Source organism: Nitrosomonas oligotropha (assembly GCF_009833085.1).
In the GTDB taxonomy this organism is placed as follows: Bacteria; Pseudomonadota; Gammaproteobacteria; order Burkholderiales; family Nitrosomonadaceae; genus Nitrosomonas; species Nitrosomonas oligotropha.
In genome coordinates, this window is sequence record NZ_QRBZ01000028.1 from 1 (window position 1) to 42,371 (window position 42,371).

Annotated in this window: 45 protein-coding genes and 1 tRNA gene; 30 read left to right on the forward strand and 16 right to left on the reverse strand. The window is 46.7% G+C overall.

Translation table 11 applies throughout. The features are described from left to right. Positions 1 to 247: 247 nt before the first annotated feature. From ABD07_RS09330 to ABD07_RS09390, 13 genes are all read left to right on the forward strand, one after another. Entirely contained in the window at positions 248 to 1,003 is a 756-nt protein-coding gene (locus ABD07_RS09330) for a hypothetical protein (RefSeq protein WP_160818063.1), read from the forward strand. Positions 1,004 to 1,095: 92 nt separating this feature from the next. Beyond that, a complete protein-coding gene (gene thrS, locus ABD07_RS09335; RefSeq protein WP_160818064.1) occupies positions 1,096 to 3,003 on the forward strand; it encodes a threonine--tRNA ligase in 1,908 nt (635 codons plus the stop codon). A gap of 51 nt (positions 3,004 to 3,054) precedes the next feature. Beyond that, positions 3,055 to 3,609: a translation initiation factor IF-3 gene (gene infC / locus ABD07_RS09340; RefSeq protein ID WP_181258008.1), complete on the forward strand. Its 555-nt coding sequence runs from the start codon at positions 3,055 to 3,057 to the stop codon at positions 3,607 to 3,609. 84 nt (positions 3,610 to 3,693) lie between these two features. Then, on the forward strand, positions 3,694 to 3,891 hold the full coding sequence (gene rpmI, locus ABD07_RS09345) for a 50S ribosomal protein L35 (RefSeq protein WP_090321993.1): 198 nt from the start codon (positions 3,694 to 3,696) through the stop codon (positions 3,889 to 3,891). Positions 3,892 to 3,903: 12 nt separating this feature from the next. Then, a complete protein-coding gene (gene rplT, locus ABD07_RS09350; RefSeq protein WP_108698729.1) occupies positions 3,904 to 4,263 on the forward strand; it encodes a 50S ribosomal protein L20 in 360 nt (119 codons plus the stop codon). A gap of 111 nt (positions 4,264 to 4,374) precedes the next feature. Continuing rightward, complete coding sequence (gene pheS / locus ABD07_RS09355; protein WP_160818065.1) at positions 4,375 to 5,394, forward strand: phenylalanine--tRNA ligase subunit alpha; 1,020 nt, start codon at positions 4,375 to 4,377, stop codon at positions 5,392 to 5,394. Between the two features lie 42 nt (positions 5,395 to 5,436). Next, complete coding sequence (gene pheT / locus ABD07_RS09360) at positions 5,437 to 7,803, forward strand: phenylalanine--tRNA ligase subunit beta (protein ID WP_160818066.1); 2,367 nt, start codon at positions 5,437 to 5,439, stop codon at positions 7,801 to 7,803. 186 nt (positions 7,804 to 7,989) lie between these two features. After that, positions 7,990 to 8,298 carry an integration host factor subunit alpha gene (locus ABD07_RS09365; protein WP_090321981.1) on the forward strand — a complete coding sequence of 103 codons (309 nt, stop codon included), beginning with the start codon at positions 7,990 to 7,992 and terminating at the stop codon, positions 8,296 to 8,298. Next, on the forward strand, positions 8,276 to 8,656 hold the full coding sequence (locus ABD07_RS09370; RefSeq protein ID WP_108698726.1) for a MerR family transcriptional regulator: 381 nt from the start codon (positions 8,276 to 8,278) through the stop codon (positions 8,654 to 8,656). The genes ABD07_RS09365 and ABD07_RS09370 overlap by 23 nt, the downstream gene beginning before the upstream one ends. A 71-nt stretch (positions 8,657 to 8,727) precedes the next feature. Further along, a tRNA-Pro gene (locus ABD07_RS09375) sits at positions 8,728 to 8,804 on the forward strand. 94 nt (positions 8,805 to 8,898) lie between these two features. Continuing rightward, entirely contained in the window at positions 8,899 to 9,642 is a 744-nt protein-coding gene (gene surE, locus ABD07_RS09380; protein WP_108698725.1) for a 5'/3'-nucleotidase SurE, read from the forward strand. Positions 9,643 to 9,687: 45 nt separating this feature from the next. Beyond that, positions 9,688 to 10,350 (forward strand): protein-L-isoaspartate(D-aspartate) O-methyltransferase, encoded by a 663-nt coding sequence (locus ABD07_RS09385; RefSeq protein WP_160818067.1) that lies wholly within the window; start codon positions 9,688 to 9,690, stop codon positions 10,348 to 10,350. Between the two features lie 16 nt (positions 10,351 to 10,366). Beyond that, positions 10,367 to 11,434, forward strand: coding sequence for a peptidoglycan DD-metalloendopeptidase family protein (locus tag ABD07_RS09390; protein ID WP_160818068.1), 1,068 nt, complete (start codon positions 10,367 to 10,369; stop codon positions 11,432 to 11,434). 84 nt (positions 11,435 to 11,518) lie between these two features. On the opposite strand, the gene smbP is transcribed toward ABD07_RS09390, so the two are convergent. From smbP to nadA, 5 genes are all read right to left on the reverse strand, one after another. Then, positions 11,519 to 11,872 carry a small metal-binding protein SmbP gene (gene smbP / locus ABD07_RS09395; protein WP_160818069.1) on the reverse strand — a complete coding sequence of 118 codons (354 nt, stop codon included), beginning with the start codon at positions 11,870 to 11,872 and terminating at the stop codon, positions 11,519 to 11,521. A 72-nt stretch (positions 11,873 to 11,944) separates the two neighbouring features. Further along, the gene (locus ABD07_RS09400) at positions 11,945 to 12,715 is read right to left on the reverse strand and encodes an HAD family hydrolase (protein ID WP_160818070.1); all 771 of its coding nucleotides are present in this window, start codon (positions 12,713 to 12,715) and stop codon (positions 11,945 to 11,947) included. Positions 12,716 to 12,739: 24 nt separating this feature from the next. Beyond that, on the reverse strand, positions 12,740 to 13,762 hold the full coding sequence (locus ABD07_RS09405; protein WP_160818071.1) for an L-threonylcarbamoyladenylate synthase: 1,023 nt from the start codon (positions 13,760 to 13,762) through the stop codon (positions 12,740 to 12,742). 69 nt (positions 13,763 to 13,831) lie between these two features. Beyond that, on the reverse strand, positions 13,832 to 15,004 hold the full coding sequence (clsB, locus tag ABD07_RS09410) for a cardiolipin synthase ClsB (protein WP_160818072.1): 1,173 nt from the start codon (positions 15,002 to 15,004) through the stop codon (positions 13,832 to 13,834). Positions 15,005 to 15,128: 124 nt separating this feature from the next. Then, positions 15,129 to 16,226: a quinolinate synthase NadA gene (gene nadA, locus ABD07_RS09415; protein WP_160818073.1), complete on the reverse strand. Its 1,098-nt coding sequence runs from the start codon at positions 16,224 to 16,226 to the stop codon at positions 15,129 to 15,131. A gap of 242 nt (positions 16,227 to 16,468) precedes the next feature. Between nadA and lptC the strand changes: the two genes are divergently transcribed. The 8 genes from lptC to ABD07_RS09455 all read left to right on the forward strand — a co-directional run bounded on the left by lptC (position 16,469) and on the right by ABD07_RS09455 (position 22,330). Beyond that, the gene (gene lptC, locus ABD07_RS09420) at positions 16,469 to 17,005 is read left to right on the forward strand and encodes an LPS export ABC transporter periplasmic protein LptC (protein ID WP_240142501.1); all 537 of its coding nucleotides are present in this window, start codon (positions 16,469 to 16,471) and stop codon (positions 17,003 to 17,005) included. 11 nt (positions 17,006 to 17,016) lie between these two features. Next, positions 17,017 to 17,550 (forward strand): lipopolysaccharide transport periplasmic protein LptA, encoded by a 534-nt coding sequence (lptA, locus tag ABD07_RS09425; protein WP_108698716.1) that lies wholly within the window; start codon positions 17,017 to 17,019, stop codon positions 17,548 to 17,550. Positions 17,551 to 17,584: 34 nt separating this feature from the next. Continuing rightward, positions 17,585 to 18,307 carry an LPS export ABC transporter ATP-binding protein gene (gene lptB, locus ABD07_RS09430; RefSeq protein ID WP_108698715.1) on the forward strand — a complete coding sequence of 241 codons (723 nt, stop codon included), beginning with the start codon at positions 17,585 to 17,587 and terminating at the stop codon, positions 18,305 to 18,307. A 54-nt stretch (positions 18,308 to 18,361) separates the two neighbouring features. Continuing rightward, on the forward strand, positions 18,362 to 19,813 hold the full coding sequence (locus tag ABD07_RS09435) for an RNA polymerase factor sigma-54 (RefSeq protein ID WP_160818075.1): 1,452 nt from the start codon (positions 18,362 to 18,364) through the stop codon (positions 19,811 to 19,813). A 19-nt stretch (positions 19,814 to 19,832) separates the two neighbouring features. Continuing rightward, the gene (gene hpf, locus ABD07_RS09440) at positions 19,833 to 20,159 is read left to right on the forward strand and encodes a ribosome hibernation-promoting factor, HPF/YfiA family (RefSeq protein WP_108698713.1); all 327 of its coding nucleotides are present in this window, start codon (positions 19,833 to 19,835) and stop codon (positions 20,157 to 20,159) included. A gap of 71 nt (positions 20,160 to 20,230) precedes the next feature. After that, entirely contained in the window at positions 20,231 to 20,698 is a 468-nt protein-coding gene (locus ABD07_RS09445) for a PTS sugar transporter subunit IIA (protein WP_160818076.1), read from the forward strand. Further along, complete coding sequence (gene hprK, locus ABD07_RS09450; protein ID WP_160818077.1) at positions 20,685 to 21,638, forward strand: HPr(Ser) kinase/phosphatase; 954 nt, start codon at positions 20,685 to 20,687, stop codon at positions 21,636 to 21,638. The genes ABD07_RS09445 and hprK overlap by 14 nt, the downstream gene beginning before the upstream one ends. A gap of 77 nt (positions 21,639 to 21,715) precedes the next feature. Continuing rightward, positions 21,716 to 22,330, forward strand: a complete 615-nt coding sequence (locus tag ABD07_RS09455) for a flavin prenyltransferase UbiX (RefSeq protein WP_160818078.1) — start codon at positions 21,716 to 21,718, stop codon at positions 22,328 to 22,330. A 22-nt stretch (positions 22,331 to 22,352) separates the two neighbouring features. On the opposite strand, the gene ABD07_RS09460 is transcribed toward ABD07_RS09455, so the two are convergent. The 3 genes from ABD07_RS09460 to ABD07_RS09470 form a co-directional block, all read right to left on the reverse strand. Further along, entirely contained in the window at positions 22,353 to 22,967 is a 615-nt protein-coding gene (locus ABD07_RS09460) for a 5-formyltetrahydrofolate cyclo-ligase (protein ID WP_160818079.1), read from the reverse strand. Positions 22,968 to 22,977: 10 nt separating this feature from the next. Then, positions 22,978 to 24,048 carry an A/G-specific adenine glycosylase gene (gene mutY / locus ABD07_RS09465; protein ID WP_160818080.1) on the reverse strand — a complete coding sequence of 357 codons (1,071 nt, stop codon included), beginning with the start codon at positions 24,046 to 24,048 and terminating at the stop codon, positions 22,978 to 22,980. Between the two features lie 78 nt (positions 24,049 to 24,126). Beyond that, the gene (locus ABD07_RS09470) at positions 24,127 to 24,381 is read right to left on the reverse strand and encodes a Rho-binding antiterminator (protein WP_160818081.1); all 255 of its coding nucleotides are present in this window, start codon (positions 24,379 to 24,381) and stop codon (positions 24,127 to 24,129) included. A 68-nt stretch (positions 24,382 to 24,449) separates the two neighbouring features. Here ABD07_RS09470 and ABD07_RS09475 point away from each other — a divergent pair, with 68 nt between their 5' ends. After that, complete coding sequence (locus ABD07_RS09475) at positions 24,450 to 24,791, forward strand: YnfA family protein (protein ID WP_160818091.1); 342 nt, start codon at positions 24,450 to 24,452, stop codon at positions 24,789 to 24,791. 47 nt (positions 24,792 to 24,838) lie between these two features. On the opposite strand, the gene ABD07_RS09480 is transcribed toward ABD07_RS09475, so the two are convergent. The 8 genes from ABD07_RS09480 to ABD07_RS09515 all read right to left on the reverse strand — a co-directional run bounded on the left by ABD07_RS09480 (position 24,839) and on the right by ABD07_RS09515 (position 31,825). Then, on the reverse strand, positions 24,839 to 25,624 hold the full coding sequence (locus ABD07_RS09480; RefSeq protein ID WP_160818082.1) for a flagellar brake protein: 786 nt from the start codon (positions 25,622 to 25,624) through the stop codon (positions 24,839 to 24,841). Positions 25,625 to 25,626: 2 nt separating this feature from the next. Beyond that, a complete protein-coding gene (locus tag ABD07_RS09485) occupies positions 25,627 to 25,950 on the reverse strand; it encodes an EscU/YscU/HrcU family type III secretion system export apparatus switch protein (RefSeq protein WP_160818083.1) in 324 nt (107 codons plus the stop codon). Continuing rightward, positions 25,937 to 26,980 (reverse strand): flagellar hook-length control protein FliK, encoded by a 1,044-nt coding sequence (gene fliK / locus ABD07_RS15285; RefSeq protein ID WP_160818084.1) that lies wholly within the window; start codon positions 26,978 to 26,980, stop codon positions 25,937 to 25,939. Before fliK ends, ABD07_RS09485 begins: the two co-directional genes overlap by 14 nt. A 71-nt stretch (positions 26,981 to 27,051) precedes the next feature. After that, on the reverse strand, positions 27,052 to 27,387 hold the full coding sequence (locus ABD07_RS09495) for a flagellar protein FliT (RefSeq protein WP_108698703.1): 336 nt from the start codon (positions 27,385 to 27,387) through the stop codon (positions 27,052 to 27,054). A 38-nt stretch (positions 27,388 to 27,425) separates the two neighbouring features. After that, on the reverse strand, positions 27,426 to 27,854 hold the full coding sequence (gene fliS, locus ABD07_RS09500) for a flagellar export chaperone FliS (RefSeq protein ID WP_107803948.1): 429 nt from the start codon (positions 27,852 to 27,854) through the stop codon (positions 27,426 to 27,428). Between the two features lie 38 nt (positions 27,855 to 27,892). Further along, positions 27,893 to 29,863, reverse strand: a complete 1,971-nt coding sequence (gene fliD, locus ABD07_RS09505; RefSeq protein ID WP_160818085.1) for a flagellar filament capping protein FliD — start codon at positions 29,861 to 29,863, stop codon at positions 27,893 to 27,895. Positions 29,864 to 29,891: 28 nt separating this feature from the next. Then, positions 29,892 to 30,263, reverse strand: coding sequence for a flagellar protein FlaG (locus ABD07_RS09510; protein WP_160818086.1), 372 nt, complete (start codon positions 30,261 to 30,263; stop codon positions 29,892 to 29,894). A gap of 98 nt (positions 30,264 to 30,361) precedes the next feature. Next, the gene (locus tag ABD07_RS09515) at positions 30,362 to 31,825 is read right to left on the reverse strand and encodes a flagellin N-terminal helical domain-containing protein (protein WP_108698699.1); all 1,464 of its coding nucleotides are present in this window, start codon (positions 31,823 to 31,825) and stop codon (positions 30,362 to 30,364) included. A gap of 303 nt (positions 31,826 to 32,128) precedes the next feature. Between ABD07_RS09515 and ABD07_RS09520 the strand changes: the two genes are divergently transcribed. From ABD07_RS09520 to cheA, 8 genes are all read left to right on the forward strand, one after another. Continuing rightward, the gene (locus ABD07_RS09520) at positions 32,129 to 33,700 is read left to right on the forward strand and encodes a hybrid sensor histidine kinase/response regulator (RefSeq protein ID WP_160818087.1); all 1,572 of its coding nucleotides are present in this window, start codon (positions 32,129 to 32,131) and stop codon (positions 33,698 to 33,700) included. A 15-nt stretch (positions 33,701 to 33,715) separates the two neighbouring features. Continuing rightward, complete coding sequence (locus tag ABD07_RS09525; RefSeq protein WP_107803953.1) at positions 33,716 to 34,348, forward strand: response regulator; 633 nt, start codon at positions 33,716 to 33,718, stop codon at positions 34,346 to 34,348. Between the two features lie 145 nt (positions 34,349 to 34,493). Further along, positions 34,494 to 36,197 (forward strand): GGDEF domain-containing protein, encoded by a 1,704-nt coding sequence (locus ABD07_RS09530; protein WP_160818088.1) that lies wholly within the window; start codon positions 34,494 to 34,496, stop codon positions 36,195 to 36,197. Between the two features lie 214 nt (positions 36,198 to 36,411). Next, positions 36,412 to 37,206 carry a GGDEF domain-containing protein gene (locus ABD07_RS09535; RefSeq protein ID WP_108698695.1) on the forward strand — a complete coding sequence of 265 codons (795 nt, stop codon included), beginning with the start codon at positions 36,412 to 36,414 and terminating at the stop codon, positions 37,204 to 37,206. A 161-nt stretch (positions 37,207 to 37,367) separates the two neighbouring features. Further along, positions 37,368 to 38,606, forward strand: coding sequence for an EAL and HDOD domain-containing protein (locus ABD07_RS09540; protein WP_160818089.1), 1,239 nt, complete (start codon positions 37,368 to 37,370; stop codon positions 38,604 to 38,606). A 290-nt stretch (positions 38,607 to 38,896) separates the two neighbouring features. After that, complete coding sequence (locus tag ABD07_RS09545) at positions 38,897 to 39,481, forward strand: hypothetical protein (RefSeq protein WP_160818090.1); 585 nt, start codon at positions 38,897 to 38,899, stop codon at positions 39,479 to 39,481. 53 nt (positions 39,482 to 39,534) lie between these two features. Then, positions 39,535 to 39,900, forward strand: a complete 366-nt coding sequence (locus ABD07_RS09550) for a response regulator (protein ID WP_090318542.1) — start codon at positions 39,535 to 39,537, stop codon at positions 39,898 to 39,900. A 131-nt stretch (positions 39,901 to 40,031) separates the two neighbouring features. Further along, the gene (cheA, locus tag ABD07_RS09555; protein ID WP_108698692.1) at positions 40,032 to 42,233 is read left to right on the forward strand and encodes a chemotaxis protein CheA; all 2,202 of its coding nucleotides are present in this window, start codon (positions 40,032 to 40,034) and stop codon (positions 42,231 to 42,233) included. The last annotated feature ends 138 nt before the right edge of the window (positions 42,234 to 42,371 follow it).

Consider the following 42,371-nt stretch of genomic DNA (forward strand, 5'->3'; position numbering starts at 1 on the left):
GAAGAAGACGAGGGTGAAGGATCTGCTGGCGGTTCAGCTGGCAGCACGGAAGCCCAGACTGATGATGAAGATGAGGATGAAGAGTAATTATCTTCACGCTTCGTTGAAGTAAATATAAAATATGCAGGACATATCAGAGCGTTTGCAGATAATATATTGGTAAGTATAAGCAAATGCTGTAATATTTATAGAAATTCAGTAGCCCGCCTATGGCGGGCTTTTTATTACAGTAAGGTTTTTTAAAAAGATGTTGAATCATTTTCCAAAACCAAATATTGATTATCCGCATCGGAATAGGGATTATTTTATTGCGGGTTTTACTTTCTTCTGTGTTGGAGTCAGTCTGGTGATTGACGGTGGCGCAAGTAAGGAAATGCAGAGTTTGCTGGGTGTGATCGCCTGGATTTTTCTGTTTGGACTGCTGATCGGCGAGAACAAAGAAGTAAGAATGCAGGTTGTCGTTGCTGTGGCGTTTGCAACGGCCGGAGAACACTTTGCATCGATTTATATGGAAGGCTACACCTATCGGTTTGGAAATGTGCCGCTTTACGTGCCGCCCGGACATGGCATGGTTTATTTGACAGCGGTTGCCCTTTCACGCTCGAGATTTTTCCTGATTAATGCCAAGAAGTTGGCGGTTTTTGTAATCGTAGCTGGTGGTCTATGGTCGTTGTGGGGAATCAGCGGTATTCCTGAGCAAGGTGATCAGGTTGGTGCGTTTTTGTTTTGTATTTTTGTTATCTGTCTTTTCAAAGGACGATCGCCGATGGTATATCTGGGTGCTTTTTTCATTTGCACCTGGCTCGAAATTGTGGGAACAGCAGCCGGTACATGGAAGTGGGCATCCATAGAGCCGGTTTTTAATTGGACACAAGGAAATCCACCTAGCGGTGTCGCTGCCTGGTATTGTTTAGTGGATGCGGTAGCAATCGGTTTTTCACCAAAAATTCTAAACGGATTGCAAAAAATGAATAGCTGGTATAAAACATCAGTTATTAAATAGCTTGCTACTCCAAAAAAACTTTGAGTGATTTGAATGGCAGCAATTAAGACCCGATACTTAATAAATTATCTGATTACTTGGAAGGAATTTCTGTGACTGTTGTGCGTTTACCTGATGGATCTGAGCGTATTTTTGATCAGCCAGTAACGATATTAGACGTGGCTTCATCCATTGGGCCGGGGCTTGCGCGAGCGGCTATTGCTGGAAAAGTTAATGGAAAGCTGGTCGATGTTTATAGTCAGATTAAAGATGATAGTGAGCTAGCAATTATCACGGAGAAAGATGCTGAGGGACTGGAGATTATCCGGCACTCATGCGCGCATTTACTCGCGCACGCGGTAAAAGAACTATTTCCTGACGCACAAGTTACTATTGGTCCCGTGATTGCGGATGGATTTTATTATGATTTTTCCTATAAACGGCCATTTACACCGGAAGATCTGCTGGCCATCGAGAAACGCATGCTGGAAATCAGCAAGCGCGATTTAAAGATAGAACGGAAGGTGCTGGAACGCACGGATGCGGTCAATTTTTTCAAGGATCAGGGCGAGCACTACAAAGCGCAAATCATTGAATCGATACCGGGCAATGAAGATCTGTCACTCTATTCCCAAGGTAATTTTACCGATTTGTGCCGAGGACCGCATGTTCCGGCCACATCAAAAATAAAAGTATTTAAGCTGATGAAAGTCGCCGGTGCGTACTGGCGTGGCGATTCCAATAATGAAATGCTGCAACGCATTTATGGAACCGCGTGGACCAATAAGGATGATCAGAAAGATTACTTGCATCGCTTGGAAGAGGCGGAAAAGAGGGATCATCGCAAAATCGGTAAACAGCTTGATTTGTTTCATACGCAAGATGAAGCGCCTGGTATGGTGTTCTGGCACCCCAAAGGTTGGCTGTTGTGGCAGCAGATTGAACAATATATGCGAAATATACTGAAGCAAAATGGCTATCAGGAAATTCGCACGCCGCAAATTTTGGATAAGGATTTGTGGGTGCGATCAGGTCATTGGGAAAACTTTCGCGAGAATATGTTTACTACTCATGCGGACGAGCGCGATTTTGCTATCAAGCCGATGAATTGCCCCGGTCATGTGCAAATATTCAATCAAGGCTTGCGGAGCTATCGAGAACTTCCGGTGCGACTGGCGGAATTTGGTTCCTGTCATCGCAATGAGGCATCAGGAGCGCTGCACGGGATTATGCGAGTGCGTTCGTTTACTCAAGACGACGCGCATATTTTTTGCACGGAAGATCAGATACAAGATGAAGTGGTAAGGTTTATCGATCTGCTGAAGGGTGTTTATGCCGATTTTGGCTTTAAGGGGTTGATGGTTAAACTTTCAACCCGGCCGCAGAAACGTGTCGGATCGGAAGCGCAGTGGGATAAATCGGAAGCAGCGCTGGAAGCGGCATTAACTGAAGCGAAGCTCGAATGGGAGCTACAGCCTGGCGAAGGTGCTTTTTACGGTCCGAAAATTGAGTTTTCGTTAAAAGATTGTATAGGACGCATTTGGCAATGCGGTACACTGCAACTGGATTTTTCCATGCCGGATCGCTTGGGTGCAGAATATGTCGCGGAAGATAATTCCCGGCAGATACCTGTAATGCTGCACAGGGCCATTCTGGGGTCTATGGAAAGATTTATCGGCATCTTATTGGAAAATTACGCGGGTGCATTACCTCTGTGGCTTTCACCCGAACAGGTTGTCGTGCTTAATATCTCCCGTGCGCAAACCGATTATGCTCAGGAAGTAGCTGCACAATTGGAGCGGCATGGCGTTAGAGTCACCTTGGACTTGAGAAATGAGAAGATAACCTATAAAATCCGCGAGCATAGCTTGCAGAAGCTTCCCTATCAAATTATAGTCGGGGATGAAGAGGTGCGCACGAATACAGTAGCAGTGCGCAACCGCGCAGGTGATAATTTGGGTCAGATGACGCTAGAAACACTGGTTGCGCGTCTTAATGAAGAACTATCTGCAAAAGTATAAATTTCTTTATAAATTACTCTTGGAGAATTTACCATAGCTCAGGAAAAATCAGTGCGCATCAATCAAGAAATCGATGTGCAAGAAGTTCGTTTGATTGGTGTGAATGCGGAGCAGATCGGTATTGTGACACTTGCTGAAGCAAATGCCTTGGCGGAAGAAGCGGGGGTCGATCTGGTTGAAATAGCGCCCACTGCGCAGCCGCCGGTGTGCCGCTTAATGGATTATGGTAAGTTTCGTTATCAAGAAAGTAAAAAGAAGCACGATGCGAAAATCAAGCAAAAGCAAGTTCAGATTAAAGAAATTAAATTCAGACCGAATACGGATGAAGGGGATTACAATATAAAACTTAGAAACTTAATCAACTTCTTGAACGAAGGAGATAAAGTTAAAGTGACATTGCGGTTCCGCGGACGTGAAATGGCGCATCAGGAATTCGGTATGCGTCTGCTGGAACGTGTCAAAGGTGATCTGGAAGCGTCTGCAATAGTGGAGCAATTTCCTAAGATGGAAGGACGGCAAATGGTAATGGTGTTGTCTCCCAAAAAGAAAGATACCAAAGCCGATAAAGCAAAAGTATCAGCGGAAGATTCATCCGCAGTAGAGTAGTTAAGTGTCATCATAAGTGATCTCCAGGTTGGTAAAGTTTCTCAAGCATGAGAGCACCTGGTTTCATATCAAAGAGGAGTATTTATGCCTAAAATGAAAACTAAAAGTGGAGCGGCAAAACGCTTCAAGTTTAGGGCGAGCGGGAGTGTCAAACGCTCACAAGCTTTTAAACGCCACATCCTGACTAAGAAAACAACCAAAAATAAGCGTCAACTGCGAGGTACTGCTGCTGTGCATGCCACGAATGAAGCATCGGTTCGCGCTATGATGCCGTACGCATAAAGGGAGAGGATAATGCCAAGAGTTAAACGTGGTGTAACCGCTCATGCGCGGCATAAGAAAATCTTAGACTTAGCCAAAGGTTATCGCGGACGTCGTAAGAATGTTTATCGTATAGCCAAACAAGCGGTCATGAAGGCAGGCCAGTATGCTTACCGGGACCGCCGTCAACGTAAAAGACAGTTCCGTGCATTATGGATTGCGCGTATCAATGCGGCTGCCCGTGAATGCGGTTTGTCATACAGCGTATTTATGAATGGTCTTAAGAAAGCAAGTATTGCAGTCGACCGGAAAGTCCTGGCTGACCTGGCTGTATTCGATAAAAGCGCTTTTGAGAAAATTGCAGCACAAGCAAAAGCGAGCCTTACTCCATAATTGGATGTAAACCGATAGATATTGGGAGGTCGGGTAAAGCCTGAACCTCCCTTTTTCTTGTGAAGTGGAACGATAGGGTGGTTGTTATTTAATCTTAATGCGCTTGTTGACATGAAAAACCTGGAAGAAATTATCACTGAAGCAATAAGTCAGATGGATAACATCGAAGACCCTGCCGAGCTGGAAAATGTTAAAGCGCGTTATCTCGGTAAAAGCGGTGTGCTGACTGAGTTACTCAAAGGGCTGGGTAAACTGCCTGCTGAAGAACGTCCCGCAATGGGAAGCCAGATCAATGAAGCAAAGAACCGGCTGGAAGCGACACTTAAATCCCGCCGTCATGCAATTCAGGAAAAAGAACTGGAAGCTAAATTAACCGAAGAGGCTCTGGATATTACCTTGCCGGGAAGAGGGTGCGGAGTCAGTGGTTTGCATCCGGTGACAAAAACGTTGCAGAGGATTGAAACATTATTCCATTCGATCGGATTTGATGTGGTTTCGGGGCCGGAAATAGAAACCGATTTCTATAATTTCACCGCACTGAATATCCCTGAAAATCATCCTGCAAGGGCAATGCACGACACGTTCTATATTGATAATGGCAATTTGCTGCGCACGCATACGTCGCCAGTACAGATCCATTACATGCAGAATAACAAACCGCCGATTAAAGTGATCGCGCCCGGACGTGTTTACCGGTGCGATTCTGATGTGACGCATACCCCCATGTTTCACCAGGTGGAAGGTTTATGGATTGATGAGAATGCCAATTTTTCCGCCTTGAAAGGTATTCTGGCAAATTTCATGGCGCAATTTTTTGAGCGAGATGATTTGCCCGTGCGCTTCCGTCCGTCTTTTTTTCCATTTACCGAGCCTTCGGCGGAGATGGACATAGGTTGCGTTATGTGCAATGGAAAAGGATGCCGTGTTTGCAGTCATACCGGCTGGCTGGAAGTGCTGGGATGCGGAATGGTTCACCCCAATGTACTAAAACATGTAGCCATTGATAGCGAGCAATATACTGGGTTCGCCTTTGGCATGGGAGTCGAGCGATTGACAATGCTCAGATACGGTGTAAATGATTTGCGGCTGTTTTTTGAAAATGATTTGCGCTTTCTCAAACAATTCAATTGAATCTGATTGATTTCTCATCATCGTTAATAACAACTGAATTTTATGAAATTTTCCGAGAATTGGCTACGCAGTTTTGTTAATCCACCGCTTTCCAGTGACGAGCTTGCGCATGCACTGACGATGGCCGGCATCGAGGTGGAGAGCATTGAACCGGTAGCGGCCACCTTTGATAAGGTTATTGTGGCCGAAGTGCTGGCCGTCGAAAAGCACCCGGAAGCCGACCGGCTCAAAGTGTGTAAAGTCAAAACTGGAAAAGCCGAGGAAGATGTATTGCAAATTGTGTGCGGCGCACCCAATGTCAGCACGGGTGTAAAAGTCCCGTGCGCACTGATTGGTGCAACTTTGCCGGGTTTTACCATCAAAAAATCAAAGCTGCGCGGTATCGAATCGGCCGGTATGTTATGTTCGGCCAGGGAATTGGGCATCAGCGATGCTGCGGATGGACTGTTATTGCTTCCCGGTGATGCGCCGGTGGGCATGGATTTCCGCCGTTATTATGAACTTGATGACCATGTCTTTACCTTGAAGTTGACACCAAACAGGGCGGATTGTCTCGGTGTATTGGGCGTGGCGCGCGAGGTTGCGGCAATAACATCCGCTGGACTCTCGTTGCAGGAGAAAAAACCTGTTTCGGGAGAAATAAGCGATACCCTGGCTGTGCAGGTCACAGCCTCCAGCGCGTGCCCGTTATACTGCGGCCGGATTATGCGGGATATCGATCTCAATGCGCCGACGCCATTATGGCTGACTCAGCGTCTGGAACGCAGCGGATTGCGGTCGATCAATCCCATCGTCGATATTACCAACTATGTATTGCTGGAAACCGGACAGCCTATGCATGCCTTTGATCTCGCGAAAATTAAGGGAAACATCCAAGTCCGGTATGCAGGCCGGGATGAGAAAATGCAATTACTGAATGGTAATCAAATTGACCTTGATGCCAGAATGTTGTTAATTGCCGACGAACAAAAGCCGCTGGCACTGGCTGGTATCATGGGCGGGCTGGACAGCGGAGTAACCCAGGGCACGACGGATATTTTTCTGGAAAGCGCGTTTTTTAGCCCGGACACGATCAGCGGTAAATCTTTTCAATTGGGATTCAGTTCGGATTCGGCTTATCGGTTTGAGCGTGGCGTGGATTTTGCAGCCACGAAAGATGTGCTGGAATATGCAACTCATCTGATACAAGCGATTTGTGGCGGTAAGGCGGGGCCGGTGACTGAGATCAGGCATGAACTGCCGCAACGGCCGCCTGTCTATGTCCGTGTAGAGCGAATCAAACGGGTATTGGGTATCGATATCGGCAAGCAGCAAGTCATTGATTATTTTAACCGCTTACGGTTTGAATTCTTGACCAACGAAGATGTCTTTAATGTGACACCGCCAAGTTATCGTTTCGATCTGGCAATTGAAGAGGATTTTATAGAGGAGCTGGCGCGGATTTATGGTTATGACCGGATTCCGGTGTATTTTCCGCATGGTGGAATGGCGATGCTTCCGGCATCCGAAACAAAATATGCCACGATAGATATAAAACGGTCGTTAACAGCACGCGATTATCAGGAGGTGATTAATTATGCTTTCGTCGATGCCGATTGGGAACGTGACTTGGTCAATAACAGCAGGCCGATCGCGTTACAGAATCCGATTGCAAGTCAAATGAGCGTCATGCGGAGTAGCTTGATAGGCGGTTTGATTTCCAATTTGCAGTTTAATTTGAACCGGAAGCAAGCCAGAGTGCGTTTGTTCGAGATCGGTTGTTGTTTTATCAGGGATGATCAAAGCGACTGTAAACAAGTGGAAAAGCTTGCCGGATTGAGCTATGGCGATATAGCGCCGGAGCAGTGGGGAATACCGGCAAGAGGTGTCGATTTTTATGATGTTAAAGCAGATATAGAAGCTTTGTGCCAAGGTAAGGCACTCTATTTTAGAAAATTTTCTCATCCGGCATTGCATCCAGGGAAATCCGCGCAAATCTTGGTGGACGATCAGCCGATTGGATGGCTGGGTGAATTGCATCCGCGCTGGCAGAAGCAATATGGATTACAAAGAAACACCGTGCTATTTGAGATGGAGTCAGGCCGTTTGATGCCTAAGGCGCTACCAGCGGTTAAAGAAATTTCTAAATTTCCGCCCGTACGGCGCGATATTGCAATTATCGTCGATAATGATGTGAGTGTGCATTCCCTGCTCGATGCCATAAATACCGGAAAACCGGCGATAGTATCGGACATTTCGTTATTCGATATTTATCGCGGGAAGGGGATGGAAGACAGCAAAAAAAGTCTTGCATTCCGAGTGTTGTTACAAGATACTGAGAAAACATTGACCGATGAAGAGGCTGACTCTGCGGTGGCAAGCATAGTGGAAATATTGAAGAATAAATTTTCCGCTACATTGCGCAATTGATGCATTTCTATCGCCTGCGCGGCGATATTTTATTCGGTATTGATTGTTTAGGATTGATTCCGCAAGAACTGATTGTATGAGATAAGTTATTAATCTCTTTTTATTTAAAGTAAAAGTGTTACTGCTTAATAATTCTAATATAGATGAATTAATAGCTATAAAATTAATAACTAACTGGAGTGAAGTATGGCATTAACAAAAGCTGAATTAGCAGATTTATTGTTTGAAAATGTAGGGCTTAATAAACGTGAGGCCAAGGATATGGTCGAGTCTTTTTATGAAGAAGTACGTACGGCTTTACAAAATGGTGAGGGAGTAAAACTTTCCGGATTCGGTAATTTTCAATTACGTGCAAAACCTCAGCGTCCGGGAAGGAATCCAAAAACAGGGGAAGAAATTCCGATTACTGCCCGTCGTGTCGTCACATTTCATGCAAGCCAGAAGTTAAAAGCTTTGGTTGAGAAAAATTATCATGGAAAACAAAAAAGTAAGTAGTACACCACTGCCGATCCCTGCCAAACGATATTTTACTATCGGGGAAGTGGGCGTTCTTTGCGGTGTCAAACCGCATGTGTTGCGCTATTGGGAACAGGAATTTGCGCAGTTAAAGCCCGTAAAGCGCCGTGGCAATCGCCGCTATTATCAGCATCAAGAAGTATTGCTCATACGGCGCATTAAAGAGTTGCTGTACGACCAAGGATTTACAATCAGCGGCGCGCGTAACCGTTTGGAACACACTGAAAGCGAATTGATTCCACTGGAAGACATTACTGCCAGTCCGCAGCCTTCAATGGGTGATTTAAGTTATATCCGGCGTGAAATTCAAAGTATTGTGTCGCAATTGCGTTCGTGAGTGATACTAAGTGTATTTTCTCAGTAAGAGTTTCTAAAGTTCACGTGTATTGTTTGCTATAATTGCCCGCTCGGGGCGTAGCGCAGCCTGGTAGCGTACTTGCATGGGGTGCAAGTGGTCGGAGGTTCAAATCCTCTCGCCCCGACCACTTGATTGGACTTCGACTTAAATATGATAGATGCTGAGTTTACTGTGCACGAATGTTCGTTTGATTATCCAGTGATTTTCATAACCACATAAAAATGCGCATATTGCTCAGTAACGATGATGGATATTTTGCGCCCGGTCTAGCCTGCCTTGCTGAATCACTCTCACAAATTGCAGAAATCATAGTCGTTGCACCCGAAAGAGATCGAAGCGGTTCCAGTAATTCTCTGACACTGGATCGTCCATTAAGTCTGCGTAAATCCCATAGCGGTTTTTATTATGTCAATGGCACACCGACAGACTGTGTTCATTTGGCAGTCACTGGCATGCTCGACATTATGCCGGACATGATTGTTTCCGGGATCAATAAAGGCGCTAACATGGGTGACGATACGATTTATTCGGGCACTGTTGCTGCGGCCACGGAAGGTTTTTTACTGGGGATTCCTTCATTGGCTGTATCGCTGGTCGATGCGTCCAGGGGAAACTATGCCGCCGCCGCACGTGTTGCGGTTGATATGGTGGAGCGTTTCAAAAAAAATGAAATTCAGAGTCCCGTTTTGTTGAATATTAATGTGCCGGATATCGAATATCAGCAATTGCAAGGAATCGAAGTGACCCGCTTGGGGCGGCGGCACAAAGCGGAACCCGTCATTAAATCGCAAAATCCCCGTGGTGAAACCGTATATTGGGTGGGCGCGGCAGGTCCGGCGCAGGACGCTGGGAAAGGTACGGATTTTTATGCTGTTCAGCATCATCGGGTTTCGGTAACGCCGTTACAGATAGATCTCACCCGTTATGATCAGCTGGATCTGATAACAAGCTGGCTGAATAATTAGGGGCTTGTTATGTCGAGAGAGTTGAAATTTTATAGGTACTGATTGGTGAATGTTCGTCATTCTGGAATAGGTATGACCTCGCAGCGTACGCGCATGCGCATGATTGAACGTTTGCGCGCACAGGGAATCGCGGATGAGGTGGTTTTATCCGCGATGAGTACCATTCCGCGTCATATTTTCGTTGAAGAAGCCTTGGCAAGCCGGGCGTATGAAGATGTTGCCTTACCCATAAATTACGGACAGACGATATCCAGTCCTTGGATCGTAGCGCGCATGAGCGAACTTTTACGCGCCAATTCAAATTTAGGCAAAGTATTGGAAATTGGCACCGGCTGTGGTTATCAGACTGCCGTGCTGGCGCAGATTGCACAAAAAGTTTTTTCGATAGAACGGGTCGGGCCGTTGCTGACACGCACGCGTATCCGGTTGCAAGAATTGCAGATCCGGAATATCTATTTAAAACATGCGGATGGTTTGCTTGGGCTTGCGGAAGCGGGGCCTTTTGATGGTATTATCATGACGGCAGTGACGACGCATGTGCCGCTTTCGTTACTGGAACAACTGGAAATCGGCGGCAGGATGGTTTTCCCGAAGGGAACCCAAAAGCAGCATTTATGTATTGTTGAACGGAATTCGCAAGGTTTTGCCGAAACGGTATTGGAAGAAGTGAATTTTGTACCTTTACTGGCAGGAGTCATAAAAAAATAGCGGCGCGAGGTATAAAATGGCAAATCATGCAACGATCAAATTGATCAACACTATTGATATCTGCAAGTATATGGTTACGATATTTTCTTTACCGAAGCGGTCAAAGTTACCCATTAGCGATTTTTATTTGTTGTGCGGCGCCAGTCTTCTGTTGATTGGGTGTAGTACGACACAGCCTCCCGTCCAGGTAGTCGATCGCGCAAAAAGCGATGCGGTGCAACCTGTAAAGCCGGTCGAATCGAACAATACCGATAATCAAGTCTATACGGTGCAGAAAGGCGATACGCTATACGGAATCGCGCTTAATCATGGTGTGGATTTCAAGAAATTAACGGAATTGAATAATATTACCGATCCGAAGTCGATCAAACCAGGGCAGAAAATTTATTTGTCGATACCGGCAAAAAGCTCGCAACCGGCATTATTCGCCTTACCACAGCAACCGGAAACAGTAACGCTCGAACCGGCGCAAAACCCAGTTGACCGGGCTGTTCCGGTTCCGCCCGAAAGCAGTCCCGCAGTCAGTAGCGGCAAGGTAAAAACCAGTCCTAAAGCGCTTAAACTGCCTTTTTCAGAGCAGAATGTAGCGCGATTACAATATCCGGCCAATAACCCTTCGCCCGCAATACCGCCTGCACTCGCAGTAGCGGAAAAAAATACCAAAATTGAAGCCGCTCCTCAACCTGAATCATCCCTGTCCGATAAAGCGGGCAGTTCGGTTGCCGATTGGATCTGGCCGACGACAGGAAAATTATTATCTTCGTTTTCCAAGAATTCCAAAGGAGTGAAAATATCCGGTCAAGCCGGGCAACCGGTGCTTGCTTCCGCGGCGGGCGAAGTGGTTTATAGCGGTCATGGCCTGCGCGGCTATGGAAATCTGATCATTATCAAGCATGACAATACATTCCTCAGTGCTTATGCGCACAACAGTAAGTTGCTGGTCAAAGAAGGTGAAGCCGTGGTGAAAGGACAGAAAATCGCGGAAATGGGGAATACCGATACGGATACGATTCAGCTCCATTTTGAAATCCGTAAACATGGCAAACCGGTTGATCCGTTACAATATTTACCTAACCAATCGTAATAGCCGGTAGTAAACCGGCTCGACAGAATAACAAAAAAGCGCATAACCCTTTAGAGTTATGCGCTTTTTTATCTCAGCTGTTTTTTATTCAGCAACAGAATGCCGCAGGTGTTTCAACGCTTCGGCAGTATGTTTGGTCGCTTCCTCCGCATGATCTTGTTTCGCATGCGCGATCGCTTCTTCTAAATGTTTGATCGATTCGGTTATGTGTTGATGTGCCCCAGCAGACTCTTTTTCCGCGGCTTTGGCATGGGTGAGGCTTTCTTGCGCGTGATCCAGCAATGCTTTGCTATGTCCCGCTTTGCCGTGAATCTGCGCATCCTCCGCGTGTTTTATCGCTTCCGTTGCATGCTGGTGCGCGTCCGCTGCAATGGCTGGTGAACCGAAGTAAAACAAAGCGCCGGTTACAGTAATCGCTATGGTTTTCCTGAGTTTCATACTAATACCCTCCGTGCTGGTTAAGAAAAGGTTGCCAATGCTCAACAGTGATCAATTTGTGCAGCCGGGATACTAAAGGCTGATCAGGCTATTGAGTGTTTTATAATCGACCCATCCCCGTTCAAGCGTGATACCGCCCATGTGCGTGAATGGCTGGGATGGTTCGCCCAGATCGGACAGAACAGTCGCCGCGCCGCTAAAATCTTGTGAACGGGTATAACCGCTGACCGTAATGAGGGTGGAAAGATTTGCCGCCCGCGCTGATTTCAAACCGTTTTCCGAGTCTTCTATAGCGATGCATTGCGGCGCGGTTAGTTTGAGTTGATCGAGCACCCAGTGGTAAATATCCGGCGCCGGTTTTTTAAACGGCACGATATCGCCGGCGCCGATCACATCAAACCAGCCGATCGATTCTTCACCCAGCGTCGATTTAAGCAGCGCGGTGACATTTTCCATTGTCGTCGTGGTTGCGATCGCAAGCTTTACTTTTTCCCGCCGCAGCTCGTGAATCAGCCGGGCGACACCGGGGCGTAACGGGATATTGCCGGTTTCCATCAACGACTCGAAGTGCTTGGTTTTGGTCTTGTGCAAACTGGCTATCCATTCGGTCAGATTACTTTTGTCGAGCCCGGCGGGTGCGTATCTCTCCATGAAATAGCGGATCCGCTCCTTGCCACCGGTAATTTGCAGTAACTCACCATAAAGATCGATATCCCAATTCCAGTCGAGGTGGAATTGTTTGAAGGCGGCATTGAAAGCCAGACGATGACCATCCTGCTCCGTGTCGGCAAGCGTGCCGTCAACATCGAATAGTACAGCTTGTAATTTATTATTTGTATTCATTTTTTAATCATGGTAAGAGTTGAATCAGTGATAGCTGGCGCGTTGTAGGCGATCCGTGACGGCTAACCATCCCGGATGATCCGGCGGCGCCTCAACGAGCAGATAATCAAATGCTGCCCGGTCAAACTGCCTTAATCTGGCATACAGTTGCTGACCATACGCCACAGGATCGGACGGCATGGCGAATTGTTCGATGGATTGACTCAAGGCGGGCCGTGACTGAGCGCTGTGCGACCAAGTTATGACCAGTATGCGCAAATCTTGTTCCGCCAGCGCCAGCGCACGTTGCCATAGTTGCTCCGCGGGGTAAATTCTCAAGGGCGTTGCCGGGGCATAGTGCGCGGGTAAGGATCCGGAAGTGCGGATGGTTTGCTGGCCATTGTGCGCCAGCAGAACCGGACCTGCCAGCACAGTTTCAAGCGCGGATAGCGCAATTCCTCCCGGCCTGAGTATTTGCGGTAAGTCATCGTGAAAACTGATGATGGTGCTTTCCAGACCGACTGCGCACGCACCGCCGTCCAGGATCATATCGACTTCCGAACCTAATTCTTGCTGCACGTGCGCGGCTGTGGTCGGACTGATGCGCCCGAACCGGTTGGCCGAAGGCGCGGCCAATGCTTTCTCAGGACCTAATGCTTGCAGTAGAGCCAACGCGATGGGATGCGCCGGTATGCGCAGTCCGACAGTATCTTGTCCCCCCGTAACGCAATCGGGTATGCGCCGGTTGCGCTGCAGGATGAGTGTCAAAGGCCCGGGCCAGAAGCGCTGCGCCAGCTTCCAGGCGGATTCGGGTATTGCTTGCGCCCAATAATGCAAATGGGCAATAGCGCCGATGTGGACAATCAGCGGATGATCGGCGGGGCGTTGTTTTATCCGGTATATCCTGTGGATAGCGGAAGGATTGGTGGCATCGGCACCCAGACCGTAGACGGTTTCAGTAGGAAACGCAACCGTTCCGCCCGCGCATAATATCCCCGCTGCGGCAGTAATTTGCTGTTGTTGCTCCGCGGTCAACCCGGACTGCGGTGTGGATAGCGTTGGTTCCATTGTCGTAACTTTCGATTCTCGGTTAAGGCAAAGCGATCATGCCAAGGTGCCATCGTACGGCGAAATGAATCACGGTGTATTGTCATGCCAGTCATATCCCAATATGCCTTGCATCATTCGCACGATATGAAAGCTCAGCCAATTCACGATGTAGTTGCGCCATGAAAAAATACTTTCGCTGGCCGCAGTTACAGGGATCGATTGTTGCGCAATGGCCGTCTTTAAACTGGTTCTTAAGGTAGCGGCAAATTCGTGATCTTCAATGACGACATTGGCCTCGCGCGCAAGCAGCAAACTAAATGGATCGATATTGGAAGAGCCGACTGTGGCCCAATGCTGATCAATGACCGCTACTTTTGCGTGCAAATAACTGCGATTATATTCATAAATTTTAATTCCCGCTCCCAAGAGATTTTCGTACAGGGCCTGGGTGGCATGATGCTGCAAGCGGTATTCGATTTTACCTTGCAGTAAAAGTTCGACGTGCACACCGCGCCGTGCGGCATTTTTCAGCGCGTTGCTGAACTTTCTTCCCGGCAGAAAATAGGCATTGGCGATAATAATCTCGCTTTGTGCCTGATTAATGGCATCCAAATAAGCATGCTCGATATCGTGACGATGCCGCCAATTATCGCGTATCAGCAATGCGGCTTTTTGATTTCCGCATGGTTCACCGGATGGTTTAATCGCGGCAGGGTGCACCCAGCGCTTTTTAAAATGCGCCCAGGCGACGATCAGCCATAAATGCCGCGCAGCTTTATGAATTTGCACCAGTAACGGGCCGCGGATAATGACGGCATAATCGAAACGCGGAGTCAGATTTTCCGGGTTATGTTCGTCGTCGATGATATTGATTCCGCCGATGAAAGCGATTTGCGCATCAATGATGGCTAATTTGCGGTGCATGCGGCGCAACCGGTAGCGGCGCGGCTTTGAGAAAATGAATTCCGGCCGGAATATGAGCACTTTGATGCCCGCTTGCAGCATCCGCTGTATTTCTTCCCGGGGGAAATCCTGCGAGCCGAAGCCATCGAGCAGCAAAAACACCGCTACACCACGCTGAGCCGCACGTTTTAAAGCATCGGCGATTTTTCTGCCAATTGCGTCGTATTCAAAAATATACGTTTCCAGGTGGATTTCAGTGTGCGCTTTGTCGATTGCGGCTTCTAATTCCGGGAAATACTCCGCGCCATTGTGCAGTAAAGTGATGTGATTGTTCTCAACAAAGTGAAAATTTCTCATGGAGAAAACAAGCGCTGTACCGGTGCGATAGGCGTGAGTGCGAGATCAATCAGCCGGTGGAAATGTTCCGGCATGTTGCGGCAAATGGTTGGCGGATTTCCAGACACGGATTGATGCTGTGCGATTACGAGATGCTCAGCATTCTATCCAATGCCACTTTTGCCAGTTTGGCCTCATGTTCAGGCACTTTGATCTGATTGACCGCATTGCCGTTAACCAGATTTTCCAGTGCCCAGGCCAAATGCTGAGGATCGATCCGAGCCATGGTCGAGCACATACACACCATCGGCGACATGAATTGGACGATTTTATCCTGTGCTTTGAATTCCTCGGCGATCCGGCTGACCAGATTCAATTCCGTACCAACCAGCCAGCGTGTGCCGCTTTTCGCGGCTGCGATGGTTTTGATGATGTATTCCGTCGAACCGACATAGTCCGATGCCTTGCACACTTCAAAGCTGCATTCCGGGTGCGAGATCACAATACCGTCGGGGTGCTGATTGCGGAAACGGATAATATGCTGCGGCTGGAACATTTGATGCACCGAGCAATGGCCTTTCCACAACAGGATTTTGGCTTTCTTGATTTGTTCGGGCGTCAATCCGCCCATCGGTTCGTCAAAATTCCATACCACCATTTCATCTAACGGAATGCCTAATTGATGCCCGCTCCAGCGGCCCAGATGCTGGTCAGGGAAAAACAGCACTTTTTCGCGTTGTTTGAACGACCATTGTAGAACTTTACCGGCATTGCTGGAAGTGCAGACGATGCCTTCATGTTCTCCGCAGAACGCTTTCAGGTCGGCGGCGGAATTGATGTAGGTCACGGGGGTGATCGCTTCATCGGGATTCAGTATTTCCGCAAGCTCGCGCCAGGCGCGCTCGACATTGGCGAGATTGGCCATGTCGGCCATGGAACAGCCGGCCGCCATATCGGGCAGAATTGCGATTTGCGCCGGACTGGAAAGCATATCCGCAACTTCCGCCATAAAATGCACGCCGCAGAACACCAAATAATCCGCGTCCGTTTGCGCGGCAAGATGGGAAAGCTTTAAGGAATCACCGGTCAAGTCCGCGTGCCGGTATACATCGGCGCGTTGATAATGATGAGCCAGAATGACGGCGCGCTTTCCCAGCGCTTTTTTGGCGCTGACGATGCGTTGTGCGCATATTTCATCCTGCAGTTGATCATACTGTTCAAATTCAAAGGCTTCTTGATGCATTGCGATCCTGTTCTTCCCAATTTGTTGATTGAATGATGCACATTACTCTACTTTAAGATATAGATTCAAGCTGAAATTTAAAGGACCACAGCCGGGATCGATTCATAAAATGAGAATTAGTGTTCTGTTATAATTCATAAAAGTGAAAATTTTAAGCGGCAGTATCCGGCCAGTTCTACATTACCGCGATTAAAAAACGAATAAATTTCCAGATGAGCGCTCGCCTACATATCAGATCTCCTTTGATCCTCGTGGTCTTGTTGATCTTTTTGACCTTTTGGCTGGATCGTCTGACCCGGCCGCCGGAACAAATGAAGGATGATGATTTATATCGCAATCCGGATTATATTGCGGAGAATTTATCCGGCATCCGGATGGAATACGAGCATGCGATTCAGCGTAAATTCACCGCGCAAAAATTATTTCATTATCTCGATGATAAGGTTACGGAACTGGAGCAAATCAATTTTATCAACACCGAGCCGGAAAAGCCGCTGATGCGTTTGTTTGCGGATCGGGCGGTCATAATCAGTAAAGGTAAGGATATTTATTTAACCGGAGATGTGATGGCCATCAGAGGAGCGGATGATGATAAAAGCAAGATTACTTTAGCGACTAATTTCTTGCATCTTATTCCGGACGAAAGCTTGATTAAGTCGGATCAGGCCGTAACCATTTCAAGATTTAAAACCACGGTCAATGCGAATGGACTGGAGTTCAATAACCGCACCGGGATGATGCAGCTCCTCTCCAATGTGAAGGCTGTCAATAAAAAGTAATTGAATAAAATATGAAGATACTGTCCGTTATTGGTTTTGCTAGTTTATTTTTTATCCAACCGGCCGCGGCTGAGCGGGCCGATCGTGAGAAACCGATCCATCTGGAAGCGGATCATGCCACGGTGGAGGATGTGAATCGTAAGGAGGGCAGCCGGATCAGCACATTCACCGGAAATGTCGTGCTGACGCAAGGAACGATGCGCATATTGGCCAATAAAGTGGTGATGAAGGAGGATCCGCAAGGATTCCGGCATGCCACCGCAACGGGAGACTTGGTGAGTTTCCGGCAAAAGCGCGATCGTATGAATGAGTACGTCGAGGGATGGAGCGAACGGGCGGAATACGATAGTAAAGCGGACAAAATCGAATTGTTCCGGCAAGCGCGGCTGAAGCGTGGCTCCGATGAAGTGCAGGGCGACTATATTTCCTATGACATGACCACTGAGTTTTTCAAGGTTGTCGGCAGCAAAGAGCGCGGTGTTGAAAGCGGCCCCGATAAGCGAGTGCGTATCACCATCCAGCCTAAAAATAAACCCGAAGAATAAATCTCCGATTAAAGAGTGGAATGAATCTCATAAAATGAGTGAGTTAAGAGCGAGTAATTTAAAGAAACGCTATAAATCACGCACGGTTGTGCAGGATGTGTCTTTTTCACTGGGCAGCGGTGAGGTGATCGGCTTACTGGGTCCCAATGGCGCCGGTAAAACGACCTGCTTTTATATGATTGTCGGCTTGGTGCCGCTGGATGGCGGCGGAATTTATCTGAACGATCAGGATTTAGGTCAGATGGCGATTCACCAGCGCGCAAAACTTGGATTAAGTTACCTGCCGCAAGAAGCCTCCATTTTCCGGCGTTTGACCGTTGAAGAAAATATTCTGGCGATCCTGGAATTGCAGCCTTTCGATGAAGACACGAAACAGCGGTATTTAGATGACTTATTACACGATTTGCACATCAGTCATTTGCGCGATAATGCCGCAATCAGTCTGTCCGGAGGTGAACGCCGCCGTGTTGAAATAGCGCGTGCATTGGCGTCTCAGCCGCGGTTTATTCTGTTGGATGAACCGTTTGCCGGCGTTGATCCGATAGCTGTCATCGATATTCAGAAAGTGATCTCCTTTCTAAAGGAAAGGGGGATCGGTGTTCTCATTACCGATCATAATGTGCGCGAGACTTTAGGAATCTGTGACAGGGCTTATATCATCAGCGAAGGCCACGTGCTGGCCCAAGGTAAACCTGAAGAGATCATCAATAATGAAAAAGTTAGAGAAGTCTATTTGGGGGAACACTTCCGGCTATAGCATTCCGGGTGGACTGCAACTGAATCGATTGGCGATTATTGTTTTCTCAGGATTATGAAGCCGACACTCCAATTAAAGGTATCGCAGCAACTCAGACTGACTCCCCAATTGCAGCAATCTATCCGGCTGTTGCAGTTATCCACCGTTGAATTGAATCAAGAAATTGAGCGAATGGTGCAAGAGAACCCATTGCTGGAACTGGGGGAAGAGTGGAACGCCCCGCCAGCGGTCGTCTCATCCGATCACCCGGAAACCGCTTCCGGATCAGCAGATTCCGATGATGTCTCAGCAGAAGCCGAATCGGCCGAAGTCAAAGCGGAGCAGGAAGAGGATTTTGAGCACGATCCGGAGTGGCAGCAGGAAAGTGCGGTCTCTTATGCTGCTCCTGAAGATGATGATCTGGATGGACCGCAGATACCTGACAAGCCGTTAAGTTTGCGGGAACACTTGAATTTTCAAACCTGCCTGAGTCAGATTTCCGAGCGGGAAAAAATAATCATCGGTCTGCTGATCGACAGTCTGGACGATGATGGTTATCTGTTACAGGACTTAAACGAGTTGATGACTCTGCTGCCCGTGGAATTGAACATCGGCTCCGATGATTTACAGTGTGCGCTGCAACGTTTGCAGCATTTCGATCCCGTGGGCGTGGGCGCGCGCAATTTGCAGGAATGCCTGTTATTGCAGCTACAAGCGATGCCCGATAGCACCGATCATCGTGACCAAGCGATCAAGGTGGTGCGGGATTATCTGGACATTCTGGCTTCTCATGATTTCGGTCAAATAAAAAAACTGCTGGCTTGTAACGATGAAAGCCTGCGTGCTGTCAACAAACTGATTACCAGTTTGAACCCTAAGCCGGGCGCGCAATTTTGTTCTCACAACGAACGCTACATTGTGCCCGATATTACGGTGACGAAAAGAGGCGGGGTATGGGTGGCGCATCTTAATGCGAATGCGATTCCGCGCCTGAATATAAACCATCTCTATGCTAACATACTCAAACAGGAGCATCATTCCGCGCGTCAATTAGTCGGTCAGTTGAATGAGGCCAAATGGTTAATAAAAAATATACAACAACGCTTCAGTACCATTCTGAAAGTAGCCAATGCCATCGTGGAGCGGCAGCAGCAATTTTTTGAACACGGTGCAATTGCGATGCGCCCGCTGGTGCTGCGCGAGATTGCGGAAACTTTGGGCCTGCATGAGTCCACAGTATCACGGGTAACGACGCAAAAATTTATGTATACTCCGCGGGGTATTTTTGAGCTCAAATATTTTTTTGGCAGCCATGTTGCCACGGATTCGGGCGGCGCTTGTTCAGCCACGGCGATTCGTGCGTTGATCAAACAATTGGTGCAGGAAGAAAATCCAAGGAAGCCGCTGAGCGATAATAAAATTTCAAGTATTCTTGAGCAACAGGGTATTGTTGTTGCGCGTCGAACCATTGCGAAGTATCGCGAATCGTTACAGATTCCGGCAGCTAATCTTCGCAAATCATTTTAATCAGATTAGAGGAAGGATAATGAACCTTAAACTTACCGGTAACCATGTCGAAATTACGGACGCTATGCGTGACTATGTCACTTCAAAGATCAGTAAAATTACCCGTCATTTTGATCATGTCATTGACGTCAGCGTCATTCTCTCGGTTGAAAAGCTGAAACAGAAGGCCGAGGCTAACGTTCATATACGCGGTAAAGATATTTTTGTCGAAACCGACAGCGAAGATATGTACGCATCGATCGACAGCCTGGTCGACAAACTGGACCGGCAAATCCTCAAGCACAAGGAAAAAAATCTTGAGCGGCGCAATCATGGCGCATTGAAAGATCAAGATCTTGAACAATAAGATGCTGCGGCATCATGCGGTTTCAGCATGATCTGCGGCATTATCATTTAGAAGAAAGTATTCCATTTTCCATGAATCAAATTTCGCAATTGCTGCCATTGACGAATGTCATTGTCGATCTGGATGTCAGCAGCAAAAAACGTGTCTTTGAACAAGCCGGATTGTTGTTTGAAAATACGAATCAAATTGCGCGCAGCCAGGTTTTCGATAGCCTGTTTGCGCGTGAAAAACTCGGTTCAACCGGATTAGGGCAAGGTGTTGCCATCCCGCATGGCCGGATCAAGGGATTGCGCGAAGCGATCGCTGCGCTGGTGACTATGAAGGAAGCGATACCATTTGACGCGCCGGATGGCCAGCCCGTCAATATTGCCTGTATTTTGCTGGTTCCGGAAAAAGCCACTGACAAGCATTTGCAGATTCTAAGCGAGCTGGCGCAAATGTTCAGTGATAAGCAGTTTCGTGAGAGCATCCTGAATTGCAAGGATGCCGCCGGAATCCACAAGCTCATTACCGACTGGGAACCCAATGTCGCGAATTAGTATTGCACAGCTTTTCGAGGATAAAAAAGACAAACTCAAACTGACCTGGATCACCGGTCAGGCCGGCGCCGCGATTGAGCTCAGCGATGAGGAAATCGCGCAATCGGGTCAGGGTATGATCGGTCATTTGAATTTCATCCATCCCGACTGGATTCAAGTCATCAGCAGCGATGAGATTCATTATCTGAACAAGCTGGAAGCCGCTTCGCTGGAGAAAAAAATCAATCAGCTCACGCAGATTAATCTGGCCTGCATCATTGTCGCGGACAATGCCGAAGTACCATTGCCGATCTTTAATATGGCGAGTGCAAACAATATTCCCTTGCTGCATTCGCCTTTTCCCGGTCTGGAAGTGATCTGGCTGATCCGCACCTATCTGAGTACCGCCCTGGCGCCGTCGTGCAGCTTGCATGGCGTGCTTCTGGATGTGCTCGGCATGGGCGTGATGATCACCGGCGAAAGCGGGGTCGGTAAAAGCGAATTGGCGCTGGAATTGATCAGCCGCGGCCATGGTCTGGTCGCGGATGATGTGGTGGAATTACGGCGTATCGCACCGGAAACATTGGAAGGCCGCTGTCCGCCGATGCTGCGGGATTATCTGGAAGTGCGCGGTCTGGGTATGCTGAACATCCGCACTATTTTCGGTGAAACGGCGGTGCGGCGCCGCAAAAACATGAAATTGATCGTGCATTTGCAAAATAGCGGCGGATCCAGCTCAGGCCAGCTGGAGCGCCTGCCGATCAGCGATCTGACCGAGAATATTATGAGTGTCGATATCCGCAAGGTCGTTATTCCCGTCGCGGCTGGCCGTAATCTGGCCGTTCTGGTGGAAGCGGCGGTACGGAACTATGTGTTGCAATTGCGCGGCATCGATGGCACGAAGGAATTCATTGAGCGCCATGAACGTGAGATGAATAACGAATTAACCGATAAGAATTAATCCCGGCGCGGATTGATTCTGGCGCATTTATTTTTCTCAGCCTTTCCGGGAGTGACCTCCAAGTCAACACGGATGTGATGAACAATCCTCAAACAATTACCTTGGCGTTGACGGGTGCATCGGGCATGCCGTACGGTATTCGCTTGCTGGAAATGCTGTTGCGGGAAGGTAAACAAGTCTACCTGCTGTATTCCAAAGTGGCGCAGATCGTTGCGCAACAGGAAATGAATCTGGCGCTGCCCTCCAGCGCCAAGGAAACGGAAGCTTTCTTTAACCACCGGTATCAGGTGCCGGATGGGCAGTTGCGGGTGTTCGGACGCGAGGAATGGTTTGCGCCGGTTGCTTCCGGTTCTAACCCGGCCGATGCGATGGTGATCTGTCCTTGCACCATGGGTACCATGGCTGCGGTCGCCGCCGGTTTGAGTCAGAATTTGATCGAACGCGCAGCCGATGTCATGTTAAAGGAACACCGGCCGCTCATCATCGTTCCAAGAGAAACGCCATTTTCCGTCATTCATCTGGAAAATATGCTCAAACTGGCGCGAAGCGGTGCGGTTATTTTGCCAGCCAATCCCGGTTTTTATCATCATCCGCAAACGGTGCAGGATTTGGTGGATTTCGTCGTGGCCCGCATTCTGGATCACCTGGGCGTCAAGCATGATCTGATCGCGCGCTGGGGAATGGATAACTGAAGCTCGATTTATTTGCCGGTTGTTACTCAGAAGTATCTTGCAGTATCGAAGCGGGCATTAACTGATGATCCTTAGTGCGAAAGATTCCTGCTTCGGTTACCACATAATGCATCGAAATGTCGTGTGCCTGCGGATAAATGCTGTCGAGCCGTTGCAGCTCAAAAGCCACACCGATGGTCAGCGGCTGGCGTTCGTAAGTAGCCAAGGTGCGGTCAAAATAACCGCTGCCGTAACCTAAGCGGTAGCCGTGTTGATCAAACCCGACCATCGGTATAATCAACGCATCCAACCGGACAATCGGAGTTTCCAGTGGAACCGGGATACCGTAAGCGCCGTTTTTCATCGGTGTGTTGGGCGACCATTCGCGGAAACAAAGCGGCTCGTTTTTACCGGTTATTTCTGGCAAAGCCAGGATGGCACCCTGTTGCAAACAATACTGAGTGATCGGGCGCGGATCGTATTCGCCGCGAAATGGCCAATAAATCCCGATGATCATTTTTTGCGGCTGCGGTAAGCCTTGCTTGAGAAAGCCGGTAATGGCCTGGCTCCATTGCTGGTGGATTTCTGCCGGTATGGCTTCACGGGCCGCGATCAATTGCTTGCGCTGCTGTTTTTTCCATTCCGGTAAATTGTCCATAATCCTTGACCTAAATATCCGCAGTTGGGTGATCAGACACAAAGTTTTGTTGTAACAGCTTTCTGACCGGCGCAGGAATACCTTGCTCAAGCGCATCAGCCGGGTTGATCCAGATCGATTCCGGTTTTGTAATCGCGGCGTCCGACACAACGTGCAGCAAGCGCGGATGAATGCGCAGCTTGAAGTGCGTAAATTGATGATCCAGAACAGGTAGCTCAAGCGGCGAGTGAACCTTGATGCCGAGCTGATGCTGGCAATAATGAACCGCATCGGTACCGGTTTCGATTTCCGGCGGACACCATAATGCGCCCCAGATACCGGAAGAAGCTCTTTTTTGCAAAAGCAATTTCTTCTGCCGCATCAGCAATAAAAATACGGTTTCTTTTTGTGGTAACGCCTTACGGGGTTTGGCGGACGGCAATTGATCCACACGTTGTTCCTGGAATGCAACGCATTGCGATTGCAGAGGACAGACTTCACAGCGCGGAGTTTTGCGTATGCAGACTGTAGCGCCCAAGTCCATGAGCGCCTGAGTATAGATTTCAATCGCGCCGTCGCTGTGGTCAACGGGCAGTGATGCTTCCGCTTTTTCCCACAGCAGGCTCTGAACCTTGGTTTCTCCCGGATAACCGCTGATGCCGAAATAACGCGTCAAGATTCGCTTAACATTGCCATCCAGGATCGCTTCGCGCTGGCCGAAAGCAAAAACGGCGATAGCGGCGGCGGTGGACCGCCCGATTCCCGGCAGTTGCTGAATGGCTAACCGGCTGGCTGGGAATCGTCCTTGATGATCTTGCATGATCCTCTGAGCCGTCCGGTGCAGGTTGCGTGCACGGGAATAGTAACCAAGCCCGCTCCACAAAGCCAATACCGCATCGAGCGGTGCTTGCGCCAGACTGGCAACGGTTGGGAATGTCTGCATAAACCGGGCGTAATAAGGAATGACCGTGTTGACTTGCGTTTGCTGCAACATGATTTCAGATAGCCAAATCGCATAAGGATCGCGATTCCGTTGCCAAGGCAAGTGGTGACGGCCGTGATCGTTATGCCAATGGATGAGCCGGGATGCTATAAACGACATGAGAACTCAAATGCGCCGGAGCGGATGGCCGGAAGAAACTATCATGAATGCTATGTTGCGATTACGCTTTGGCAAGATTTACGGGAAAATAACTTCGCTGAATTTGGCATTGGGTGTTAGCACTTCCATTTTGGCGAGACGGATTAATTCGATTTGCTGCCGCGTATCGCTATCGATCACCAAGCATTCATTTTTCTCGGGTGAATTGACAATATCGATGGCTTTTCCTTCGATGATTTGATCGTTTTTTAAGATGAGTCTCAGCCGGTAGCCGTACATGCAAGCAACCTCCACAAAATCATGAAGATCGCATGAGATTGCGTTTTGAGTCATGGCGATGAATCCTTAAGTGATAGTATGAGGGCATAATATACACGATACTAAAGCCGCAAAATCAAATGATGGAAATTCTGAAAACACTGGGCTTATTCGCCGTTACCGCACTCGCTGAGATAATCGGCTGTTATCTGCCGTACCTCTATTTAAAAGGGGGTAAGTCGTTCTGGTTGCTTTTTCCCGCAGCGGTCAGTTTGGTGATATTTGTTTGGTTGTTGACACTGCATCCGCAAGCGGCTGGCCGTGTTTATGCCGCCTATGGCGGTGTTTATATCTGTGTGGCGCTGATGTGGTTGTGGGCAGTCGATGCGATCCGCCCGGCAATAACGGATTGGGTTGGAGTAGGTATCTGCTTGATAGGGGTAATCGTTATCATGTATGGAAGACAGCTGGACCGGTATTTATAGCAAAACTGACTGACGTATTCCGGCGTTACAAGTTGTTTCCCGAGCGATTATTTGATTTTTCTGATCTGCTCCTGTTTGATGATATAGCGTTGGATCATCGCTTCCATGCTGGCTGCCAGCTCAATGAACTGACATCCTGCGCGCATACAGTTCTGTCCGTTACGCAACGTGATTTCATAGGTATTTTTTACCTGAATGGTGACCGTGATGGTCCCGATTTCAGGAAGCGCGATTACGCAATCGCTATAGATCATGCCGGGATCAAAATTAATGATTGGATGATGGTCAATCACGGCGATTCCGCCACAGCTGATATCGAGTAATGCCACTTCAGCTTTTGCGGATGCGTCATTTCCTGGAATTGGGATGACGCATTTAAGCGGTTTGGCGATGGGAGTGGTGATACGGAAATGATTTCTTCTTTGTATGCGTAACAGTGACTTAGGAATATTGATCGCAAAAGCATCTTTACCGTCATACTGAATTTTTCTGATTTGATCGCAAATAAATTCTATTTTTACTCTATTTTGCGTGGTTACAAAGACCAATGCTTTGGAATGCAGTGCTTTTTGGCAATGTTTGTCATCAATGCCGTAATCAATCACCATTTCTTTTTTATTCGCATCGATTGCGAGGATTGAAGTCAAAATAAAATCACTGGCGTAATCGGGATAGAGCGTGATTAATGAATTTGTTTGCATAATCCCGCGAAGAATGAAAAGAATATCGATTTCCGAATGGATGCGGAAATTCTCACTCGTTTCTTCTCGAGAAAATTGAGTGGGCGCAAAGACGGTTGGTTCTTCGGTGATTTGATCGGATGTATGCAACATTATTAGTTCTCCAGAATTTTCTGTGTAATCTTTTTATTCAGGCTATTTGCGGTTGAGGTCGCTTTGCCTTGCTCCAATTTGTAAAGCCATGCTAATAATTCAGCGACAGCGAGGTAGAGTTGGGGCGGAATTCGATCGTCAAGGTTGACTTGCATGAGCAGCGCAACCAATTCACTCGATTCGTGCACATAGATTCCGCTTTCTTTGGCGCGTTTAATAATCTCTTGGGCAATGAGACCGCGGCCTTTGGCAACTACTTTAGGGGCAACTTGCCCTTCGCGATAAGCGAGTGCAACCGCAGTAAGATAAGACTCATTTTCCATCATACTCGACCTCTACCGAGCGAATATTTAACCCTGCGGATTGCATGCCGGTGGCGAGCGGTAATTGATTGCCCTTCAATAAACCGGCAGTTTCTTGTTGCGAAGCGTTCAGCTTGATGCTGATGCCATTTGCATTCAGCGCAATGCTGGCGGTAATATCACCCAGCTGCGGCATCGATAAGCGAAGCTGTGTACGCCATTGCGCGGCTTGATCGAGCTCATTTTCTTGTGCCTTTTCGTCCGCGGGTTGTTCATAAATATCCCATTCCATCGACTGCCCTTGCCAGACTTCTCCGCGCCAAAGCAGATGACCGGTTTCCAGAGTGGTCAGCTGTTGTTGCACCAGTGGGATTGCTTGGGCGTGCACCGGCATCTCAGGACTTACCGAAGCTTGTACAGCCGCTTTGGCAGTAGACAAATCAGCCGCTACCAGCATTAATTTTCCTTGAGGTTCTTGCTGCAAGTTTTCAAGTGTATTTTTTCCATTAACCCATTGTGCTTGGTGTGATTCATAGAATAAACCACTTTGAACAATTGCTTTTTGTAATAAGCTGGGTAAATCAGTGCTATTTATTGGCGTACTGGTCAGGATAGGGACGGAGCTGCTGAGTGATTGCGTGGTTGGGGTATTCGGTGCGTTTGCAGATGTTTGACTTAGGATGCTTTGCATCAGCGCTCCCAAGAAACGTCCGGTGGTACTTATGGATGTATTATTTGCTTCACTATCTGACGGTGTATCGTTCAGAGCTAGAAACTCAAGCTTCGGTTCATTTGAAATGAAAACGAGCTGCAGTTTGTTACCCGGTTGAAAATTCTCAGGCAGGCGCATTTGTAATGACCTGCCTGCAACCAATACCCGTGAATCACCATTCAATAAGCGGGATTCAACGAGCGCTTGATACTTTTGACCTTGTATGAACTCTGCGGGAGAGGTTTGTGAATCGAGTATCCCCGTTACAGGCGTAACAGGAGCGGTTGGCTTGATTTGATTTGAAATTGCCGCTACATCTGTTTTAATTATGGTCGGAATCACGACAACTCATCTTCAATCTAAATAATGAATTGGAAGAGTTCTGAGTGTGACATATTGTTTCTAATGTGTATTTATAGATTGCTGACGGGTTGATAAGCGAGTTGAAGATCGCGTGTACGGCTATTCGTGTAGAGCATATCTTGCAGCTTCATCATCCATGGTTCTGTGATCGCTCTGATTTGCGCGTCATCAGCCAATATTTGATGGATAATTTTTACTTTCTTTTGAAGTAGTTCTTCATCTAATATGGGTTCCTGATCGTTTTTAATAAGTACTTCGGTTAACTGCCTGCATTCCTGTTCCAATTGTATTAATTGATCCCACTCGCTATTTTGAGCTGCTGCCAGCATTTTTCCAGTTGTTGCTAAAATAGCATCATATGTTTTCAATGTTTGTACACTATCCATTTATCTTTGTACCCTTATTTTTATTACAGAATTGTGAGCTAGACTGCGACTGCTTTGATTGCAGTTTGTGTTTCACCGGTTTGTCCAATTTCTTTCCAAGCGCCATGCAATTCGGATAGCAACTTACTAACTTCGTTGACAATCTCAAGATTGTTCTGGATATTGGCAACCAAAAGTCGATATGCCATGTAGTCATAAAGCGCTTGGAGCTTAACCGCCAGATCACCACCGGCATTCATATCCAAGCTTGCTTTCAGACCGTGATCAATGATCATGATAGCTTTTGAGATCATTTGCCCTTTCTCGGCAATTTCATTGTGGTGCATGTGCATTTTGGCTTTTGCCAAAGCTTCTTGCGCACCTTCGAATAACATCAAAATGAGTTTGTGCGGATCGGCCGATTCAATTCCTGTTTCAACACCGACGCGTTGGTAAGCGGATATCGCACTATTCATGGCTGTATACATTTTGTACCCCTTTATTTATTGACGAGACTGGTTGTTGGTTATTCTGATTTTGGCAATCTGGATAGTTGCTGTTGTAAAAAATTGCTGGTTTGAGTCATGCTGGCAATGGTTGTATCCAATGCGGTAAATTGAGCGCGTATTCGTTTTTCTGTGTCAGCAAGGCGCTGAGTTAAAGTTTCTCGTTGTGTGCCTATATCTTTGATAGACGAATTTATGCCATCAATGCGGCTGTCAATGAGTTGGCCGTTCAGCATTCCTCCCACCAATTTATTCAATTTCGCTGCAAAACCATGCGCGAAATCTATATCTCCCCTCGCGCCTGTGCTGCCTCCAGTTATTTTGAGCACGAGCCCGCTGCTATCAGCGGCACCGGTTAGAGTTTGACCAGAACCTGTTGCAGTGATGCCATTTATCGTGCCGGCTACGTTTACTCCCGCAGTTTCAACGGGTGCGCCGAATAAATCCGATTTGCCATTTCCACCCGTAATCGATACGGTTGAAGCAGAGCCATAACGATCTGAGGTAATAGCTAGATTTCCAGCAGACTGACTCACTGTTACTTTGATTCCTGCAGAGGAAATTGCAGATGTGCCATTAATTCTTGATTGAATCTCAGCTGCCAGAGAGGTTGCTGTATAAGTACCGGCTGCGAGTGTTATATTGGCATTAACGCCATCGATAGTGAGATTCAGCGAATCATTAATCCCCGTATTGATGGTTAATGCTGCTGCAGTGCTGCCTATTGCGGTACCTTGTGTTGCAATTTGGCTGATATTCAGTGCGTATTTGCCATTGATCGTTTCGGGCTTAGCGCTGGTAAATGAGACGAGGCTGTCGTTGGTTTTTCCAACAGAGGCAAATAGCGTTGAGATATCTTTGGTTGGATCATTTAGAGCCTTTGATAGCTTGGCTGAATCTAATTTAAGTGTTCCATCTGACTGAAAGGAAATGCCGGTTTCTGATAGTAAGCTTAAACCACCACCCGCAGTAGTCAATGGATCGGAAATTGCACTACGTATTCGTGATTGAATTGATCTAACTGTTGAATCCCCAGTTAAAATTGATGCTTGCTTTGTTGCTGCATCATATTTCGATAGATCAACAATCGTCTTATTTAAATCATTAAAGGATTTTACAAATGATGACACAACATTCTGGATACCCGCTGTATCTCGCGATAAATTTAAGGTCGATGTGGTACCAGGATTTGCCTTTAATAAATTTAATGTGACGCCCTCAATAGCATCCGTGATATTGTTTGACGCTTTGCTGATTGAGATACCATCGATAACCAATGTGGCATTGCTAGCAGCCATCGTTTGAGTCAGGTTAGTCGTGCCACCGGTCGATGCATCATAAACAAGCTGGGAGAGTCCGGCATTATCAGTGTTGTTCCCATCGGTATCAGTCGCAGTTATTTTCAGAGCATTACTTAAACCAGTATCTTGAGATGCAACAACTAAGCGATTGCCTGTTCCATCATTGACTATACTGGCGGTTACTCCAGCATTGGCTTGATTAATTGCATCACGAATGCCAGATAGCGATGAATTGCTTGGGGAAATGACAATAGACTGTGCGGCTTTATCCGGATTGAGCGTAAATGCACCGCTATTGTATGTGCCAAATTGTATCGTTAAAGTGCCGCTGCCGACCGTAGTACTGGTGTTTGTAAAGTTAGCCGATTTTAATTTTTGAGCTTGAGCGAGTGTTTGGATTTCTACAGAATGACTTCCTGTGACTGCTGATGATGATGCGCTTGCACTGGCCAATGTTGTATCGGAAAAATTAGCCGTTACGGCGGTAAATCTTGCCGGATCGGACAGTGCCACAAGGTTGCTTTGAAATGACGATAATGCTCCCTTCAGGGTACCAAAAGCGGTTAACCGGGTTTGCTGTTTAGCTTCTTTGGCATCGAGAGCGGCAAGTGGCTGGCTTTCCGCCTTCATTAACTGACTGACTATGCCATTGACATCTAAGCCTGATCCGATTCCTGGAGATGAAAGCATTTCTGAACTCTATTCAATATGATTGTAATTATGCTTTTCCGTTGAATAGCAATCCTTGGACTTTGTCTAAGGTGCGGGCTATTTCAACAGCTTCTTCTGATGGAATCTGGCGGATGACTTCTTCGGTATGCACATCCATTACTTTAATAATTGTTTTCCCAGTATCCTCATCAATTGAGAATCGCAAGTTGTGTGCCAGATTATCCACGGTGCCTTGAATTTTTTGAACAGCTTGTTTAACTTGATCTTCGGATTTCAGGCTATTATCAACTTTGAGACCTGCGGTTGAAACTGGCGATGCAACTACATCCGCATTAGATACGGATAATTTTCGAGATGTCGCTAATGGTGGCGAAGTCGGTGGAAGTGCGCCGATAGTATTTATTTGATTGATAGTCATGTTGTAACTCCTTAAAGTTGAGAGAAACGCGGAATATTTCTTGAATTCCGCGTTCTGTCAGCTTTATTTAATACGAAATATCATCTGTTACGATCTGTTTAACGTAATAGTGATAAAACGTTATTGGGTAGTGAATTTGCTTGCGCCAGAATCGCTACACCAGCTTGTTGCAGAATTTGTCCGCGCGTTAGGTTGGCAGATTCTGCGGCAAAGTCAGCATCTTGAATCCGGCTGCGAGAAGCAGACAAATTTTCTGACGCAGTTTGCAGGTTTGCGATGGTCGAACTGAAACGATTCTGAATTGCACCCAAATCACCGCGTGAGCTATTGATGGCTTTTAAAGCCTCATCCAATGTTTTAATTGCTGTCTGTGCGTTGGTTCCGGTAGAGATATCCAACGTGGCAACAGAGTTAAAAGAACTGGAAGTAGCACCAAATACATCAGCATTTCCACCACTGACAGATATTTGACCACCAGCACTAGCAAGTTCAACAGTACCCGTAGCAATCGTAGAATCGGTTGCTGCACCGCCTGTTAATGTGGTTGTGGTTGCGCCAGCAACTACATTGGCTGTTTTTGTCGCGCCAGTATTATTAAAGTCCTGGATTCCTATGTCTCTACCATCAGCTGTCGTCAGTGTGATAACTGATTTGTTGGTCGGGGATGCAAATGAAGCGGTAACACCAGTTAACGATTGCAATCCATTGATAGCAGAAGCTAAACCACTTAGATCCGAGGTGTCAGTAACCGTGGCGGATACAGTGTTGCCGTTTAAAGCGAAAGATACTGTACCAGCGGAAGCAATACTGCCTAATGTCGCGCTATTGGTGGCCGTTGCCGTAATACCTATGCTGGAAGCAGAGGCGTTAATGGCAGAAGCTATCGCTTTTGCGTCAGATCCTACTGCGTAACCAATATTGCCTGTGGCTCCTTTGTTATTGGAAAGCACCAAGGCAGCTTCAACTGTAACGCCATTACCCCCTGAGTTATCGGCGCCAGCCGCAGTTGTTGTATTTACAGCAGTTCCATTGGTAGTCAGTATATGGCTACCTAATGCAGTGGCGCGTGCATCCGAGATCGAAGAAATATTAATGGTTTGGTTTGCATTGGCGCCAACCTGGAAGCTTTGGTTAAGGAAAGAGCCATCCAGCAAGTTCAGGCCGTTAAATTGAGTCTGACTGGCCACACGAGTTACCTCAGCACTTAATTGAGCGGCTTCAGCTTGTAGTGAAGCGCGATCACTGGCACTATTGGTTGCATTGGCGGACTGTACTGCCAGTTCGCGAATACGTTGCAAGTTGTTGCCGATTTCGCCCAATGCACCTTCGGCGGTTTGCGACAGAGAGATGCCATCGTTCGCATTACGTACAGCCTGATTTAAGCCGCGAATTTGTGAGGTCATCCGTTCCGAAATCGCCAAACCTGCAGCATCGTCTTTGGCGCTATTGATACGTAAACCAGATGATAAACGTGTCAATGATGTATTTAGCGCGGTTTGTGAAGTATTTAAATTACGTTGTGCATTTAATGAGGCTACATTAGAGTTAATGATTTGTGGCATTTGGGTTCTCCTTTTTGATAACTATTTGTTTTGGCATAATTGCCATTTACGACGTTGGCTGCCCTGCAATCCAAGAGGGTGTGTAACCACCGTTGATGCAGTTATCGGAAATCATTTTGAAAAGTTTAGGATTTTACTTTCATGGTTTTTGTCCAATCGATTGGTTAATATGAGCTATTCATGGTATAAAACGATTTTCTCTCGTAAAATTATCTTGTAAAATTGGGAATATATTCAGTCGGTTAATTTGACAAGTTAAGAGAAGTTATATGCTATATCGACTTCAACCGGTAATATGCTGAGATGATTAATGAAGAGAAACTGAACATACTGATGGTCGAAGATTCCGAGAAGGATATCGATCGGGTGTTGCAAATACTTTCGCAAGGCGGTTTTAAGACCGACTGCCTGTGTGTCAGTACGGCTGAAGCTTTGCACGATGCCCTGATGACCCGGGACTGGAATGTGGTGCTATCGGATTACGATTTACCTCGACTGAGTGCTCAGGAAGTTTTGCAAGTCATAAAGAGCAAAGCGCTCGATATCCCGCTGATTATCATATCCAGTCACGTAGGCGAGGAAGCAGCCGAACATATCATGGCCTTGGGTGCTTATGACTTCATGATGAAATCAAATCTGGCCCGATTGGTACCGGCAATCCGGCGCAGCTTGCATGAAGTTGAAAATTATCAGCGTTTCATCACCACACAGACTGCGTTACAAAAGAGCGAAGCACTTTTTCAAGTGATTACCTCCAATCTTCCCGGCGTGGTGTTTCAATTTTTATTATCGGGTAATCATCAAGCAAGCTTTCCATATGTAAGCGATGCCAGTGAGACATTATTGGGATTGCCGCCCCAGATGCTGATGGATAGACCGGAGCTGTTTCCGGAATTGATCTTGCAGGAAGACAAAAAAACTTATCAGCAGTTAATGATTACCTCTGCGGAGCAGCTATCAACCTGGAACTGGGAAGGCTGTATTCAGGTGAAAGGTGATAGTGATATCAAATGGATCAGCCTGCGGGCGACACCCAGAAGAGTGGCGGATAATGCAACACTCTGGGATGGCATCATGATCAACATTACGCGCAATAAGCTGGCGGAAAGAGAAATCGCGCGCTCCCGGGAACAATTGGCGGAGTTATCGTCTTATTTGCAAAGAGTCAAGGAACAAGAGCGTGCGCGAATTGCACGCGAAATTCATGACGATATCGGTGGCACATTAACCGCCATTAAATGCGAGTTGTTTCCCTGTATGGACTCAACGGCCAGAACGCAGGAATTCTATCAACAGAAAGCAAAATCGGTCGAATCGCTTGTCGATCGGGTGATTGATAGCACCCGGCGGATTTCTCTTGATTTGCGTCCGGGTATTCTGGATTGCGGCATCGTGGCGGCTGTTCAATGGCAAGCAAAAGAATTCAGTGACCGGAACGGCATTGCCTGTAAAGTTTCGTGTGAAGATGAGGAAATATCGCTAGACTCGGATTTGGCGATAGCGATTTTCCGTGTTTTCCAGGAAACGCTGACGAATATTTCCAAGCATGCCAATGCTACCCGTATACAAGTGAAGCTCATCGAGTTAGAAGGATTGGTTTTGCTTGAAGTGATCGATAATGGCCGTGGTATTACCAATATCGATATGGAAAAGCAGGATTCATTCGGAATACGAGGCATGCGCGAACGTTGTCAGCAATTGAAGGGCAATTTTCATATATCTGGAGACATGGGGAAAGGAACGAAAGTGACTATCCTCATACCGACAGGTAACCCGGAAAACCAGCCTGGACATGTGAATGGGCTGGAGAGTGAATTGGAACGGCCGGTGCAGCTGGAAGCAATGAAGAAGAAAAAGAAGGTTTCTCGGCTCTAGGAGCCGGAGGTATTCATGATAAGTGTGATGATTGCTGATGATCATGCAATTGTTCGTCAAGGTCTGAAGCAGATACTGAGCGAAACCGATGACATCAAAGTAACCGGTGAAGCAGAGACGGGATTCCAAGCAATCAAAATTGCACGACAGCAGGATTTCGATGTCATGCTACTGGATATTTCCTTACCGGACAGAAACGGTATTGAAATTTTGAAGCAAATCAAGAAAGACAGGCCAAGCCTGGCCGTTCTCATGCTCAGTATGCATAACGAACACGAATTTGCGATTCGCGCACTGAAAGCGGGCGCATCCGGTTATCTCAATAAACAAAGCGCACCCGCTCAATTGGTAGTGGCAATCCGCCAAGTAGCCGCCGGTGATAAGTACGTGAGCCCGGTGGTGGCGCAAGAACTCGCGAATATTATCAACACGGATGTCGATAAACCCCTTCACACCACATTATCCGACCGGGAATATCAAACTTTGTGTTTTATTGCTGCAGGCAAGACATTGTCGGAGATATCGGCCGAGATGTTCCTGAGCCCCAAGACAGTTAGCGTGTATCGAGCCCGTTTGCTGGAAAAACTCAAGCTAACTAATAATTCCGAGCTCATACGCTATGCGATTAAAAATAGATTGGTCGACTGATTTTTCATTGTTGTCGCGGGAAGTTAATTTTTAATCCATTTTTCCGGTTTTCTCATCGGACCATGATTAAGATTTGTGCGGCTTGGCCGATACTTTTGAACTCTATGAACTGCTGCTAATACAGTAATAAATTCTGGCCAATTTTATGAAGCAACTAAAAGACTCCAACCCAACCATCATAGCGCGTGAAACGCTGCGGCAGCTTGCAACGCTTAGAATTCCGCCGACCCCTGACAATTATCATAAATTGTATAACCAGATTTCAGGTAATCCGGAAGAAAATACCAATTCAGCAATTGCCGGTGCAGCAAGTCTCGAACCGTCAACCGAGAATACAACTATTGGTACCGTTCCAGGCTGGGGAGAAACAATAGAGACGCTGTTGAGACAACTGGAAAGCAAGCATGGCACGTTGACAACCGCGAAGAAAAAAGAAGGGGTGAACCGGGTTCTGACCAAGTTTTCGAAAGATTCAAAACAGTTGCACAATAAGCTGAAGGCGCTGATCGATTCGTGGGGCGCTTTGGCTGCTGCGGCTCAAGAGTCAAGTGCTGCGATTGAAGTTGAAGATGCGATTGCACAAACCGGCGCGGATCAGGAAGCCGCGAAACCCAAGCAAGTCGCCGTGGAGTCCAACCATTCAGTCAGTCATTTCACTGATCAGTTGCTGGAGCTGCTGGCTCAAGTGCTAGAACAAGTGGTTGCCGCAAAAGTAGATGATACTGCGCTGGAGGATGAAGCCAAAGCGCTGGCTCGTCAAGTCCGCAAGATTGAAGAGATGGCGGAAATGGAGCAGTTTTCCGCGGAGTTCAAGCAATTCTGCCGGCGGTTTGATAAGCATGGTGAGAGTGGCCGGAAATTGCAGCAAGGATTGCTCAAACTGCTCAATATGCTGATGAAGAGTACGGGTGAATTGCTGGCCGAAGACCAATGGGTCGGCGCGCAGATCAATAAACTACGCGAAACGATATCCAGACCGCTGGATTTTCAGGTCATCGAGCAAGCAGAGCATTATCTGGAAGAAATCACTCAGCGGCAGGAAATTATCCGGCGTAACTTGAGTGAAGCCAAGCTGACACTGAAGAAGATGGTGACTTCACTGATCACCAATATTGAAGAACTCAGCGATACGACGGGCGAGTATCAGGAAAAGCTTGAACAATATTCCGAGATAATCAGCAAAACGGATGATATAAAAGAGCTGAATCAACTGCTGGTGCAGATCATGGAAGAAACCAAGCAGATGCAAAAAAGCGCGCTCAACTACCGTAATGATTTTCTGGCGGCGCGTGCCGAAGTGAGTCTGGCGCAGGATAAAATCAATCAACTCGAAACCGAGTTGCAGGAAATGGGTGAAAAAGTTCATGAAGACCATTTGACCGGAATACTGAACCGGCGTGGCTTGGATAATGCTTTTGAGCGGGAGACTTCCCGTTCAATACGCCATAAGACGCCATTGTGTTTTGCGTTGCTCGATATTGATAATTTCAAACTGCTGAATGACACGCATGGTCACAAAGTGGGGGATGATGCCCTGGTTTATCTGGTTGAGTCCGTTAAGGATACGACACGTCCCGAAGATGTCGTATCACGCTATGGCGGTGAAGAGTTCGTGATTTTGCTGCCGAACACTAGTCTTGAAGAGGCGGTTCAGATTCTATCCAGAATCCGGCGCAACTTAACCAAGAAGTTCTTCCTGCACGAGAATAAGCGCTTACTCATAACTTTTAGCGCTGGTGTCGCACAGTTACAAGCGGACGAATCTCAGGAAAGTGTTTTCAAGCGAGCCGATGAAGCTTTATATCGTGCAAAAAAAGGTGGTAAGAATCAAATCATCATCGCTGATTAGTTTTGTAATATTCTGTTAGTTAAAGTATTTATGCTTTCTGTCGGTAAATAGCACCGATTTCCCTTTTTATTCATTCAATCCATTCGCGAACCGCTCTGTTAACGTTGTTGACATGGCAGTCTATACCGGAATGGGTTCTCCTTCGCAATCCAACGAATTACCTCCCGAACTGGCGTAGTCTGGCACTTAATGATGTCCATTGAGGAGGATAGCCATGCAAGAAGCTACTAAACAAAAAAGAATGCTGAGATTGGTTAAATCAACAAATGCTATTAAAAGTGAGCAGAAACCTATGATTGATTCTGAGGACTATTACAAGCAAGTAGAACGATATGCCGAACAGATTCGTAAAACAAATAACGCTGATGAGATCATCGGGATTCTCGACATTGTGTTATCAGAAACCCGGGGGCTGAGATTTAGTGATGAAGTTTTTACCGCGCAGGAACAAGTAAAACGCGCGGAACAAAAGATTGAATCTCTGAAGAGTGAGCTGGAGCAGTTAAGAGGGCTTGTGCAGACGGATCAGATGACCGGTGCATTTAATCGCCGTGGTTTAGAAGATATTTTTAAGCGCGAAGCAGCCCGGGCAGACCGGAATGCGCAATCACTGGGGGTTGTTTTGGTTGATCTGGATAACTTCAAACAAATCAACGACAACCTTGGTCATCAATACGGCGATAGTGTTCTGATTAATTTTGTTACCGTAGCCAAAGAAACACTTCGGCCTTCCGATATTGTGGCGCGTTTTGGCGGAGAAGAATTTGTCATCTTGTTGCCCGATGTTGAGATGCAAGATGCGCTGACTGTTATTCAGCGGATACAAAATAACTTGACTAAGAATTACTCAATTCAAGCGGATAACCAAATATTGCCGATAACGTTTAGTGCCGGTGTCGCGCTACGTTCGTTCGGCGAGCATCAAAATTCAGTCATAAGCCGAGCGGATAAAGCGCTTTATCAAGCGAAACGCACAGGAAAAAATCGCGCTATTCCTGCATTGATCTGACGAACTCAGACAAAATTCTCATGAATGTGAGTTTTGTTGTGGCCAAGCCGGGACTCTGACCAACAGTGCGTATGAATAATAAAAAATACTTAAGAAACGTGTAACGCAGCCGATGAGTTAAAACTTTTAAACAAAAAAGATAAATTAACGCGAGGGAATAAATGGAAGGTTTTTTTCTTGGGCGGCAGCCAATTCTAGATCGTAATCAAAATCTTGTGGCATTTGAGTTACTGTTTAGACAAGAAGGAACTGAAGAGTCGGTCAGAATTACAGATGATTTATCCGCATCAGCGAATGTCATTATCAACGCTTATTGTCAGTTAGGAATTCAGAATGTATTGGGGAAGCAGCGTGGTTTTATTAACGCTAATCCTGAGTTGGTGATGAGTGACATTATCAGTTTATTGCCTAGTAAGCATGTCGTATTGGAAATAAAAGAAACAGCAACGGTAACACCAGAATTCATGCAGCGCTGTAACGAGCTGAAGCAAAAAGGCTATCAGTTTGCGTTGGACAATATTGTTGAAATGAATAACAAAGTGGAGCAATTGCTGCCTGTGGTGAGTGTGGTGAAAGTAGATGTACTCGCACTTGAGCAGGATGCGCTCACAAAGTTGGTTACCGAATTAAACCGCTGGCCGGTATTGCTTCTGGCGCTGAAAGTGGAAAGCCGGGAACAAGAGAAATATTGTATGCAATTGGGCTTCCAGATGTTCCAAGGCTATTATTTCGCAAAGCCTGAAGTGATGGCGGTAAAACGCGCCGATCCAGGCAAACTTTCATTGTTGAAGCTACTGACATTGGTCATGGGTGACAGTGATATCGAAGAGCTCGAGCGGGAGTTTAAGCATCAGCCAGGTTTGAGCTACAACCTGATGCGCATGGTAAATTCAGTTTCAAGCGGATTGCCTCAAAAAATCAATTCCATCAAACATGCAATCATGATCTTAGGGCGTAAGCAACTGCAAAGATGGATACAGCTGTTGCTTTATACCGCTAATCAATCCGACGATAGTATGTCGAATGCATTAATGCAAACAGCAGCAGCGCGCGGGAAATTAATGGAGTTAATCGCAACGGCGGAACGTCCTCATGACAAAAATCATCAGGAAAGAGCATTCATGGTGGGAATACTATCGCTGCTGGATGTGCTGCTGGGTATTGAAATGCAACAAATCATTGACAAGCTGGGGATCCCGGATGACATGAGTCAGGCATTATTGACCCGGGAAGGGCGTTTAGGTCAGGAATTGAAACTCATTGAAGCCAATGAAAAAGGTGAGGTTGCTGCAATTCAATCGATTCTGTCGGCGTTGGGTTTTTTAAGCTTGAGCGAACTAGCTGATATCGAGATACAAGCAATTGAATGGGCAAACCGGATTGGTGAAGCAGCTAATTAATATGAAGTATTTTCTATCGAAGTAAAAGCATTCACTGCTGATTTCTGGTCAGCACATAGCATAGTTTTTTATTTCTCAGATACTAAAGTTATTCGAATTAATGTCGTTAACCTGTTGAGTGTAAATAATTTTGTGATTTAGTGAAAACCTTTGATAGGTACTTATCGAGACAGCTTTATTAGTTTCTGTGAGCTGGGACTATAAGCAAACAGAGAATAGTAAGTAGCGGATTTGCTGAGTTGAATGGCAGTTTAATAGCTTCGATCAAGATGAGCGACGAGGAGAAAGTTATGGCTGAGCTGCAAGCGGCTGAGGGCAAATCTGATAGCCAAGTAACACATCAATCAGCGTTGATAGAGCAGGACGGTGTGTTATGTAATGCTGAAGCTGACGAATACTTTATGAGTATCAAGGGAGAATTAAATCAGGTCGACCGGCTTGTAAGTGATGCGGTTAATAATTTGGTTATTAATTTTGGCTATATCAGTAATTTGACCAAATCACATCATGATATGGTTTTGGCGATTGAAAAAATGGCTGCCCCTGAAGGAAGTAAACCTATTCTGGAGTTGTTGGAAAAACAGATGGTTATTGCTGACAAGATCGAGCAGGAACTAGAAATGGCTGTTACTTCATTACAGTTCGGTGATCTGGTAACGCAATTGCTTGCACATACTACGCGGCAAGTGGAAGCATTGAATATTGAACTGCAACGCATTGAGCGACAAGGAAGCTGGAAAGAAAATGCAGGTAAAAATACGTTAGACACACTACATGAAGGGATTTCTAAAGCAGTGAATATGGCAAGAACTAAAAGCAAGAGAAAGCCGGTTGTGCAGCAAGGTATGCAGATGGGTGATATTGAGCTGTTTTAGTGTGCATGTTTTTATCAGACAAATTAACAATATTAGCAATAGGAGTGAGATAAATGGCTAAGACAATACTTGCAGTGGATGATTCTGCTTCCATCCGGCAGATGGTTGCTTTTACGCTGAAAGGCGCCGGATATGAAGTCATTCAAGCAGTCGATGGTCAAGATGCGTTAGATAAAGCTAATTATCATCAGGTTAATTTGGTACTAACTGATATCAATATGCCACGCATGGATGGGCTTAAATTACTGGAGCTGCTCCGCAAATTGGCACACTACAAAAATATTCCTATCTTGATCCTAACGACCGAGTCCGGTGATGAAATTAAAGCAAAAGGCAGAGCGGCAGGTGCTACTGGTTGGCTGGTAAAACCATTCGATCCGAAAAGATTACTGGAAGTAATCGGTAAAGTAATTGGTTAGATATTTATATTCCCAGACGGATTAATGGGTTGCTGATAGCATATTTATTTGTAAAATTAAATATTTACTGCTTCTATTTTCTCGCTTCTTAAGGGTGTTGGCCTAACAACTCAACGTGAAACAGGTTATCTATGAGTACAGATCTCGAACAGTTTTATGAAATATTTTTTGAAGAATCCTCAGAATTGCTTGCGGATATGGAGGCATGCCTGCTGAGGCTTGATGTAAATTCGCCAGATTTGGAAGATTTGAACGCTATATTTCGTGCAGCGCATTCTATCAAGGGTGGAGCTGGTACTTTTGGTTTTACAGATATGACGGAGATGACGCATATGTTGGAGACATTGCTGGATAGATTACGCAAAGGGGAGCTTGCGGTTCGGAGTGAAATGGTGGATGCATTTTTGAGAGCCGGTGATGTCATTAAGGCCCAACTAGCAGGTCATCGTGGAGAAGGCGAAGCAGATCCCGCAGTTGCAGCGGAAGTTTGCGAGGAGTTGAAAAAACTGAGTGATGAAACACAAGTTACAGCACCTTCTGAAGCCGTAGCGGATTTTGGCGCTGGAGTAGAAGCTATCCCAGTAGAGACCGATAGTGGGAGACCATCTAATAATGCGATTAGTGAAGCTGTATCAGGGAATGATGTCGCGAAACTGACTTATCGCGTAGAGTTTTCCAGTTCCGGGATGAGTGATGCGGCGGTTGAAAACTTATTTGCTAATTTGAAGCGCTTAGGCAGTTTTGAGAATGAAGCCTCAGCAGTCGGAAAAGAACATAAACTGAAACTTACGACTGCCAGTAGTGAAGAGGATGTCTGGGAAACGTTGGCCTTTGTTGTTGATCCGGCAAACTTAAAGATCGAGGTTGTAACCCAGTGTGTTGCAGATACTACAGAAGTTGCGGAGCCTTATTCTAGTGATGAAGACTCTGCTGCAGTATCATTTTCCGGTGACGATGAACTTTCAATAGCAAATATGCCGCCTGCCCCTGGTTATGGTTTTTTCCCTGGAGCTCCAGCGGCACCCAAAGATGTCGATGACTCAGAGTCACAGCTGAGTTCAACGCCTCAGCAAAACACCCATAGCAATAAGAATGAAGCGCAGAACATAACGAATAAGCCTTCCAGTAAGGTAAGTGCGTCGGCCTCTGCTTCCGCCAGTGAAACCTCATCGATACGAGTCAGCATAGAAAAAGTTGATCAGATGATCAACCTCGTGGGTGAGTTGGTGATTACCCAGGCAATGCTAGCGCAAACAGCGTCGCAGCTTGATCCTGTGATTTTTGAGAAATTGCTGAGTGGCATGAGTCAATTAGAAAGGAATACGCGGGATCTGCAGGAGTCTGTGATGTCAATCCGGATGATGCCGATTAGCTTTGTATTCAGCAGATACCCGCGTGTTGTGCGAGATCTGGCAGCGAAATTAAATAAACGCGTTGAACTGAAAACTGTCGGTGAAAATACTGAACTCGATAAAGGTCTGATCGAGAAGATCGCTGACCCGTTAACTCACTTGGTGAGAAATAGTCTTGATCATGGCATAGAAGTAGCCGAGAAGCGTATTGCGGCGGGCAAGCCTGCGCAAGGCACGATTACATTACGTGCTTTCCACCAGGGCGGTAGCATTGTGATAGAAGTCAGCGATGACGGCGCCGGTTTGAATCGAGGAAAAATTCTCGCCAAAGCCAAAGAACGTGGTTTGCCAGTCAGCGATGGCATGTCTGACCAGGAAGTTTGGTTGCTGATTTTCGAAGCTGGCTTTTCTACCGCGGATATAGTTACCGATGTATCTGGCCGTGGTGTCGGGATGGATGTTGTGAAACGTAATATTCAAAGCATGGGCGGGCGCATTGATATTGAGTCGGCACTTGGTGTGGGGACACGCATATCTATCCGATTACCATTAACTCTGGCAATTCTTGATGGATTGTCAGTGGCGGTCGGGGATCAAATGTTTATTGTGCCGCTCAATTACATTATTGAATCGATGCAACCGACAGCTACAGATATCAAGACAGTCAGTGGTCATGGACGCGTAGTGCAGGTTCGCGGTGAATATTTACCTGTAATCGCACTACATGAAATTTTTAACTTGCATCCGAATGTGACCGCAGTTCATGAAGGAATTCTGGTGATCCTTGAAGCCGAGGGACACAAAGCGGCATTGTTTGTGGATGATTTAATCGGACAGCATCAGGTTGTGATTAAAAGCTTGGAAAGTAATTATCGCAGAGTACAGGGTGTTTCTGGCGCGACAATTATGGGCGATGGTAAGGTTGCGCTTATTCTGGACACTACTGCACTTGTGTTGGCATGCCAGCAAGAAATGGTATAGACCAGTTAGGTAGTTGATATTTTTATGCCAAAATAACTTATTAATCAGGATCATACGCCATGTCTCAAGAGCAAGCAGCAATTACGACTTCTAATTCAGTCAATCCGAATGCCAGCCAAATGGCGAATGAATTTCTAA

Bases quoted from the DNA above. Each gene is read 5' to 3' on its own strand.
- ABD07_RS09330 (WP_160818063.1), top strand. From the start codon at position 248: ATGTTGAATCATTTTCCAAAACCAAATATTGATTATCCGCATCGGAAT.
- rpmI (WP_090321993.1), top strand. From the start codon at position 3,694: ATGCCTAAAATGAAAACTAAAAGTGGAGCGGCAAAACGCTTCAAGTTT.
- rplT (WP_108698729.1), top strand. From the start codon at position 3,904: ATGCCAAGAGTTAAACGTGGTGTAACCGCTCATGCGCGGCATAAGAAA.
- pheS (WP_160818065.1), top strand. From the start codon at position 4,375: ATGAAAAACCTGGAAGAAATTATCACTGAAGCAATAAGTCAGATGGAT.
- pheT (WP_160818066.1), top strand. From the start codon at position 5,437: ATGAAATTTTCCGAGAATTGGCTACGCAGTTTTGTTAATCCACCGCTT.
- ABD07_RS09365 (WP_090321981.1), top strand. From the start codon at position 7,990: ATGGCATTAACAAAAGCTGAATTAGCAGATTTATTGTTTGAAAATGTA.
- ABD07_RS09370 (WP_108698726.1), top strand. From the start codon at position 8,276: ATGGAAAACAAAAAAGTAAGTAGTACACCACTGCCGATCCCTGCCAAA.
- surE (WP_108698725.1), top strand. From the start codon at position 8,899: ATGCGCATATTGCTCAGTAACGATGATGGATATTTTGCGCCCGGTCTA.
- ABD07_RS09390 (WP_160818068.1), top strand. From the start codon at position 10,367: ATGGCAAATCATGCAACGATCAAATTGATCAACACTATTGATATCTGC.
- smbP (WP_160818069.1), bottom strand. From the start codon at position 11,872: ATGAAACTCAGGAAAACCATAGCGATTACTGTAACCGGCGCTTTGTTT.
- ABD07_RS09400 (WP_160818070.1), bottom strand. From the start codon at position 12,715: ATGAATACAAATAATAAATTACAAGCTGTACTATTCGATGTTGACGGC.
- ABD07_RS09405 (WP_160818071.1), bottom strand. From the start codon at position 13,762: ATGGAACCAACGCTATCCACACCGCAGTCCGGGTTGACCGCGGAGCAA.
- clsB (WP_160818072.1), bottom strand. From the start codon at position 15,004: ATGAGAAATTTTCACTTTGTTGAGAACAATCACATCACTTTACTGCAC.
- nadA (WP_160818073.1), bottom strand. From the start codon at position 16,226: ATGCATCAAGAAGCCTTTGAATTTGAACAGTATGATCAACTGCAGGAT.
- lptA (WP_108698716.1), top strand. From the start codon at position 17,017: ATGAAGATACTGTCCGTTATTGGTTTTGCTAGTTTATTTTTTATCCAA.
- lptB (WP_108698715.1), top strand. From the start codon at position 17,585: ATGAGTGAGTTAAGAGCGAGTAATTTAAAGAAACGCTATAAATCACGC.
- ABD07_RS09435 (WP_160818075.1), top strand. From the start codon at position 18,362: ATGAAGCCGACACTCCAATTAAAGGTATCGCAGCAACTCAGACTGACT.
- hpf (WP_108698713.1), top strand. From the start codon at position 19,833: ATGAACCTTAAACTTACCGGTAACCATGTCGAAATTACGGACGCTATG.
- ABD07_RS09445 (WP_160818076.1), top strand. From the start codon at position 20,231: ATGAATCAAATTTCGCAATTGCTGCCATTGACGAATGTCATTGTCGAT.
- hprK (WP_160818077.1), top strand. From the start codon at position 20,685: ATGTCGCGAATTAGTATTGCACAGCTTTTCGAGGATAAAAAAGACAAA.
- ABD07_RS09455 (WP_160818078.1), top strand. From the start codon at position 21,716: ATGAACAATCCTCAAACAATTACCTTGGCGTTGACGGGTGCATCGGGC.
- ABD07_RS09460 (WP_160818079.1), bottom strand. From the start codon at position 22,967: ATGGACAATTTACCGGAATGGAAAAAACAGCAGCGCAAGCAATTGATC.
- mutY (WP_160818080.1), bottom strand. From the start codon at position 24,048: ATGTCGTTTATAGCATCCCGGCTCATCCATTGGCATAACGATCACGGC.
- ABD07_RS09470 (WP_160818081.1), bottom strand. From the start codon at position 24,381: ATGACTCAAAACGCAATCTCATGCGATCTTCATGATTTTGTGGAGGTT.
- ABD07_RS09475 (WP_160818091.1), top strand. From the start codon at position 24,450: ATGGAAATTCTGAAAACACTGGGCTTATTCGCCGTTACCGCACTCGCT.
- ABD07_RS09480 (WP_160818082.1), bottom strand. From the start codon at position 25,624: ATGTTGCATACATCCGATCAAATCACCGAAGAACCAACCGTCTTTGCG.
- ABD07_RS09485 (WP_160818083.1), bottom strand. From the start codon at position 25,950: ATGATGGAAAATGAGTCTTATCTTACTGCGGTTGCACTCGCTTATCGC.
- ABD07_RS09495 (WP_108698703.1), bottom strand. From the start codon at position 27,387: ATGGATAGTGTACAAACATTGAAAACATATGATGCTATTTTAGCAACA.
- fliS (WP_107803948.1), bottom strand. From the start codon at position 27,854: ATGTATACAGCCATGAATAGTGCGATATCCGCTTACCAACGCGTCGGT.
- fliD (WP_160818085.1), bottom strand. From the start codon at position 29,863: ATGCTTTCATCTCCAGGAATCGGATCAGGCTTAGATGTCAATGGCATA.
- ABD07_RS09510 (WP_160818086.1), bottom strand. From the start codon at position 30,263: ATGACTATCAATCAAATAAATACTATCGGCGCACTTCCACCGACTTCG.
- ABD07_RS09515 (WP_108698699.1), bottom strand. From the start codon at position 31,825: ATGCCACAAATCATTAACTCTAATGTAGCCTCATTAAATGCACAACGT.
- ABD07_RS09520 (WP_160818087.1), top strand. From the start codon at position 32,129: ATGATTAATGAAGAGAAACTGAACATACTGATGGTCGAAGATTCCGAG.
- ABD07_RS09525 (WP_107803953.1), top strand. From the start codon at position 33,716: ATGATAAGTGTGATGATTGCTGATGATCATGCAATTGTTCGTCAAGGT.
- ABD07_RS09530 (WP_160818088.1), top strand. From the start codon at position 34,494: ATGAAGCAACTAAAAGACTCCAACCCAACCATCATAGCGCGTGAAACG.
- ABD07_RS09535 (WP_108698695.1), top strand. From the start codon at position 36,412: ATGCAAGAAGCTACTAAACAAAAAAGAATGCTGAGATTGGTTAAATCA.
- ABD07_RS09540 (WP_160818089.1), top strand. From the start codon at position 37,368: ATGGAAGGTTTTTTTCTTGGGCGGCAGCCAATTCTAGATCGTAATCAA.
- ABD07_RS09545 (WP_160818090.1), top strand. From the start codon at position 38,897: ATGGCTGAGCTGCAAGCGGCTGAGGGCAAATCTGATAGCCAAGTAACA.
- ABD07_RS09550 (WP_090318542.1), top strand. From the start codon at position 39,535: ATGGCTAAGACAATACTTGCAGTGGATGATTCTGCTTCCATCCGGCAG.
- cheA (WP_108698692.1), top strand. From the start codon at position 40,032: ATGAGTACAGATCTCGAACAGTTTTATGAAATATTTTTTGAAGAATCC.